We start from the raw sequence: 57,671 nt of genomic DNA, 5'->3' as shown, positions 1-57,671 counted from the left end.
GTTTGCGAAATCTGCAATTTTGCTAGCGGTTAGTACCGCTATGTTTGGTTTGTCTATCAATGCAAACGCTGGTTTTTTGGATAGTATTTATGAGGCACAAAGTACCATTAGCTCAATCGGTAGAACGGCCGATAGCATTAGGGGTAGTAAACAGTCTGTGTCTAATTTAAGTGAAGATATGGGTTTTACAGACTTAGTCAATCAAAATAACCAAAGCAACCAATCCAGCAAAGAAAAGCCAGTTTCTGGTTCTATATTATCTGGCAAATTACAAAGCACTAAGCTCTACTCGCAGGCCAATAAGTCTTCTAGCCCTATCGCTATCCTAGCTCAGCAGGACATCATGATATATATGGGTACTGAGCAAAATGGCTACTACCATGTGGAGAGTGACAAAGGTGAAGGTTGGGTATCGAAGCCATTGGTCAGTATTCAATAGTTTATTATCTTTATTTTATTAGAGTCATGTTTTAATGAAGTCTATGTATCTATAAATTAGTGTGTCGTGCAAAAAATAGACCTTCCAAAATGGCTGTTTTTCAAATTATTGATAACTGTCTATGATTTAATTCTATATAAAATCGCACGTTATTTATTTATGTGATATAGCCATTTAATTTGCTCATCTTAAGGTGGGCTTTTTTGCGCTCGCTGCCCAAATTTTCATGTTACACTTACGCTTTCGCGATGATATCGATGCAAACGTATATCGATTTTATTAACGAATCGGTCAAGTTAATGGCAGGTGTATTGCCTGCGTTTACGCTTATTTTAATCTTTGCTAATAGCCTCCATTTACAATAATGGTCATACCATAAAACAGCGTAGATAAAAACAGAGTGCAGAGGTATCAATGATACGTCGAGCGACGTTGACGCAGTATTCGTTTTATTGTGGGCATGCTATCAGCTTTTTTTTCAATGATATTTCCAACGACAGTCACTACTTAGGACATTACTATGTTTAAAGATATTTCTATCAAAGATTTTGATCCAGTACTTGCTGAAGCGATGGCCGCAGAAAGCGTTCGTCAAGAAAATCACATCGAATTGATTGCCTCTGAAAACTACTGCTCACAAGCAGTAATGGAAGCGCAAGGCACTGACCTAACTAACAAATACGCTGAAGGCTATCCTGGTAAGCGTTACTATGGTGGTTGTGAGCATGTAGATGTCGTTGAACAATTGGCCATTGACCGTGCAAAAGAGCTGTTCGGTGCTGAGTATGTCAACGTTCAGCCACATTCAGGCAGCCAAGCAAACTCTGCCGTATTTTTAGCATTACTAGAGGCCAATGACACCGTACTTGGCATGAGCCTAGACGCTGGGGGTCACTTGACGCATGGCGCACACATCAACTTCTCAGGTCTGAACTACAATGCTGTACAGTATGGCTTGGTAGATGGTACTGGTCTTATCGATTATGACCAAGTAGATAGCTTGGCACGTGAGCACAAGCCAAAAATGATTATCGCTGGTTTTTCAGCGTATTCGCAAGTAGTCGATTGGCAGCGTTTCCGTGACATCGCAGATGAAGTAGGTGCATATCTATTGGTCGATATGGCACACGTCGCTGGCCTAGTGGCTGGCGGTGTATATCCAACGCCAGTACCTTTCGCTGACGTTGTCACAACTACTACGCACAAAACCCTACGTGGCCCACGCTCAGGTATGATCCTATCGCGTGATGAGAAGCTTGCCAAAAAACTAAACTCTGCCGTATTCCCGGGCAACCAAGGTGGCCCGTTGATGCATGTCATCGCGGCAAAAGCGGTTTGCTTTAAAGAAGCGTTAGAAGATAATTTTAAAACGTATCAACAGCAAGTGGTTAAAAACGCGCAAGCCATGGCGAAAGTCATCCAAGAGCGCGGTTATGAAATCATCTCTGGTGGTACTGAAAATCATCTAATGCTTATTAGCTTGGTTAAGCAAGAAATGACCGGTAAAGAAGCCGATAAATGGCTTGGCGAAGCACACATTACTGTGAACAAAAACGCTGTGCCAAACGATCCAAAATCCCCATTCGTGACGTCTGGTATCCGTATCGGTACACCAGCCATTACTACTCGCGGCTTCAACGAAGCGCAAGCAGGTGATTTGGCTGGTTGGATTTGTGACGTACTAGACAGCCGTGGTGATGAAGCGGTAGCGACTGAAGTACGCGGTAAAGTTGAAGCAATCTGCAAAGAGCTGCCAGTTTACGAAAAAAACCAGTAAGTGTTAGTTAGCCCTTATTAAGGGTTGTATAAAATAAAAAACCGCTTGGCTTTGGCTAGGCGGTTTTTTTTTGATGATAAAATGATATAGATTATGGCTTACAATCTAACTCTTAAATAGTAGTCATTACAGGATAAGTAACATGACAGAATATAATATTGATAAATTACTCGAGCAGTTAGAACAGTATCCTGATGACGATAAGTTACTAGCGATGATTGCGCTTTATTATATTGAAAATCCAGAGAGTGATAAAGATTTAGAGTATCTAGAAAAAGCTTATCATACTAAATCCTCGATAGAAAATACTCATAATTTGGCTTTTTACCTAATGTACGAATATGGAGAGGATGAAAGAAGTCTTGAGTTGCAACAGCAAGTCTTACTTTTGCAGCCGAGGTCGTATTATCCTTATGCTTGCTACGCACAAATGCTGCAATCAAACATGCTATTTTTAAAGGGTAGCACGTCTTTTAAATCTATTGAGCAAGCCCGAGAGTATATACAATGTCTAACAATCACTATCGAAAAATTCACTTTAGCACCAGTAGCATACCAGCAGCGCCATCTTATACATTTAGTGCAGATGTATAATAACCTTGCTTATGCTTATCGAATACTCAAAGATAATAAAAAAGCGTCAAACTATTTGATGCAGTCTCTAAAAATCCAACAAGATATGACTGTCGATGATTGGAGGAATCTTGACTCTCAAGCGTTGTTTAAAGAAGAGATAGAAAAAATACAGATTAATATAGCGAGGATATTAATCGAAGATAAACATATTGAAAGTGCTAAAACTGTATTAGCTAAAATAGTTGCAACACAAAATTATGATAAGTTAGATATTGCTACTGAATATGCCAGAGCGGGAGAGTATCACTTAGTAGATAAAATGATTGGAGATGATGTCCCCAACGAGTCATGGGACTGGATTTGGTATGCTATATATCACGCAAATTACGACAAGTGGCTTAAAACTAGAAAAACTTTATTGAATGATGAAGAGGAATGGGTAGAAGAGTGTTTAGTTAGCGCAAGAGAAAGTTTTATAAAAGGTGATTTAGAGTCATACGAGTCTGAATATGAAAGTCTTGAGGTTAGCAGGCAGATCATCAATAAAGTAAGAGCTTTTTTAGAAACGGATAGTCAACCAAAACCAATAGTCTTCCAGCCTGATTTTAGTAATTCATTTTTTGGTTGTTTATTATTCGGCTGTGAAGCGCATGATAATTTAATGAATGATAATTTTGCAGAAAGCATAAAAATAACTAATAAAAAGGCTGAGTTACGATAGCGTAGCTCAGCCTTTTTATTAGTTTTTCTTTATTATTTAACTATAGTCAGTTCAAAACAAAAGTGTTATAGCTAGGACAAATATCATAAAACAATTTGGATAAGTCATTTTCCATCCAGCCTTGACGTAGAAACTTCACCTGTGCCCATTTCTTCTCGATAGGGTTTAGGTCAGGGCTATAAGGTGGTAACCAAAGAATGCGATGCCCGTGCCTGTTCAGTAGCTTTTGAATGCGTTTGCTCTTATGAAATCTGGCGTTATCCATTACAATAACGCATTTGGTTTTAAGACTTGGTATTAGCGTGTGTTTGCACCAGTGATAGAATATGCCGCTATTAATGTTGTGTTCAAAGTAATCAAGCGCAAACAGCATCTTTTCATAGAGAGCACCGATAACATTGGTTCGCTTTTTACCTTGCCAGTTGTAACGATCAATACAAGGCTTACCAATCGGTGCATAACCATGAGGACGAATGGTCTGGCTTTCAAAACCGCTTTCGTCCATATACACAATGGGATAGCCTCGCTGTATGAAGCGATCAAGCTTACTCTGATACGTCGCTCTTTTTATTGGACACGCTTTTGGATGCGCTAATGTCTTTTTTTTGACTGATGCCAAGACGCTTTAGGGCGTGGTAAATACCAGTTTTGCTACAGTTCAAACGACGTGCTCGCTCATACTGGTAATCATCAGGATGGTTTTTAACGTCATCAAGTAGTGTCTGATCTGGTATTTTATAAGGCTTGGTTTGTCTGGTTGTTTTGCTGTGAACACGTCTCTTCCAGTTCTGTATAGTGGTTGGGCTCAGATTGTAGAACTCAGCCGCCTCGGCAAAGGTCATACCCTCATCTAAACTTTTTAGTACTTGTTTACGAAAATCGAGTGAGTAAGTCATGGTCTTTATGATAACAATTGGGTTTAATAATTAGTTTATAACACTTTTAGGTGGGATTGACTATAATCACATAAACGGCAATTTGGTAAATATCTGCAATACCGTAGCATTGACGATATCAACGAAAAAAGCACCAACCATCGGTACAATCAAAAACGCTTTAGGTGAGGGCAGATAACGATCAGTGACCGCCTGCATATTGGCAATCGCCGTTGGCGTTGCACCCATACCAAAACCACAATGACCTGCTGACAGCACCGCTGCATCGTAGTCTTTCCCCATGACTTTAAAGGTTATAAAGTAGACATAAATTATCATAATGAGGGTCTGCACCAGCAAGATAATCAAGACAGGGCCTGCCAAATCAGTCAGCTGCCATAGCTTCAAGGATAGCAATGCCATTGCCAAGAATAGACTCAAAGAGGCGTTACCAAACACATCAATCGAGCGGTCAAACATATCAAAATTGAACACAGTGGTTAAGACGTTACGAATGATGACACCACCTGCCAATGCCCAAACGAAGGTAGGCAGCTCAAACCATGTATCTTGGGCCACAAGCGTCATCACATCGGCAAAAGCCAACGCTGCTGCAAATAGTGCTAACGTCTCAATCGTAGAAGAAGCCGTGATAAAACGCATACTATCAGGTCTTTCAAAAATTTCTTTATTGCTGTGCGCTGAATCTTCATCATGCTTGGTGCTATATAGCGACTGAGCGCCAGCGACTTTTTCGATATCACTAGGGTTGGGATTGGCAAGCGTCGGTTTTAGACCAAGTCTTTGAATCAAACGACGTGCCACCGGACCACCCACGATACCACCAGCGACCAAACCATAAGTGGCCACTGCGATACCCAATGTCGTCGCACCCACCACACCATATTCTTGCTCTAAGGTAATACCCCAAGCACCTGCCGTACCATGACCACCAGTTAGTGCGATCGAGCCTGTGACTAGTCCAAGTAAGGGGTCAAGTCCCAGTACGCTTGCCATTGCTACACCAACGATATCTTGTAGTACAATAAATACTGACACCACGATGGTAAAAATCAATAACGGCGTTCCACCTGCTTTTAAGCGGCTAAAATCAGCACTGAGACCGATAGAAGCAAAGAACATCAGCATGGTCGCGGTCTGCAACCCTTGATGAAAGTTAAAGCTATACCCCCAAACGATATTGAGAACATACACCACAATCGCTGCAACCAAGCCCCCAGCCACAGGTTCTGGAATATTAAAGTCTTCTAAGAATTTAATCTTTTTTACCAAAACACGCCCAAGTAAGAGTACTAAAGTGGCCAATATCAGCGTGTAATAGCCATTTAAAGTAATTTCCATAGGTTAATCCTTTTTATACAAATAAATTAACCTGAATTCGGGATAAATATGGCTTTATCTCGAATTTAGGTTTCTGTGGTTACGAATAATTGTCACTGACTAGTGGTGAATGATCCTCTAATAAATAGGCTTGCAAGAGCTAGGCTTTACCTTCAGATGCCACAATGATCCACAATTGTGGTTTGCCAAAATCTCTATAGGCGTCTTCAATAATGCTTTTAAAGATATTGAAGTCTTCGGTGTTTATCTTCTTTACCATCGTCAAATCGAGCATTAGGTGTACCACCTCACTATCGGTTAGACAGTCCCATGCGCTGTCCCAGTTGTACGAAAAATAACTGGGAAAATCACAGGCAAGGGCAAGATTCGTCAATAGCGCGGTTTTGTCGAGTGTGTCGCCCGCGGGTATGGTAACAGCCTGAGGAGGAATGGCCACAGCTAGTGGTGTACCGTTTTGGTTAATGTGATTTTGATTAACGTGGTCTTGATTAACATAGTGGATGGCTTGGTTCATATTATTTTACCTGTAGTCTGCTAAAGCTATCGTAATGGTCAACGGTCAGATAGTAAACGGTTGGTGGATGGCCACCTGTGACAATACGCCGTGCGCCGCGATGTGACACTCCAACAGTAGGAACCGTATATTCGCGGTAGTAGCCTTGCGACTGTGCTGGCAGTCTGCCTTCGCGATTATAAAAGGTCGTGCCATCTTTTTGCGGATAAGGGAAAGGCCCGCCTTGCTGAATAAGCGCAATAGTGTGATCTATTTGCGCATCACTCGTTATACCGGTAGTTGCGGCTTGATTTGAGTTTTCAGATGCAGAATGAGTTAGTGAGGTTTGCGCATTATCTTCAGCAAAAAAAGCAGAGTTTATATCACCAAAAAAGTAAACCGCGACAGCGATGAGTGCTATTAGACTGAATAAGGTTGATAAGGCGCTTCTTTTATAATGGCCGCCGCGCTGATGGTTCTGGTCACGACGACTCTGGTATGGTCTATTATTAGCGTGATTTTGACGGCTAGTATTTGAATCGTGAGGTGTGAGATCCGATACTGAGGTGTCTAAAATACTCAATGTGTTAGAAGTAACTTCGGTTGCCCGTAATTGATTTTTATCATTACGTTCACTATTGAAGTAGACTTTTTGGCCAACGCTAATGGGCTGCGACAAGCGAACTTTACTCACATGAAAAAACACATCTTCACTCTGATTATCCACATCGATAAAGCCATAACCTTTATCTTGGTTCCAACGTTTAATCTTGCCACTTTGCATAGGCTCAGTTTCCTATAAAAGGTCTCAGTGAGGAGACCACATGTTTTATGGTAGTTATATTTTATGGTGCTTGCGTCACATATTCGACGCTAATAAAAAAACGCCAGCTATTGGGCTGACGTTTTTTATAGATTATACGTGACGTGAGAGGATAGCGGCTAATCGTATTTTTTGGGTTTGGTATCAGTTAAGCGCGTGTCTCACCATGACCATAAACGATCCATTTTTGTGAGGTAAGACCTTCTAGTCCAACAGGGCCACGGGCATGAATTTTGTCAGTCGAAATACCAATCTCAGCACCCAGCCCATACTCAAAACCATCGGCAAAACGGCTAGAGGCATTAATCATTACGCTCGCTGAATCTACTTCGCGGATGAAACGTTGAGACTTAGTATAGTTGTCAGTAATGATGACATCAGTATGATGGCTGCCGTGGGTATTGATATGGTTAATCGCTTCATCGATGCCTGAGACGACTTTTACCGCTAAGATAGGCGCTAGATATTCAGTATCCCAGTCCTCAGCAGTTGCGGCAGACAGATGGCCTTTAAGAATCGCATTGTCATTTAAAATGGTTTGTGACTGCTCATCAAGGCGCAATTGCATCGCATCATCAGCTGCTATGATCGCTTCAGCAATCTTTGGCAGTAGCTCGTTGGCGACTGTCTCATCGACCAATAGCGTTTCCATGGTATTACAAGTGCCGTAGCGATGGGTTTTGGCATTGACACTAACATTAATGGCGATGTCAGCATCTGCATCGCTATCGATAAAGGTGTGGCAGTTGCCATCTAAATGCTTAATCACAGGTACGCGGGCATCACGGCTGATACGCTCAATGAGACCTTTGCCGCCACGTGGCACGATGACGTCGACATAGTTGGTCATGGTAATCAGCTCGCCAACAGCAGCGCGATCGGTCGTTTGTAGTACTTGTACGCTGTGCTCCGATAGACCGACTTTCTGTAGACCTTCTAAGATACATTTGGCAATCGCTTGATTGGATTCAAATGCTTCAGAGCCGCCACGCAAGATAATCGCGTTGCCTGATTTTAATGCCAATGAAGCGGCCTCTAACGTTACGTTAGGACGCGACTCATAAATCATACCAACCACGCCAAGTGGCACACGCATTTTACCCAAATGAATTCCAGAGGGCTGATAAGTCATATCCGTGACTTCACCAATAGGATCGGGCAGGGCAGCGACGTCTTTTAGACCTTGTAGCATACCGTCAAATCGCGCGTCGTTTAACTCTAAACGGTCAAGTAAGGCGGCATCCAAATCATTGTTTTTACCATTGTCCATATCGATTTTATTGGCGGCCAAAATAGCTTTTTTGGCGTTTTTTAATACTTCATGAATCGCCATAAGCGCTGAATTTTTGTCGCCCGTATTGGCAGCGGCAAGCGCGCGCGAGGCTGCTCGTGCTTGTTTGCCGACAGATTGCATATAGGCGACGATGTCTGTGGTATTCGATTGACTCATAAATTATTTTCCTTATAGTGATAAATGTTTTAAAAATACAAGCGCCAATAAGGCGAAGTTTTAGCAAAATTAGTGCAAAGAAACTTCAGCACCCATAGGGTACTACGCTACTTAACATAGAGGAGATTGCCCCGATAGTAAAGACGATTTTGTGAACAACCCCTGCTTTATAAGGCATTTATGAGCGACTTTTTTATGCCTACCATACTGTGTGACTTTTCATTAAAAGTGACTGGACTAGGATATCAGTATCACTAAAGACCAGTCAAAAAGCGGGTGTGCCGTTACGTACCTCTAACAGAACTGCGCTGTAACTACTAAGGTAGCCACGACCAATCATTAGTATAGTGAGTATCAACACGATGAGCCAAAGCTATCGACAATAAATAGATAGTTGCTCATAACATCAGCATAATGAAAATGAATGGAGAATAGAAATGGCTAAGACAAATCGCAGTATCAATAAAAGCTGGTTGACGGTTGGATTGGTCGCAGCGGCATTAACGCTAAGTGCTTGCGGCAACAAGGAGGAATCACCAACGGAAACTGAATCGCCAGTTGATGCACAAACAGCGGTGGAAGAAGAGGCCACTGGTACTGCAACGGCAAACAGTGACGTTGCTGTGGCTGGTGCAAATGACGATGTGGCTGTTGCTAGCGCTGACGGTATAGCAGTAAGTGATAATGATGATGTAGCGGTGGCGACTGCTGATGACTCAGAGATGCTAGATGGCACTGAAAGCTCAGAACATGTTTCAACCTATTAGGTCGTACTTATTTACACTGTGACTATTTAAACAGTGACTATTTAAACTGTAATTCTGAAATCGTTGGTACTGTTTAAAAAAACACTTTTGGACAAAGTCATTTTAGATAAAACCACGCCCAGTCAGTTTAAGTGATAAAATAAAGCTCAGCGCTGTCAAGACAGTCTGGGCTTTTTTATGTCAGTGACATACAGACGCTTAACCGACTTGGTAACCCGCCTAGTCTATACAAGATTTGCCTTTTTACTGCGTAATAAGAGACAATATGGTTATTTTTCACTCACGTTTTCACTCATATTTATTGGAAGTCTGCTAAACCATGCTTGATATCGAAAAAAATCCGACTCGGCCTATCGCCTTAGATTTACAAGACATCCATAAAAGCTACGGCTCATTGGCAGTGCTAAAAGGGGTGTCTCTCACTGCTTACGATGGCGATGTGATCTCTATTTTGGGTTCATCTGGCTCAGGCAAATCCACCTTGCTACGCTGCATTAATTTGCTCGAAAATCCGAACCAAGGTCGTATCCTGATCGGCAATGAAGAGCTAATGCTAAAACCTGCAAAGTCAGGCGAGTTGCAAGCCTCGGATGTTAAGCAGCTAGAAAGTTTGCGCGCCCGCGTGGGATTCGTATTCCAGAACTTTAACTTGTGGCCGCATAAGACGATTTTGCAAAATATCATTGAAGGGCCAACGCAAGTCCTCAAGATCAAAAAAGCCCAAGCCATTAGCGATGCTGAAAAACTGCTAGACAAAGTAGGTCTACTGGACAAGAAAGACGCTTATCCAGCGAACTTGTCTGGCGGTCAACGTCAACGTGTGGCCATCGCCCGTGCGCTTGCCATGCAGCCGCAGGTGTTATTGTTTGATGAGCCAACATCAGCTTTAGATCCTGAACTGGTTAATGAAGTGTTGGCAGTCATGCGTGAGTTGGCAGAAGAAGGGCGTACCATGCTGATCGTTACCCATGAGATGCGCTTTGCCCGAGAAGTATCGAGTAAAGTGGTGTTTTTACACCAAGGTGTGGTTGAGGAAATCGGTACACCTGAGCAGGTCTTTGACAATCCTACCTCTGAGCGTGTCAAAGACTTTATGGCGTCGCATCGTCAAACCTAGAGCGTGCCCTCAATTCAATCCTTATTTAAAAATAGCCATTATGCAAAAATCTAGGATGGTGACATTTCTGCCATCCTAAGCTTGCCATTCTAAAATCCTCTAAAAAATGAAACCACTGCACGATAATGACAGCTGACGGTTTATTACACTTTAATGACAGTCGGTATGTAAAATGTTTGTTTTTGATATTTTACTCAGGTATTATCAGAATGCTTACAGGTGGCCGATAATGATGGCTGCTGGTATCTCCTACTACCTATCGTGCTTGTCTGGCAGGAACGTCAGAGAACAACATATCAGAACCCTACATTAAAACCCATCAGAATTTAAGGAATGTACGATGTCGAATTCTCGCCTATTGTGGTCATCAATGACCATTACCGCCGCGTTGATGCTAAGTGCTTGCAGTCAACCTGCTAATGACGCCACCGATACCAATGCGGATGCATCGGCAGCAGAGACGTCTGGCAAGACCATTCGTATCGCGACCGAAGGCGCTTACCCTCCTTTTAATTATACCAATGCTGATGGCAGTTTGGCAGGCTACGATATCGACGTTGCCAATGCCTTATGTAAACAGATGCAAGCCAAATGTGAAATCGTCGCCCAAGATTGGGACGGCATTATCCCTGGTCTATTGGCACAAAAATATGACGCGGTTGTGGCGGGTATGTCGATCACCCCTGAACGTCAAGAAAAGGTCGATTTTACCGAGCCTTACTTCTCCAACACGATGGTGTGGCTGACGGATACAAATGGCAAATTTGATCCTATGGCGATTCAAGGCTTGACACTAGGTGGACAACGTTCAACCACGCCTGGCGCTTATCTACAAGACAATTACGAAGGCAAAGACGGCAATACCGTGCAGTTGTATGACAATTACGACAATGCGTATTTGGATCTAAAGTCTGGTCGTAGCGATGCGGTATTGGCTGAAAAAGTATCTGCCAAATCATGGTTGGCAGACAACCCTGAAGGCTTTGGTATCGTTGGTGATGAAATTGACAATGACGATAATATTGCCATTGCGGTTCGTAAGGGTGATGCACTGAGAGACGATTTTAATAAAGCATTGAGCGAAATCCGTAGTAATGGTGAGCTGGCACGTCTTGAGCAAGCGAACTTTGGTCAGTAACTTTCTATTGGTTCATCATCTTCTGATTGCAACATGAGGGAATAGCAAACATGACAATATCCATGACATCATCACACAAAACCAAAATGCTAAAAACCAAGACACTTTGGCTTGCGCCATTAAGTGCCGCCATGCTTATGCTGGCTGGTTGTAACAATAGCTCAACACCAGCGGATAGCGCTGCGGCTGATACCGCGACCGATGCGCCGACGAGCATAAAAATCGCCACCGAATCAAGCTACAAACCCTTCAGTTATACGGATGCTGATGGCAAATTGATTGGCTACGAGATTGAGCTGGTCGATGCGTTATGTGCGCAAATGCAGGCAGAATGTGAAGTCATTTCCCAAGACTGGGATGGTCTGATTCCAGGGCTGAACGCGCAAAAATTCGATGCCATTATCGCTGGAATGTCCATCACGCCTGAGCGTAAAGAAGTGGTTGAATTTACTGATCCGTATTTTCATACCGGCATTATTTTGATCGGCAAAAAAGGCGATGATATTAGTGTAGGAGACTTGGAAGGGCAGCCTGTTGCTTCACAGCGCTCAACCGTCGCCTCACAATATTTGCAAGATGAACATGCCAACGCAGATATCAAGCTGTATGACACCCAAGACAATGCCTATTTGGATCTAAAGTCAGGCCGTGTGCGAGCGATGATGTCTGACAAAGTCACCGGTATTGATTGGTTAAAAACCGAAGCGGGTAAAGACTACGAAGTGAAAGGACAAGAAATCAGCACTGACGAAGATGCGATGGGTATTGCGTTTCGTAAAGGGGATCCACTGGTCGCCAAGTTCAACAAAGCTTTGGCTGAGCTAAAAGACAATGGTACTTATGACCAAATCACTGGCAGCTATTTTGGTACCAGCTCAACGGCTGCCGCTCAGAAAGCCGTGGCAACCACTGACTTAAAAGAAGTCATGGTGGTTGAAGATGATGCTGTCATCGCCACAGAAGCCGCCACAAACTGATATGGCAGCTTAGCGCTATAAATGCTGCGATTAACGGCTATGGATATTTGCCTATAGCTGTTAATTAAAGTAACAAGGTCAATCCAAGCAACACGCCCTAACCAAAGCGATGGGCTTTATTTTCACGGGTAAATACCAAGGACGATCATGAACAAACCTTTTGACCAATACCGTACAATCGCCAAAAACTCAGTCAGCAATGAGGCAAAGGCACGCCGTTTGTCAGTACCTGTCATGGCGGTGTCGATGCTTTTGGCGTTGACAGGTTGTAGTAATGGTCAGGATGATGCGAATGATACAGCCACTCAAGATACAGCGGCGACAGGCGAGGTATTGCGTATTGGTACTGAAGGGGCGTATGCACCTTTCAACTATACCAATGCTGATGGCACGCTTGGGGGTTTCGATGTGGATATCGCCAACGCTCTCTGTGCCGACATGAAAATGACTTGTGAAATCACTGCGCAAGATTGGGACGGTATCATTCCGGGTTTAAAAGCGGGCAAATATGATGCGATTGTGGCAGCCATGTCCGTCACACCCGAACGCGAGCAACAAGTCAGCTTTACAGAGCCTTACTTTAGCAATACCTTGGTGTTTTTGGCCAAAAAAGACAGTAGTTTTGATCCTAGCAATAGCAGTGATATTGATTCACACTCTATTGCTGCCCAGCGCTCGACCATCTCTTCGCAGTGGCTTGAGAAGGCGTATCCAAAAGCTGATATGAAGCTTTATGATACGTTGAGCAATGCGTTCTTGGATTTGGGTTCAGAGCGCGTTGATGCGATGGTCTCTGACAAACTGCCTGCTTTAGAGTGGCTTGGTACGACATCGGGCAGTAATTATGCGCTCAAAGGCGAAGAGATTGATATCAATGATAATTTTGCCATTGCCGTGCGCCCAGGTGATGCGTTACAAGCGAAAATTAATCAGTCGTTAGCCAATATCAAAGCCAATGGCACTTATGATGAAATCAATCAAAAGTATTTTGCGGTTGCAGCGAGCAGCGCAGCGGCAGAGACCAGTACTAATGCTAAGACACCAGAAAATCCTGCCGAGTAAGCGTTAAATTTTCAAATCTCAACGAGTGGCTTTTTAAGTTTCACCAACTATAGTTTAACAACAGGGATATTGCCTCAATAGCGATATCCTTTTTTGTTCTGCTGTAAAAGTGTTTGGAAGATAAAAGTCGCCAAAACTATCAATATTGACTGCTTGGTTTGTATCAATCTGGCTGATTTCACTCATTTTTAAGAAAATAAGTGTCTATTTAGGCACAGCTTTTACCTGTGAGTATTAACATAGCGCCCAGCGATTATGATAAAATCAGCGCTCATTTCTACTGTGTCAATTTTCGCAGTGGTAATCGTATCGATTTTGCCTCCATCTATGAGACAAACAACCTATCTATGAGACAAAGAATCTGTGTCTATTTGGGATAAAATACGATTATCAGCAGCGCTCAGCCATTGATGCTGATTCTTTTAACTCATATTTTGCAAATTGCTAATATAAAGAGACTGAGTGGATAATTGTGTTTGACTTACAAGGATTTGGCGCGCTACTACTGAGCGGCGCTACCGTCACCATAAAACTTGCCATGACCAGTTTAGTCATCGGCATGGCTTTAGGGCTACTCGGTGCCACAGCTAAGCTGTCTAATATCTGGCTGCTGCGTAAGATTGCGACTGTGTATACAGCGACAATGCGCGGTATTCCAGAGCTGTTATTGGTACTGTTTATCTATTATGGCGGCTCTATACTGCTCATGACGATTCTCAAAAAATTCGGTTATAACGAATATGTTGAGATTAGTGCCTTTTGGGGTGGCGTGATGGCATTATCTATTGCGTTTGGGGCTTATGCGACCGAAATTTTTCGCATGTCTATCCAAGAGATTCCGATAGGTCAGCGCGAGGCAGCGCAAGCGATTGGGATGCGTCCTTTTCAGACATTTTATCGTGTCACCTTGCCGCAAGTTTGGCAAATTGCGTTGCCCGGATTGGGCAACTTGTTTTTGGTGTTGCTCAAAGACACCGCTCTAGTATCGGTGGTTGGTCTCAAAGATATTATGTATCAGTCGTCACGTGCCGCACAATCCACGCAGCAGCCATTTACCTTTTATATGGCAGCGGCGATTATTTATTTGGGCCTGACCATGTTGATTACAGGCTTTATGATGTGGCTTGAATGGCGCGCCAATCCAGCGGCACGTTATGCCAAAAAGCTGAGCCGTCAAACAACCCACCGTCAATCGACCATAGGATAGAGGAGAGCTACTATGGATTGGAATTGGCAGGTCATTTTTGATAGTATTCCTGACTTACTCAATGGGGCAGTATTGACCGTACAACTGGTCGTTGTTTCAGGCATTATCGGGCTGTTCTTTGGTTTGATTTTAGCGCAATTGCGTTTGTCAAAAAACTGGTTGGTACAGATATTACCCTTCTCTTATATCTTCTTTTTTCGTGGTACACCGTTACTGGTTCAGATATTTTTGATTTATTATGGTCTTGGACAGTTTGAGGCCGTACGCAATTCATTCTTATGGGAGCCGGTGCTCAGCCAAGCGTATTGGTGTGCTATCATTGCCTTTACCATGAATACCAGTGCTTATTTGGCAGAGATTATTCGCGGTGCGATTCAAACGATTCCAGTGGGCGAGCTGGAAGCGGCGGACGCGATTGGTATGTCAAAGTGGCAGAAGCTGACACGCATCACTTTGCCTCGCGCCTTTGGTATTGTGATTCCAGCGTATAGTAATGAAGTCATCTTTATGCTAAAAGGCAGTGCGCTGGCGTCAACCATTGCGTTGATGGACATCACGGGTGTCGCTCGTACGATTAGTGCGCGCACTTATACCTTGATGGAGCTGTTTTTTGCTGCTGGTATCATTTATCTGTTATTGTCATGGGTGATTTTATTTAGCTTTAGATTGTTTGAAAACAGAATGAATCGTCATGCCAGCTATGTACCACCTGATGTAGTGACCAATACCATTCCGTAGTGATGTATCAAGAAAATTAGTGTGAGGTAGCGCGATACATCTACCTTAATAAAATATCAATAATTTACTGTGAGCGCCTAGTATGAGCCAATCACCACATGTGTCTTTAGTCAATGCGATTGCTGCCAGCGTCAATGATGATGCGAGTATCGCCAATTTTGATGATAGTGTCAGAGCTTCCATCGGCAAGGTAGTTTGCGTTGGCCGTAATTATGCTGAGCACGCTCGCGAGCTTGGCAATGAAATCCCCAAATCACCCATCTTATTCATGAAGCCTGCCTCGTCAGTGGTCAGTGTGCGTAATGATATTGTTCGTCCCAACCCAGCGGTGTATGGTGATACCCATTATGAAGCGGAGCTATGTATTCAGCTGGCAGCGGATTTATCTGCGGCCACTGCTGAGCAAGCAAAGCTGGCTATTGGTGGCGTGACGGTGGGGCTTGATTTGACCTTACGTGACTTGCAAAGCGAGCTGAAAGAAAAAGGCTATCCGTGGGAGCGTGCTAAGTGTTTTGATGGTGCGTGCGTATTGGCTGATTGGCTTGAGCCACAAGCGTTTGGTGATTTTAGCCAAGTAAATTATCAACTAACCATCAATGATGAGCTGCGACAAGATGGTGATAGCGCTTTAATGCTATTTCCGGTTTACGAGCTACTTGCCGAAATTAGCCATGCTTTTAGCTTGCAAGCAGGTGATGTCATTATGACAGGTACACCAAGTGGTGTTGGTGTCTTGCAGGCAGATGATAAACTGACATTAAAGCTGGGTGACCATGAGTGGCAGGTACAGGTTCGATAAGTTTCTAGCTCGGCAATACCGTATCGTTTCAAATAAATCTGATCAAAAATCCCAAGTGCCTCCAATGAGCGCTTGGGATTTTTTTATGTCCGTGCATTTCTCATCATAATGCTTTTCGTTAGCATAACTTCAAAATGTCAACGTACTGTCACAAACTAGCATTAGACTAAGTCGTAATTCGTACTTTAGCGGTTAAAATTTTAAGCCGCAATCCTTTTTTCACGCCAATCCAGCCAACTGCAAGGTGACTGATAATGACATCATTAAATGATAAGCTAGAGCACGCCCACGAAATCGTTGAAGATTCGAACCATACCAATAATACCGACTTTCAGACCATTATTAGTCGTCGTTTAAACCGCCGTAGCATCTTGAAAGGTGGCACAGGATTGACGGCTGCCGCGTTCTTTGGGGCGCTACCTTTGGTTGGCTGTAGTGACGATGATGATAACAGTAGTAGCCCTATCGTAGAGAATGGCAATGATGCCGCGATCCCTGCACAAGGTGATTTAACACGCCCTGAAACCTTGAATTTTACGGCAGTAGCGCACTCAACTGCTGACATGATAACTGTGGCAGAAGGCTATAAAGCGGAAATGATATTACCGCTAGGCATGCCACTCATCTCTGGTATTGAGGACTGGAAAGACAACCGCGAGCAATCAGCAGAGTCATTTGAATGGCGCATGGGCGACAATCATGATGGTATGTGGTTCTTTGGCAAAAAAGGCAACGCATATGATGTCAAAGCCTCAGAAAACGGTCTGCTGGTCCTGAATCACGAATACGTAAATAGTGCTGAATTAAGCCCGTTTGGTTACCATGTCATTGAAGACGCTGATGCCGCTCCGATCTATCAAAATCGTCGCCTTGCCAGTGATGTGCGCCGTGAAGTCAACTGTCATGGCGTTTCGGTGGTTGAAATGACGCGCCGAGCGGATGGCAAAGGCTATGAAATGGTACCAAATTCTAAGTACAATCGCCGTGTCACCAGCAGTACGACCGCGCAATTGACTGGTCCTGTAGCAGGCTCTGATTTGGTGAAGACCAAATTTGATCCAACAGGCCACCAGACTCGCGGCATCAACAATAACTGCGGCGCAGGATTGTCACCTTGGGGCACGTACCTGACCTGCGAAGAAAACTTCTTAGGGGTATTTGCCCGTGGGCAAGATGCCAGTCAATTAAGCGCTGGGCAAAACTACGGTCGGGTGCGTTACGGAGCAACAGAAAACTTCCCTGGCTGGGAATATCTATGGCACACTCCTGATGCCAAAGATGCCACAATACCAGATGAGTTTTCACGCTGGGATATGACCGCTGTGGGGGCAAATGCCACTGAAGATTACCGTAATGGCTTTAATACTTTTGGTTATGTCACAGAGATTGACCCGTTTGATCAAAACTCTATCTCACAAAAGCGCACCGCGTTGGGACGTTTTGCCCATGAAAACTGTGCCTATGCGCCAGTTGAGCAAGGCAAACCTGTGGTCTTTTATATGGGCGATGATGCTCGCGGCGAATATATCTATAAGTTTGTCTCCAAGGCTGTATGGTCAAATAGTGATATCGGCGGTGGTCTAAAAGCAGGCGATAAGTATCTGGATGAAGGCACGTTATATGCCGCCATCTTCAATGAAGATGGTAGTGGTGAATGGAAAGCACTGGTCCATGGCCAAAATGGCTTGGATGCTTCTAATAGCGTACTGCCTTTCAATGGACAAGATGAAGTATTGGTCTTTGCCCGTGCAGCGGCTGATAAAGTTGGTGCTACCAAGATGGATCGACCAGAATGGGTATCAGTCAGCCCCATTACAGGCGAGGTATATATCACTTTGACCAACAATACCAATCGCGGTGTCAGAGATGATCAACCGCTTTCAGCCTCTAACCCACGTAGTTATCAAGCAAATGGTAAGCGAAGCGGTAATAAAAATGGTCATATCATTCGCTGGGCAGAAGCAGGCGGTGATCATGCAGCGACAAGCTTTGAGTGGGACATTTATCTGTTTGCTGCGCCAAGTGACTTGAGTGCCGAAAACTTATCAGGACTTAGCGACAGCAACGATTTGTCTTCCCCAGATGGATTGTACTTCGATCCGCGTGGCGTACTGTGGATACAGACGGATGACGGCGCTTATACCGATACCACTAGCTGCATGTTACTGGCTGCACTACCCGGTAAAGTGAGTGATGGTACAACCGTGACTACCTCAGCAGGACAACAAACGCGAGTGGGTATGCCTGCCAGTAACGACAATATCAAGCGTTTCTTTGTCGGTCCTAAAGGCTGCGAAGTGACGGGTATTGTCTTGACACCTGACTTTAAAACCCTCTTTATTAATATTCAACATCCAGACAATTGGGGTGCGGTTGCTGGAGGCAGTATACCTCGCTCAGCGACGGTGATGATTACCAAAGAAGATGGTGGTGTCATATTGGCAGAGTCATTTGATACTGAAAGTAGTGCCACGTAGAGAATTGCTAAGCACTTAATTGACAGCCACTTAGTTAATAGGTACTTAGTTAACAGACACTTAGTTAAACGGTTAACCAATAAAAATCCCAAGTGACTGCTTGGGATTTTTTTGATGGTTTTTATGACAGTAAAAAACCACTTTATATTAAAAAATAGACTGCCAAACGCTTTGGTAATCAACCTACATTTAAGTCAAATCATTCTCTTTTATTTACCGAGCTTAAAGGATAGTATATAAAATTATCCTTTTCGATGAATGTGCCAGTGTAATGTGCCTATCTAATGTACCAATGTGATGAATACTATGAGCCGTTCAAACTTATTTTATAACGATAGTGTCAGTGATGACATTGCTAACCATAACACCAATAATCAGCATGAGCTGGCGGCGCATTTTGCCTCAGATAATACCGTGCCATTACACAGTGATTTGTACGAGCAGATAGATCAGCTCGAAGCCATCGATGTGGATGATCTGGTCAAACTACTGGCAGATGATGGCAATGAAACAGCGATAACACCTGTTTCTATGACTGACTTTTTTGAAGGGTTGGCACAACTGGCGACCATGGGAGTGGTTGAGGTCACTGACATTGTAGAAGCCATTCACCGCGAAGTGATTTTACGGCCTTTGGGTCGTTTTAATGAGCGCCATCTGCTTAACTGGCCGCGCGGTATCACTGCGCGTATCTATGGCACGATACGTCATGTGATGCTGACGGTAGGCAAAAACTTAGCATCCGTGCTGCGATTGTATAAAAACACACTCAATCAAAAAACCGCTCAGCCACTGCCCGACACATTAAAAAAGCTGGTGAATGTATTAAATGGCGTCATGGGTGACCATCTTGTTAACCATCAAAATGCGCTGGCTATTCCGATGGTGCTATACGATATAGAGGGCAATCTGCAATGCCAAGCACTGTCAGGGCGTATTGTCATACTATGTCACGGGCTGTGCATGAGTCATTTAAGTTGGCAGTCGCAAGAACACAAAGGACTGGGCGATGCCATCAGCCAGAGTCAGCCAGATACGACGGTTTTATACCTTGATTATAATACGGGTCGGCGTATCTCGCGTAGTGGTCGTAACTTCTCTCAATTGCTGCAAGACTTGGTCGATAGTCACCCTGACATCAGCCAAATAGACTTGGTTGGTCACAGTATGGGTGGTTTGGTCTCTCGTAGTGCGCTGTTTTATGCAGAGCAAGAACACCTAGACTGGATCATGCGCGTGGGTAATTTGATCACATTGGGTGCGCCGCATCATGGTGCTGTGCTAGAACGTATTGGCAATCATGTACAGGATGTTATTGCCAAATTGCCGTTTGCAGGTTCGCTGGCCAAGCTTGGTGACATGCGTAGTGCGGGTATTATTGATTTGCGCCATGGCAGTATTCGTGATGCTGACTGGAGTGCGTTAGAGGGTCGTAGCGTGCTACCACAAGACTTTCGGCATCCTGCGGGTCTGCCAAGTGGTATCAAAACCTATTTTGTCGCCAGTGCTTTAATTGAGACACATTATGAGTCTAAAGTAACCAGCTTCTTGGGTGATGGTCTGGTATCAGTCGCATCGGCGCTGGGCGAGGACGATGAGGAACATGCGTTGTTTGTGCCAGATGGTCACAAAGCGGTGTTTTATGGCGTGAGTCATGTGAATCTAATCCATAGTAGAAGGGTGCGTGAACAAGTTGTTGAATGGTTGCTCGACAATGGACACAGCGATTATGCGGACAAACCGCGGATATATTCTTATCCTAGAAGTTTGGCGTTGGCATTATGAGACAGGTTTTTTTATTAACATTTTTAATTACGAATGTTTAAGATTCCAAAAACAAAAACCCCTAAGCATCACACTGAGGGGTTTTAAAATATATGTTTAAACCTAAATCTTTCGTAAAAAACTACTCAGCAAATATGGCGGCTACGTCGTCTTTATTAAATTTATAAACTTCACCGCAAAATCCGCAATCCATCTCAAACGTGCCGCCTTGCTCTTCGACGATATCTAAGGCTTCGGCTTCGCCAATTTGCTCGATTGCCATCTCACATTTCTCACGTGAGCAGGTGCAACCAAATGATAACGACACAGGGTCGGGCGCAACCACGTTTTCTTCATGGTACAAACGATACAGAATTTCGTTGGCATCAAGCTTGGTCAACTCTTCTGCTTTGACGGTTCGTGTCAAGACACTCAAGCGCGTCCATAAGTCATCATCGATACCCGCATCTTGGTTTTGCTCGACTTCATAGGTTTCCTCAGCCGTACGCGGCAACATTTGCACCAATATACCACCTGCCTGCAAGCCATCAGACGCCAAGTTAATCAGCGTTGGAATCTGTGCCGATTGTTTTTGATAATGTGCCAAGCAGTCCGCCAGATTGTCATGACTACGCTCAACGATACCTTGATACGGCTCGCCGCCTTCAGGCTGAATATTGATAAACAAAACGCCTTGTCCCGTTGCACCCAGCTCCGCAAATGCCTCTTTGGCATGGGTCATATTGTCCCACGCCTGCACTTGCTCGTCGGTTTCGCCTTTCCAGCTGGCAAGCGCACGAATGATGCCGTCTTGGTCACACTCTGCCATCGCCCAATTGAGCAAGCTGTCGCTGTCCGATGACTGCAGTTGAATGGACAGATGACCATTGATTTTGACCGTACTGATCAGCAAGCTTGCTGCGGTCAGCATTTCACCCAGTAAACGTTTAAGCGCTTCAGGATAAGGCTTTTGGGCAATCGTGCTCGCATAGCTGCGTGATAGACGCACCACATCACCGCGCACGGGAGAGTCTTCAATAAAAAAACGTTGGCGTACGTCATTGTCATTATGATTGACAGCGCTTTGGCTGTCCGTATTGGGGACTTGGATATCTTGTGTCATAGGTCATTAGCAGTATTAAGAAGTTGTTAACTTTATGGGGATTACTCGTGATTTATCAATCGTCTTTGGTATAGTCCATCCGCTATAAAATAAATATAGTACATTATGATGGTTGTAACTCTTTCAGCTAGGATTGGCTATAGATTGCTTAGCCGTTTAAACGTATTTATACCGGATAAATCTACTAAATAGCGACATGTGTCATTGGCGATGTATCCAAATCTATTGCGGCGTCATTGAAGTGAATAAGTCAGAATGGTGAAAATAGTAGTCTCATTAAAAAAAGTTTACCCACACCCGCTAATTTGTTGTACAGTAACATTAAGTTGCATTGTGATAAACAACAGCAACAACCACATGGATGCGTGGCAATAAGGTCGATTGATAAGACCTGTGTGTCAAAGCACTCATTCAATCTTGTGATAATGTGATAAAAGGATGTGTTTCATGAGCTATCTACTCTCCAAACCGTTGACTTTGGCTGCTTTTATGGCACTCGGCTTAGTCGGTTGTAACAACAGCAACCAAACGCCAACTGATGCCGCAGCAACAGGCGATGCCACGAACACCGAAGCCGCCTCAAATGCCAATGGCACTCTCCAAAAAATCAAAGACTCTGGCACCATCGTCGTCGGTCACCGTGACTCTTCTATTCCCTTTTCTTATATCGCTGACGATCCCAACCAGCCAATTGGTTATGCGCATGATTTGGAAATGAAAGTGGTTGAAGCTGTGAAGCAAAAGCTAAACATGCCAGATCTCAAGATTCGTTATAACTTGGTGACCTCGCAAACGCGTATTCCATTGGTACAAAACGGTACGGTCGATTTTGAGTGTGGCTCAACCACCAACAACGAAGAGCGTCAAAAACAAGTGGCGTTCTCTAACGGCTTCTTTGAAATTGGTACACGTCTACTCACCAAGTCAGACTCGGGTATTCAAGACTTTGCTGATCTAAAAGGCAAAACCTTAGTCACCACAGCGGGAACGACTTCAGAGCGTTATATTCGTCAATTCAATGACGAAAATAAAATGGATATCAATATCATTTCAGCAAAAGACCATGGCGAAAGCTTCTTGATGTTAGAAAATGGCCGCGCTGATGCCTTTATGATGGATGACGTGCTGCTGGCGGGCGAAAAAGCCAAAGCAAAAAATCCTGATGAATGGGTCATTGTTGGTGAGCCACAATCGTTTGAGATTTATGGTTGCATGATGCGCAAAGACGACCCAGAGTTCAAAGCAGTGGTCGATGAAGCTCTGACCAATGTCTTTAGCTCAGGCGAGATCAATAGCATTTATGACAAATGGTTCTTGAACCCAATTCCACCAAAAAATGTCAATCTAAACTTTGAGATGTCTGACAACTTAAAAACTTTGATTGCCAGTCCTCACGATAGTGCGGAGCCAAAAGCCGCACCTGCACAGTAATAATTGTCTTTCAACATCGTTTGCTTACGTATTCAGACTGACATAAATAGTGTGTCTGATGCGTAGGCTTCGCAATCGCTGCTCGGAGAGACAAGCATGAATTATAGCTGGAACTGGGGTGTGCTCTTTGAGCAGACTGGTATTGGTAACGAGCTTTATATCCATTGGATGATTACCGGTCTTGGCTGGCTGTTATTGATTGGCAGTATCGCATGGGTTATCGCCATGGTCGTGGGTACGATCTTTGGCATCATGCGCACCTTGCCCAATAAAACCGCACGTGCAATTGGTACGGCTTATGTGACGTTTTTTCGTAATATTCCACTGCTTGTTCAGTTGTTTTTTTGGTTTTACATTGCGCCAGGTTGGCTCACGCCCACCATACAAGAGTGGTGGTATAAGGGCTTGTCACCAAATACCTCAGCCATGTTGTCAGCGAGTATCGGTCTGGGTTTATTTACAGCTGCGCGTATCGTCGAGCAGGTACGGACGGGTATTGAGTCGTTGCCCGACGGTCAGATTAACGCGGCTTATGCTTTGGGTTTTAGTATTCCACAAGTCTACAAGGAAGTGTTGCTACCGCAAGCCTTTCGTATTATCTTGCCGCCGCTTAGCTCTGAGCTGACCAACTGCTTCAAAAACGCTTCTGTCGCCTCATTAGTGGGGGTGATGGAGCTGATTAGCCAAACCAAAACCATTAGCGAATATACCCAAAACAGCATCGAGATTTATACCTATGCGACGATTGTCTATTTGGTTTTTAATCTGTCCTTGATTGCGATTATGGGTTTGATCGAGCGTAAGTTGCGAGTACCTGGGCTGATTGCAGGAGGTCAGAAATGAACATGATGACCGAATTAGCAACGGCCTATCCCGGCTTGATGGGCGGGATGATTACCACCTTAAAAGTGCTGTTTTTGGCGATTATTGGGGGTATCAGTTTAGGAACGGTATTGGCCTTGATGCGTTTGTCTGGTATCAAAGCACTGGAGATACCGGCGAAGTTATACGTCAATTACTTTCGTTCTGTGCCGCTGCTACTGGTACTACTATGGTTTTATTTTGCTGTACCGATGATCTATTTTTGGATAGCAGGTAAATACCTGCAACTTGATGCCGCTTTTGCCTCTTGTGTGGTTGCCTTTATGATGTTTGAAGCCGCGTACTTTTCAGAAGTGGTACGGGCGGGTATTCAGTCGATTGGTAGTGGGCAGGTCAATGCCGCAAAAGCCTTGGGCATGACTTATGGACAAACCATGCGTTTGGTGATTTTGCCACAAGCGTTTCGCAAAATGCTGCCATTGATTTTGCAGCAATGTATTATTTTATTCCAAGACACGACATTGGTATTTGCCATTGGCCTGACGGATTTTTTCCGCGCCGCTTATGTTCGTGGCGAGTTGATGGGATTGCTGACTCCTTATATATTAGGTGCTGGTGCGGTTTATTTTATCATCAGTTTGAGCGCCTCCATTGGTGTGCAGCGGCTACAAAAACGTTTGAGGTTTTAGGGCGTGTTGATCTTATTTCACACCGATTATTAATGACAATTATCAAAAACAATGTGGTTAGGAGCCAGTAATGAGCAATGCTGATACGTATATAAATGCTTTTGGTGGACTGGTCACCAATAATGGTCATGCGAGCGACGAGATAGTCATTCAAATGAGTGATGTCAGCAAATGGTATGGCGACTTTCAGGTGCTAAAGGACTGTACCGCCCATGTGCATAAAGGCGATGTGGTCGTTGTTTGTGGCCCATCGGGTAGTGGTAAGTCGACTTTAATCAAGACTGCCAACGGACTTGAGCCCTTTCAAAAAGGTCAGATTATGGTCAATGGTATCTCTGTTGGTGACTCAAAGACCAATTTACCCAAATTACGTAGCCGTGTCGGCATGGTATTTCAGCATTTTGAGTTGTTTCCGCATTTGACTATTATTGATAATTTGACCGTGGCGCAGATCAAAGTGTTGGGCCGCAAAGAATCTGAGGCTAAGCAAAAGGCAATGGCGTATTTAGATCGCGTTGGCCTAACGGTACAAGCGGCCAAATATCCAGCAGAGCTATCTGGTGGTCAGCAGCAGCGCGTAGCCATTGCTCGTGCGCTGGCGATGGATCCAGTGGCGATGCTGTTTGATGAACCAACCTCAGCGCTTGATCCTGAGATGATTCAAGAGGTACTCGATGTCATGGTGGAGCTGACTCGTGATGGCATGACGATGATGTGTGTCACTCATGAAATGGGCTTTGCCAGTCAGGTGGCCAATCGGATCATCTTTATGGATGAAGGTAGTATCGTCGAAAACTGCAGTAAGGATGAGTTTTTTGAAGGGGCAAAAAGTGATCGTGCGCAATTGTTCTTATCGAAAATTTTGAATCATTAAATATAAGTTATATTTTTTGTTTTATTTAAAGTATTTATAAAAAGCGTCTAATCACTAGGCGCTTTTTTGTGGGAAATGATATAGACACGCAATTTGGATACGTATGTGAGTGTTCATCTGTTTACTGGTACAATGGCTGCCATTATTATTGATAATTAAAATAATTCATAAACCTTATTGGAGTTCCTATGAGTGTAGAAAACCCATCTTTAGCATCAACTACAGCATCAAAAAAAGGTGTCGTCATCATTGGTGCTGGACTAGCGGGTTGGCACGTCATTGATGCCATTCGTGCGAAAGATGCAGAGATTCCAATTACCTTGGTCACATCTGACAACGGTGATCGTTATCATAAGCCAATGCTGACCATGGCGATCAGTCAAAACAAACGCGCATCAGACTTGGTACGGGCGACAGGTAGTGATGCGGCAAAGACTGCGCAAGTGACTTTGCTTGCCAATACACAGGTCACAGATATTGATACGACCACTCAACAGTTACAACTCATCTCTGCTAACAGGCCAGATCCAGCCAACACGGATTATGCCACTATCAGTTATGGCAAGTTAGTACTAGCGATGGGCGCGCATCCTATTTTCCCCAAAAGTTTGCCGCAAGATTTGGTCTGGCATGTCAATCATATTGAGCGCTTTGGACAGCTTCAAGAAAAGCTAGCCACGGGCAGTCAGCATGTCGCTATTGTTGGGGCTGGCATGGTTGGAACTGAGATTGCAGAAGATTTACTCAAAGCGGGGCATCAAGTGACATTGATTGACCTAAATGACGCGCCACTCTCGCAAATGCTACCGCCAAAAGCGACCGCCCGTATCGCCCAAGCCGTGAAATCACAAGGCATTAACTTTTTGGGTGGTTATCAAGTATCTGAAGTCACTCGTATTAGTGGTGGTGACAATGGCAATGAGAGCGAAGGTAAGCTACAAGTCAGCTATGAGCCGCTAGCATCAAATGTAGACAGTAGCATCGCTGCGCAATCTGAGACAGTAATCGTTGATCATGTGATTGCTAGTACTGGTCTGACCGTTGATGATAAATTGCCAACCGCTGCTGGTGTTGAGTTTGATCGTCGTACGGGCATCGTGGTTGATGCAACGACATTGCGTACTGATACCTCAAACATCTACGCCATTGGTGACTGTATGTCTATCAATGGTGTTGCGTGCCGCTATGTCGCCCCGTTACGGGCACAAGCTGCGACCATCGCTGATGATATTTTGGGTCACGAGCATAGCGGCTATGACCATAAGCCACCGATGATTCGCCTAAAAAACAAAGCCATCTCTGTGATGGTGACGGGTGTGCCAAACGCGGCTGGCAATTGGCAAGTGAAGACTGAAAATGAAGATGAGCTCATCATGGACTTGCTCGATGATAATGATGCAGTTAGTGCAACCGTCACTATCAAAGCACCTGCCACACCAAAAGCATAGTAATAGAGATACGGTCTTTTGAGAAATATGCATCGGTGCATAGTTTATAAGAAATGCTTTTAAGAAGTCCTTTATAAAATACTATCCTTAAATTGCGATTTAAAAAGACAGTTTTGAGCGCCAAGCCAGTCACATACTAAATAATGTGATTGGCTTTTTTGTGTCAAATAATTGTCATGCCTTCATGCTATGCTTTTCCAAGTTAAGATTTTGCGTGACCAATTAAATGATACGCATTGTATTGATATTGTTGACAGGCTTTCATTTATGGCGGTATAGTAGCTAGATGCTATGCGAGACCTGATCAAGGAAGACGGTTTTCTCGCAAGCCATCAACAAGCACCATAAAAAGTAAAACGAAAGGACTCGTTATGACTCAAACCCCTGATTTTGACAATATTCTAAATACTATTCCTAGTATCAATATGGGCGCCCGCTCGGCAAATGCACCCCTTACCCAAAGTTATGACAAAGGTCCTGATGTGCCGCTGATTGAAGCGACCATTGGTGATTTCTTTGATGCCATTGTTTTTAAATATCCTGAACGTGAAGCATTGGTTTCTCGCCATCAAAATATCCGCTGGACATATCGTGAGCTACAGCAACAAGTCAACCAGCTAGCCAGTAGTATGATTGAGATGGGACTTGAGATTGGCGATCGCATCGGTATTTGGTCACATAACAATGCTGAATGGCTATTGATGCAATTGGCGACTGCCAAAGTCGGCGTTATCCTCGTCAATATTAATCCTGCCTATCGTACTTTTGAGCTGCAATATGCCTTGAATAAATTGGGTTGTTCGGCTCTCGTCCTGATGCGTCATTTCAAAAGCAGCGATTACGCCAGTCTGATCCGCGAGTTGTGTCCTGAGATTTATCATAAAGACTATACACAGCTCGATTTGGTCGAGATTCCGACGATTGAGCGTATTATTTGGATTGATGAGCCAGAGTCGGATGAGACGTTCGATTTTATGCAGAAGTTCTCGGCATGGATGAGTGAGGGTGATGCCAATGATCCACGGGTTGCTGAGCGTCAAGCACAGCTTAAAAATACTGATGCCATTAATGTGCAGTTCACCAGTGGTACGACGGGCACGCCAAAAGGCGCGACCTTAAGCCATCGTAATATCTTAAATAACGGTTATTTTATCGGTGAGGCCATGAATCTCACTGAGGAAGACAGACTGTGCATTCCTGTACCGTTATATCACTGTTTTGGTATGGTACTTGGTAACTTAGCCATTTTAACGCATGGTGGCTGTATCGTTTATCCGAATGACGGTTTTGAGCCATTATCAGTCCTGCAAGCGGTCGAAGAAGAAAAATGTACCGGTCTGCATGGCGTACCAACGATGTTTATCGCAGAACTTGATCACCCTGAGTTTGATAACTTTGATTTATCGACCTTACGTACTGGCATCATGGCAGGCTCTAGCTGCCCAATTGAAGTCATGCGCCGCGTCATTGATAAAATGCACATGCAGGAAGTGACCATCGCTTATGGCATGACTGAGACCAGTCCGGTGTCTTGTCAAACCAATGAACATACGCCACTTGAAAAGCAAGTATCTACTGTTGGGCTCGTTCAGCCAGCGCTTGAGGTAAAAGTCGTAGATACTGAGACTGGCGAGATTGTGCCATTGGGCGAGACGGGCGAGCTACTCACGCGTGGTTATTCGGTGATGAAAGGCTACTGGGGCAGTCGTTTTAAAACACGCGCGTCCATTCAAGATGGCTGGATGCTGACAGGTGATTTGGCAACGATGGATGAGGACGGCTATGTCAAAATCGTTGGTCGTAGTAAAGATATGGTCATTCGCGGCGGGGAAAACATTTATCCGGTAGAAATCGAAAACTACCTCTATCGTCATCCTAAAATTCGTGACGTACAAATCGTCGGCATACCAGATGAGCGTTATGGCGAGGTATTGGCGGCGTGGATCATTGCGAAAGAAGCGGACAGTTTGACTGAGGAAGAAGTGCGTCAGTTCTGTCATGAGCACATTGCCCATTATAAAGTACCGACCTATTATCGCTTCGTGACTGAGTACCCGATGACCATCACTGGCAAAATTCAGAAATATAAAATCATTGAGCAGATGAAAGAAGAGTTAGGTCTATAACAGGCACTCTATTGCATCTGTTACCTCATCTATTATTTATGTGAGTAAAAACGAAAATAGATAGGTGAGTGAAAACGACAATAAAAAAGTTACTCGCATTTATGTATTAAAGAAAAGGGATATCATGAGCGCTATCATAACCAGTAAACTGAGTCCAAACGCTGCTGAATTTCAGCAAAACAGCGCTGCTATGCAAGCTGTGGTGGATGACTTATATGTGCACCTGCGTAAAGTCGCTCAGGGCGGATCGGAGCGGGCACGAGCCAAGCATTTAGCGCGTGGCAAACTGTTACCGCGTGAGCGTGTCGAGCGCTTGCTGGATGTCGGCACGTCATTTTTAGAAGTAGCACCAATGGCGGCGCACAACATGTATGGCGAAGATATTCCGGCAGCTGGCGTGATTGCGGGTATCGGTCGCATCAACGGTATCGAGTGCATGATTGTCTGTAATGACGCCACGGTAAAAGGCGGCACTTATTATCCAATGACAGTCAAAAAGCATTTACGCGCACAAGAAGTTGCACAAGAAAATCATTTACCCTGCGTCTATTTGGTCGATTCTGGCGGCGCAAACTTGCCCAACCAAGATGAGGTATTCCCTGATAAAGAGCACTTTGGTCGTATCTTTTTTAATCAAGCCAACCTCAGTGCGGCAGGCATTCCCCAAATTGCAGTGGTCATGGGCAGCTGTACGGCTGGCGGGGCATACGTGCCTGCGATGAGCGATGAGTCTATTATTGTCAAAGACCAAGGCACGATATTTTTGGGTGGTCCGCCACTCGTCAAGGCGGCAACAGGCGAAGAGGTCACCGCAGAGGACTTGGGCGGCGGCGATGTACATACTCGTCTGTCAGGTGTGGTCGATCATTTGGCCCAGAACGACACGCATGCGTTATCGATAGCCCGTAATATCGTCAGCCATCTAAACCGTCCTGCTAAAAATATTCCCAATCAAATCACACCGCGTCCACCGCGCTATGATGCCAAAGAACTATACGGTGTCATTCCAACCGATAAGCGTAAGCCTTTTGATATTAAAGAAATCATTGCCCGTATCGTCGATGACAGCGCCTTTGACGAGTTTAAAGCGCGTTTTGGCACGACGTTGGTTTGTGGATTCGCGCATATTGAAGGGATGCCTGTTGGTATTATTGCCAATAACGGGATTCTTTTTAGTGAGTCAGCGCAAAAAGGTACGCATTTCATTGAGCTGTGCTGTAAGCGCAAAATTCCACTCATATTCCTACAAAATATCACCGGATTTATGGTCGGGCGTAAATACGAAAACGAAGGTATTGCTCGTCATGGTGCCAAAATGGTGATGGCGGTGGCCAATGCCAAAGTGCCAAAATTTACCGTCATTGTTGGTGGTTCATTTGGTGCAGGTAACTATGGCATGTGTGGTCGTGCGTACAGCCCGCGTTTCTTATGGATGTGGCCAAATGCGCGCATCTCTGTCATGGGCGGTGAGCAAGCAGCATCGGTACTGGCAACGGTCAAACGTGATAACTTTGATCGCAAAGGCGAGGCATGGAGTGACGAAGATGAAGCGGCCTTTAAAGCTCCAATTCGTGAAATGTATGAAGAGCAAGGACATCCGTACTATGCCACTGCTCGGCTTTGGGATGATGGTGTGATTGATCCTGCTGATACTCGTAATGTATTGGCATTGGCGCTTAGTGCGTCTCATAACGCGCCGATTGAAGAGACGACCTTTGGTGTCTTTAGGATGTAGCTGTTTAGATAAATGCTTATCTGAAAGTCGCTATCGACTAGGTTAGTTATTAAGCTATGTCAGTCATTAAAAAGTCAAAATTTATGTTTATAGTGGCGTGTGGCAGACAAATAGGGCTAAGACAATAGCCACACTCAGCCATCGGGCATTTATCAAAATACAATATAGTTGGATCAATATAAAAGGAATACCACGAGTCATGCAAAAAGAGACGAGTAATTATAATAGCTTGTTAGTAAATATCCAACAACACGTGGCAACGGTGACGTTAAATCGTCCTGAGATACGCAACGCTTTTAATGATGAAATGATTAGCGAGTTGACCGAGGTATTTGCTGATTTGGGTAGCGATGGCAATGTGCGCGTCATTGTCTTAGCAGCCGCTGGCAAGGTGTTTTGTGCCGGTGCGGATCTTAATTGGATGCGCGCCATGGCAGATTATAGCTATGACGAAAACCTAGCCGACGCTGATAAATTGGCGCAAATGCTCAAGACCATTTATGAATGTCCTAAGCCAACGATTGCGGCTATTCAAGGCGATGTTTATGCCGGAGGTATGGGTTTGGTCGCTGTTTGTGATGTGGCTATCGCCGTTAAGATTGCCAATTTTTGCTTAAGTGAAGTACGTTTGGGACTCGCACCTGCCACTATTAGTCCTTATGTCATCAGAGCGATGGGTGCTAGAACCGCACAGCGATACTTCTTAAGTGCAGAAGTGTTCGATGCCAAAAAAGCACGTCAGCTTGGCTTCATCCATGAGCGCGTCAGCGAAGAGTGGCTGGCTGATGAGGTCGCTGCGTTTTGTGCCAAAGTCGTTAAGAACAGTCCTGATGCGGTCAAAACCTGCAAGCAACTATTACATGATGTCGCTGGTGCACCCATTACTGATGAGTTGATTGCTCATACCGTCAAAGGGATTGCTGATATCCGCTCGTCAACACAAGGTAAGGAAGGCGTACAAGCCTTTTTGCAAAAGCGCAAGCCGGATTGGCTGATAGCAGATTAACTGACAGCAGAATAATGATAGATACATAGACAAGACGTTACATAAAAATGATAAGACACAGGGATAGTTATGTTTTCTAAAATTCTAATCGCCAACCGTGGTGAAATTGCTTGCCGAGTGGCCGCGACAGCCAAGCGTTTGGGCATCAGTACCATCGCTGTGTATTCCGATGCAGACCGCGGGGCCAAGCATGTGGCTGTCTGTGATGAGGCCATCTATCTGGGTGGCTCTGCCCCAAAAGACAGCTACCTAAAAGGCGATGCTATTATTGCCATCGCTAAAGAAACGGGCGCACAAGCGATCCACCCAGGCTATGGGTTCTTAAGTGAAAATGCAGATTTTGCGCAAGCCTGTCAAGATGCGGGTTTGGTCTTTATTGGTCCATCAGCGGATGCTATTCGCGCGATGGGCGGCAAGTCCGAGTCTAAGCGCTTGATGGAGTCCGCTGGCGTGCCGCTGATACCGGGCTATCATGGTGACAATCAAGACGCGCAATTTTTGCAGCAGCAAGCAGATGATATTGGCTATCCTGTACTGATCAAAGCGAGTGCGGGCGGCGGCGGTAAAGGCATGCGTATTGTGGAGCAAAGCAGTGACTTTGTTGACCTACTAGACTCGTGTCGCCGTGAAGCAATTACCAGTTTTGGCAACGATCAAGTATTGGTCGAAAAGTACGCGCTAAAACCACGCCATATCGAAATCCAAGTATTCGGTGATACGCATGGCAATTACGTGCATCTGTTTGAACGTGATTGCTCCGTGCAGCGCCGCCATCAAAAAGTATTAGAAGAAGCTCCAGCTCCAGGTGTTGATACTGCCATGCGTGAAGCAATGGGAACAGCGGCAATCGAAGCGGCTCGAGCGGTTGCTTATGTAGGCGCTGGCACGGTCGAGTTTATCGTGGAGCAACGCGAGGATTCCATGAATTTTTATTTTATGGAGATGAATACGCGCTTGCAAGTTGAACATCCGGTTAGCGAAGCCATTACTGGTGTTGATTTGGTCGAGTGGCAGCTGTTGGTTGCCGCAGGTCAGCCATTGCCAATGGCGCAAGATAAGCTGGTTATCAATGGTCATGCAATTGAGGCGCGTATTTGTGCCGAAAACCCTGACAATAATTTTTTACCAGCGACGGGGACGTTGTTTACTTATCAAAAACCCGAGCACAGCACCTTTAGCATCAATGATGTGCGTATCGACGATGGCGTACGCGAGGGCGATGTGATCAGTCCTTTTTACGACTCTATGATTGCTAAACTTATCGTGCATGCACCCACACGCGAGCAAGCGCTAGCGAGACTTGATCGCGCCTTGGCACAGACACGTATTGTGGGTTTGCCAAACAACGTGGCGTTTTTGCGTTATATTTTGAATACAGATTCATTTAGCGGGGCCAATCTGGATACCGCGTTGATTGAACGCGAGCGGGACGTGCTTTTTGATCAGCATCCTCTTGGGTTATCGACGCTTGCTGTGACAGCGATTACGCAGCAGCTTGCCAGTGAAGCCACCGCGCAAAGCTCTAATACAGACCCGTTTAGTAAGCCTACTGGTTTCCGTGCCTATAATGATTATACAAGGTCGTTTAGTTTGGTTTATGACGAGCAGTCCTACAGCGCTCGCATCAGCAATTGGCACAATGCGAGCTACTCTGATAGTAAAAAAGGTAGTGATAACCTCAGCAGTTTTTCACTTGTTATTGAAAAAGAAACCGCGAATATGCAGGATAACAGCAATATTAATGTGGCTGCCCGAACCGAAACGGTTTATGAAGGGCAAGTCAGCTATGACAGCCGTGATGCGCACCATCATACCTTGTGGTTAGAGGGCGCACGTATCAACGCCCAAAGCTGGGTACACAATGAGACGGTCTATGCCTTTACAGATGGTGGACGCCATGAGATCAAACTCATTGATATCATGGCGCATGTGGGCGAGGACACGGCAGCTGTCGGTAGCTTAAAGTCACCGATGCCAGGGCAAGTTGTTTCCTTTAAAGTAGCGATAGGCGACACGGTCAAAAAAGGTGAGCCACTTGCCGTCATCGAAGCCATGAAAATCGAACACACCATTACCGCACCCACTGATGGCGTGGTAGCAGAGTTGTTGTTTGCAGCAGGCGACTTGGTTGCTGATGGTGATGAGCTGTTGCGCATCGATAGTGAAGATATATGCAGTTCGAAATAAAATCGATACGTTAATAGTTCTGTGCGACTGGTATAAATGTTCCTTGCGTGCTGCTAATACAGAGGCTGCGAAACATTCATCACAGTCGCCCTGTATCGCTTTAAAGTGAATCGATTACAGTCAGTAAAGAGGATAACAAAAATGAGTCACTCATATCCAGACCACGTCTCAATCGTTGATGTCAGTCCCCGTGATGGACTACAAAACGAATCGATGACGGTACCGACGGCGATCAAACAAGCATTAGTCAATGATCTGATCGCAGCAGGTATCAAAAAGTTAGAAGTCACCAGTTTTGTGTCACCAAAGTGGGTACCACAAATGGGGGACAACAGCGCGTTACTCGGGGCGCTGGAGCCTACAAGGAATGCAGAGGTTTGTTACTCAGTTCTAGTGCCAAACATGCGCGGTTTTGAGAATGCTATAGCGTACCGTCCGGATGAAATCGTTATTTTTGGCTCGGCAAGTGAAACCTTTAGTCAAAAAAACATCAATTGTAGTATCGACGAGAGCATTGAGCGTTTCGCACCCGTTGCTGCTGCTGCAAAAGCGCAAGGTATCAAAGTACGTGGCGTTATTTCTTGTACCGTCGGTTGCCCTTATGAAGGTGAGATTGCTCCCAGTCAAGTGGCCTATGTCACCAAACGTCTGCTTGAGATTGGTTCAGAGCAAATCGGCATTGCTGATACGATTGGGGTTGGTACGGCGCTTAAAGTCCAACGGGCGTTGCATGCTGCATTAGAGTATGCGGATATCGCCATGTTATCAGGGCACTTTCATGATACCTACGGTCAAGCATTAAGCAATACCTTGGCTGCCCTACAAATGGGCGTCAGTGAATTTGATACCTCAGTGGCAGGACTGGGCGGTTGTCCGTATGCCAAAGGGGCCACGGGTAATGTCGCAACCGAAGACGTCGTTTACATGCTGCATGGTATGGGTATCAGCACGGGTATTGATTTAGATAAACTGGTCGTGGCAGGCGAGCGTATTAGTGAGTTTTTGGGACGTGCTAACGGCTCAAACGTTGCCCGCGCCTTAATCAATAAGCGTCAGTCTTAACCAATATATAATTTATTTACTTTAAAACCAATATAAGTGCTACTGGAGTAAATTTTTCGCAGCCTCTGTCACGCTTGCGAACAGCAAGCAAGAAAAATTAGCACCAGTAGCACGGGATTATTAACGTATCGGCTTTACTTAGAATTGACTATGACATCAAAAATGAAGTGGTTTGAAAAGTAGATTAAAATTTAAGCGTTAAAATATTTATACACAAGGAATGGTTATGAGTTTACCTGGATTGAATTTTCAGCTTGGTGAAGATATCGATGCGTTACGCGATGTCGTTCAGCAGTTTGCAGCAAACGAAATCGCCCCACGTGCCAGCGAAATCGATAGTAGTGATCAATTCCCCATGGATTTGTGGCAAAAAATGGGCGATCTCGGTCTACATGGCATCACCGTCCCTGAAGAGTATGGCGGTGCAGATATGGGCTACGTCGCGCATATGGTTGCGATGGAAGAGATTAGCCGCGCTTCTGCCTCTGTAGCACTGAGCTATGGCGCACATTCGAATTTGTGTATCAATCAAATCAAACGCAATGGCTCTGAGGCACAAAAACAAAAATACCTGCCCAAGCTGGTCAGTGGTGAGTTCATTGGGGCGCTGGCAATGAGTGAAACCGGTGCTGGCTCAGACGTCGTCAGTATGAAGCTCAAAGCAGAAGAAAAAAATGGCAGCTATGTGTTAAACGGCAGCAAAATGTGGATTACCAATGGCCCCGATGCCGATGTGATGGTGGTCTATGCCAAGACCAATCCTGAGCTTAGTGCCAAAGGCATGACGGCCTTTATCGTTGAAAAAGGCATGGAAGGTTTTGGCACTGCGCAAAAGCTCGACAAACTCGGTATGCGCGGTAGCCATACGGGTGAGATGACCTTTAATAATGTCGAAGTGCCAAGCGACAATATCTTGGGCGGCCTCAATGAAGGCGTGAAAGTGCTGATGAGCGGACTAGATTACGAGCGCGCCGTATTGGCAGCAGGCCCTATCGGTATCATGCAGGCAGTGATGGACAATGTCGTGCCTTATATTCATGACCGTAAGCAATTCGGTCAAGCCATTGGTGAGTTCCAGCTCATTCAAGGTAAAGTGGCGGATATGTATACGATACTGCAAGCAGGACGCAGCTTCTTATACACGGTGGGCAAAAACCTCGATATGCTAGACGCGCGCGGTGCTGGTCACAGCCGAGAAGTGCGCAAAGATTGTGCCAGCGTGATCTTATGGTGTGCCGAAAAAGCCACTTGGATGGCGGGTGAGGGTATTCAAATATTTGGTGGCAATGGTTATACCAACGAGTATCCGCTTGGTCGCTACTGGCGTGATGCCAAGCTCTATGAGATTGGCGCGGGCACCAGCGAGATCCGCCGTATGCTGATCGGTCGAGAGCTGTTTAATGAGACTAAGTAGTATTGAAGTATAACGGTCTTATTAGTGATTTCTTAAATTCGGCGTAACCATATTAGCTTAAGACAACGGCTGGTCAATAATGAACAATTGTGCTAAGGTGCGGTTTTATTTTTTGATTAACAATAATCGATTAATAAAGCTGACCCTTAGCCTTTTTTATCCACCATATTTATCAGATACTGTTTATGATGCCGACTACTACTACCGCGCTTAAAAGACACTTAAAAATACGCCTTCGATTAACTATCATTTCTGCGCTGACAAAGGCGATGCTAGTACTGAGTATATTTTCGGCACACATTGCAAATGCTGAAATAGCAGACTTATCACCAGCGCAACCTGTCATCCAGTTTGCGACTTCTGATGCGAAGTGGTTACGTCAGCCAAGTTTTAACAATCGCCACATTCGCGCTTTAAGGGGTTATTGCGATCCGGAAGAACCTTGCAAAAAGAAGCGTGTTCGAATGGAGTTCTTATTAAGGGTAAACAAAGAAGGCAAAGTCGAAAATATTACCGTATTGAAGAGTAGTGGTTCCGATAAAATTGATGGAGAGTTTAAAAGAGAACTACGCCGCAGTCTTTTTAAACCCTTTAGAAAAGATAGTAAGACAGTAGTAGGCAAAGTAACCGTTCCAATAGTTTTTGAGTATTACTAAAGCTTAAACAATAATAAAAAGCAGTACGCCGCACACGTACTGCTTTTTTATGCTCGACCTAGAAGTCTATTGAGTATTAAGATTGTTTGGTATGGTCAAAATAACGCGCCAAACCATTTAATAATAAATCATCACGCAGGTGGACGGGGCGATTGACATGCTGGGCAATGATAGCTGCATCACCACCCGTCATAATCACTTCAAAGTTGGGATGCCGGCGGCTGATTTCATTGATCGCCCCAACAATCGACAGTAAGATACCGCGATGTACCGCGTCTTGCGTAGTCATCCCTTGGCTCACGTTATCAAAGGTGCCGTTAGAGATGGTGATTTGCTTAGTACCAGAAAACAGCGCCTCACGTTGCAGATAGATATTGGGGAAAATATAACCCCCCAAATGCTCAGCATGATCGATCAAATCAATCGTTACTGCCGTACCGCAGCCGATGACGCACTGGCGTTTTTTCTTATCGACAGCGCCCAGCATCTGTAGCCAACGATCGCAGCCCAGTTGTTGGTCATTATAGGCACTCTTCATGAGCGGGTGCGCCGCATCAACATGGACAAACCCAAAAGGAATATTAAGACGGCTGAGCGTGTCTGAGACTTTAATATTCAGATCATCACCCAACACGGAGGAGATACCAATAAAGTCGGGTGCATAACGCTCAAAACGATCGGTTAAACCCATGAGGAGTTCGGCAGGCGCTTGCAGATGCTGCTTGGCATCATGCGCGACTATCTGGCCAATATCGTCGGTGAGCCAGTATTTAAGACGAGTGTTTCCAAGATCGAGCCAGAGCATAAAATTCCCTTTATACACAGTGAGTCCGTTATCAATATATAGTTGATACTCGTCTCACGGTTGGTGCTCATTGAATAAGCGGTTTAAACCTGATGAATCACGTCAATGCGTCCAGTAAAAAGCGCAGAAATCTTACCGTTATCTTGACGCAATTGCAAACATCCCTGTGTATCGATACCGCAAGCCTGACCAGTAACGACCTGCTCTTTATTATTATAATCTTGGGTCACCTGCAAGCGCAGACCAGCCAGTGCATCCATCGCGTCAAATTGCTGCAAAAAACGCGCTAAGTAATAGCCATGACCTGTGGGTGCTTCTAATGCCAAATGCTCAAATCGTGTCATCGCAGCTATCAATGCTTTGCTCATTTGCTCATAGAGTACGCGCAAGTTTGGTAGCGTGATCGGCTGTACTTTGGGTGCCAGCCTCTCGCAGATATCCTGCAAACTAATCGCTTGATAACTCATGCCTTCGCAGGTCTGTGTGGTCAATTTGGGGGCGGCTTGTACATTGAGGCCGATGCCCATCACCACTCCGATCAATTGACCAGACTTGATGACTGGCTCTATCAAAATACCGGCAAGTTTATGAAAAGGCAGAGTTTGCTGATTTGGTTCAGAGGCAGTCGCCGTGGATTGCTTTTGCACGTCATGCGTAGACTCATAAAATCCCAAGTCATTGGCCCACTTTACCCCAATAGGCGTCAGACCATGCGCCTGTAGCTGCTCATTTAACGTTTGGATGACGGGCATTTTTGCCAGCTCAACGCCGATGATTAATGACAGCAGTCCGCTAATGGGTCTATGCACTGGATGATACAACGACAGATACACATTGCCATGCGGGGACTGCCATGAGCGCCCGTGTTGGCCGCGACCTGCGCTTTGGGTTTCTGCGGTCAATAGATGCATTTCGGCAGGATTTAAAGCGCCATGTTGCAGCGCTGCGATCAGCTCGCTATTGGTAGAGCCGCTACTGTCCATATGACGATGGTTGAGCTCAGGCAGGTGGTCAAGCTGGCATGACGCGGCAGTGGATAGGTCGACGTCGGATACATAATCAGAGGGGTTGGCAGATGATGGCATAAGTTTGGTCGATGTGGTTAAAGGAGCATAGAGAATCTTTGATATACTGAGCGATTGGCATAGTCAGGTCAATATACAAGGGATATGGCAGGACTGGTACAAATTTTTCTTGCTTGCTGTGCCTGCGCCGACAGAGGCTGCAAAAAATTCGCACCAGTCCCGCCGCGTCATAACGTCGTGTATCCATTTTATTTAGTATCGACTATATTAACAAACGCTCATCCATCAATGGCTGCTCGTAAAAAATATAAAGTAGACAATATAAAGGTCGGGTTAGGATTTGGCAAATGCCATTTTTAAAATGAGGGCACGCTCTAGTGTGCGGGTCATGATGATATAAAAGTGAGCTTGATAAAAGATGAGTATCACAAAGGGTTAAAGCAATGATGTTATATGTGTGGTTTGTGATTGCTGGCGCGTTTGCGGGTGTCAGCGCTGGCTTGTTTGGGGTTGGCGGCGGCATGATTATCGTACCAGCCTTGGTATGGATTTTTACCGCTTATGATTTTTCGCCAGAAGTGGTGACCCATTTGGCTATCGGCACGTCACTGGCGACCATCGTTGTGACTTCGATCAGCTCACTCACTGCTCATAATAAGCGCGGCGGCGTGCGCTGGGAAGTTTGGCGCAAAATGGCGCTTGGCTTGGTTATCGGCAGTCTGGTGGGTGCTGGCATCGCGGACATGATCGATGGTAAAGCATTACAGGCGATTATCGGGGTTGGTGCATTATTGGTCGCTTTTAAGATGCTGTTTTTTTCTAATAAAGAACAACTTGGCAGGCTATTACCATCTGCTGGTGTGCAGTTTGGTGCGGGGACGGGCATTGGTATGGCGTCGTCTATTTTCGGGATTGGCGGTGGTAGTTTGACCGTGCCGTTTTTGAACTGGGCCGGACTTCCGATGAAACAATCGGTCGGTACGTCAGCGGCGTGCGGTCTACCGATTGCACTGGCTGGCGCGGCTGGGTTTGCATGGTTTGGTCAAGACGTGGTCAATCTGCCTGAGGGCACGATAGGCTTTGTGCACATCACTGGGTTTTTGTGTATTTCAGTGGTGAGTTTTGCGATGGCAAAAGTCGGTGCCAAACTTGCCCATGTGTTGCCCGCACTCACGCTTAAGCGTGCGTTTGGCGTATTGTTATTATTTGCAGGTGGGCAGTTGTTGTTAAGTGGGATTGGGGTGTTATAAAACTTTAGTAAAAAATATAACGCCAACATAGGAATATTAGTAGATGAAAGCAGCAGAAAAATACCGCCGTGTTTTTGGTTCGATTAGCCATCTAAAAGACCAGATATCATGGACGACTGGTTTATCTAACATGGTAGAGTTTTTGGTATGGGAACCGCAGCGTATCTTAGGTATCAGTAAAAAGCAGTACGTACGCCAAATTATTGAATGGGCTATTCATCCAGAGCTAGAAGGCAAAAATCTGGAAGAGGTTGAACAATCTGTCATCAAAAAGCTCACTCTAAAAATGACTGAATTTGAGCAGCTAGAGACTTATTCCACGCAAATGGTAGGCATCTGTAATGCTAGAGAGGCCATTCGCCGAGTAAAGTTCTTTTCTGAAGACTATCTAAATAAAGAGTTCGATATTTTCCTGAGTTTATGTAGCGACATCTATTTAGACTTATTTTATCAGCAATTTATCACCTTTGAGCCAAGTGGGTTATGGTCGACACATGGCAACAGCGGTATATTTGAATCCAGTACAGAGCTAAAAGCGATGTATATGGACAATTTGGCCTACAACCATCAATCGAATGTACTGGTAGCAAACGAATTAAAATTCAGTGGTAAGAAAAACCCAGATCAACTCCTAAAGTATTGTTTGATGTACGAGCACTTGCTAGAAAAAGGCTTTATCGATAAAGGCGCAAAGTTTTTACTGTTGTTCATTGGCGGCAATGCACTAGAGCATAACAAGCAACGCTTGGTCGACCGAGAGCTGGCGCTGTGTCACAAAAGAGCTAAAAAATATCAGCACTTATTAAGAAAAGAGCTGTTAGAAATAGTGGATCATTTAGAAGTGGCAAGTATCACGTGGTCGTCACTGATTGAGTTCAATAATCGCTACTTAGCAGAAAATGACACCTGCCAAGTAGAACAAAAACTGCTGCAAGGATTTAATCAAAGCCTTCAATCAAAATCGTTTATGAACTTATCACTTTAACCCTAAAAACCCACCCCAATTTCAGGTAGAATAGCCGCCTGTTTTTGCTACGTTTACTGATCCTTCATGCGTTTAAAATCTCTAAAGCTGGCAGGCTTCAAATCCTTTGCCAATCCAACGACTTTTACCTTTCGTCATGGTATCACCGCCATTGTCGGGCCAAACGGCTGCGGCAAATCCAATGTCATTGACGCCATTCGTTGGGTGCTGGGCGAGACCTCCGCCAAGCAATTACGCGGCGGGGCGATGAGCGATGTTATCTTTGCTGGGACGCAAGATAAGGCTGCCAAAAGTGTCGCCAGTGTCGAGCTGACCTTTGAGCATACGCAAGATGAGCAAAATGGCATTCGTCATGAGTTTAATCTCTATCAAGAGTTGTCCGTCCGTCGTCAGGTAAACTTAGAAGGGCGCTCAGATTACTTTATCAATGGCACGCGCTGTCGCCGCCGTGATGTGGTGGATGTATTCTTGGGGACAGGACTTGGCGCGCGCAGTTATGCCGTCATTGAGCAAGGCATGATTGGGCGTATCGTCGAGTCTAGCCCCATGCAGCTGCGTGAATTTATTGAAGAAGCAGCTGGCGTCTCACGCTATCAGGCACGCCGCGAAGAAACCCAAAAGAAGTTAGAGAAAACCCAAGAAAATCTAGCCCGTCTGCATGATATGCAAAGCGAATTGGTTCGCCAACAAAAGACGCTGTCTAAACAAGCCGCCAGTGCGCAGCGTTACGAAGCGCTTGCACTTGAGCTGGCTGATATCAAGCAACAGCTTGCCATTCAGCAGTTATATCAAGCCAAACAAACGCAGCAGCAACAAAAAATCGCCCATGAGCGCAGCACAGCTGAAGTCGTCACGCTGCAATCCAACTATGAGGCTCTAAAAGCCAAGCAAGATAAGCTGGCCGCTCATATTAACCAAGAACAATGGCTCAAAGACGAGGCACAAAGTGCGCATTATCAGCAGCAGCTGAGCCATCAACAAGCAGTGCACAAACTGAGTGATGCAACCGCGCAGCTGGCCGCTACCGCGCAGCAATTAGCCAGTCTCGATGAGCAGCGCCAGCAAGTCATTGGTGAGATCGACAAGTTAAAGGCCGCACAAGCTGAGCAACAGACGGACTTAGAAAAATTGCGTCCACAGCTGGCTGATCTGACGAGTAAACGTGACACGTATAAACGCAATGAGCAGCCATTGCAGCGCGCATGGCATGAAGCGCAACATCAATTATCGCGCTTACAAGACAAGGCGCGCACGCTTGAGCAGCAGCAAGCCATTAATGAACAAGCCAAACGGCGACACCAGCAAAGCCATGACAAATGGCAGCGTCGCCAGCAGAATTGGCAACATTTATGGCAGCAATTAGAGCAGTCACTATCGGCATCTCATAGCGCTGGTGCACAAGACAATTCGATGGCACAAGTTTTACCCCAAACCGCAGAGGCGCAAATTACGGCGCTAAAAAAACAGTTACAGCAGATTGAAAGGCAGCAAGATAGCGTCGATGAGCGTTTGTCAGAATTACAGCCGCAGGCGCACGATTTACAGCAACGTCTGAAAGTACAGCAGCGCGAGCTGAGCGAGCATGAAAAGCGCCATGCACTACTGGCAGGCGAGTACGATACGTTGCATCAGATACTACATCCCAAACCCACACCAAGCTCGCAGCAGAAATCCATCCAAAAGACTGACTTAAACAATCATGTTGCCAGCGCTTATAGTCAATTATCTATCACGACACTGCGTGAGCAAATCGAGTTAAGCGCAAACGGGCAAGCCCACGCACAGCTACTCGACAATGTGCTGGCGTTATGGCTAGACAGTCACGTCCTGATTTCTCCTAAGCGCAGCGGTTCAAGCGTTGACCATAATAATTTCGATGGCAATATTGACAACAATGTTAATGGCAGTGCCCAAAAAACAACCAATCTATGGCAAGTGCTTGAGTATGATCTAACCAGTTTGCTGACGTATCAAGCGGGTCAAAAGCAATACGCTGGCATGAATGCAAAAGATAAGCCAGCTGTTGAGACGGCTCATAGCTTGTGGTTACCAGCCGCACAAAATGCGAGTAAAGAAAACTCGTTCATCAGTGCTTTACCAGATGCTTTGTCAGATTCTTTATCTGAGGAACTTGCTGATAAAGTATGGCCTTTATCCGAACTGATTACTCAGCCTACATTGGCGCTTTGGCAGCAATGCTATCTATATACTGGGCAATTTGACGCCAATAATCAGCAAACGCTAGCGGTACTTGCAGACGTCTTAAAAGCCTTACCCTCATCAGCCATTTTGCTGACTGCGGATGGTTGGGTTATCAGCCGTCATGGGACTATGAATTTACATAAATTTGCTGGTGCACAAAAGGATCAAGACGGCATTCAAAGCCAGTTTTTAACGCAGCGTTTGCAGCAGCGCACACGTTTGCAAGCATTAGAAGACCTGCTGGATAAGCTTGAGACAGCGATACAAGAACAGACAAGAGCCATCGCTAATCATCAGCGTGACTATGATGCTGTGATGGTCAATATCGAAGAAACGCGCGCGCAAGCGGCACAATTAACCCGTGACAAACATCAGTGTCAACAGCATCTCACTACCCAGCAGGCCAATGCCCAGCGCGCTGAGCGCCTGTTCGCTGATAGCCAACGTTTACAGGCGGATAAAGCCGCGCTCGAACAAGAGCAGCAAGAATTGGCGCAAGAGCTGCAAACGCTGAAACATGATGAGCAGCGTATTCAAAGTGAAATGGCAGCGCTGACACCAAAAATAGCCGAAGCACGGGCGACAATCCAGCAGTTGCAAGCCGAGCGCAGTGAGCTTGCCCGCACGCGCCAAGCAGACGATGATGCCTGGCAAGCATTGCAGCTGCGCATTCAACAAAGTGATATGCGCCTAGAGCACAACATCAGCAGTATGGCACGAGCGACCGAACAATATGACAAGTCGCTACAAAGCGAGCAGCGTCTCACAGCGAACCATGAGCAAGAGCAGAATAAACTGCCAGCGTTGCAAGCCGCATTGCAAACTGCTCAGACTGCCCGCGATGCACAGCAAGGATTATTAACGGCGCGTGAGACTGCGCTGACGGCACTGAAGCAGGATTATGCGCAGCAGCAGATGACGCTAGAGACGCTGCAACAGACCCTACAAGATCAGCAAAACATACTTGCCCAGCACGCCACTGAGCTGGCACTAAGCGCCGCCCGCTTGGATGATGTGAGTAATCAGACACATGACGCGCTCGCTGCTTATCATCGTTTGAGTGATAAGAATAAGACACCATCAGAGGTACCGCAGCAAAGAGTCAGTGTTTCAAATGTAAGTGTCTCAAATATATTGGCGGATTTTATTGCCCATGATCGCCATGTGCGTCCTGATAAAATCGCTGAGCTTGCACGCGAGCATGCAACGCTTGAGCAGCAATTGAGCAAAATTGGTGCGGTCAATCTGGCGGCTGTGGCAGAATTGGCAGAGGTCAATGGACGCTTAGAGCCATTGGAGCAGCAGACCACAGACATTGCGGCGAGTATGGATACCTTGACCCAAGCGATTGCGTCGATTGACGAAACCACCAAGACGCTGTTTATGCAGACGCTCGATGCGGTCAATAATGAGCTGGCTAATTTATTTGCCAAAGTCTTTGGCGGCGGGCAAGCGAGCTTGACCCTGAACACGGATGATATGCCCGCCCATATACCTGCTGATAAACACAAAGCCGAACAGTGGCGGGCAGGGCTTACCTTAATGGCACAGCCAAAAGGCAAACGCAACAGTCGTCTGGCTGTGCTGTCAGGTGGTGAAAAAACCCTCACGGCATTGAGCTTAATTTTTGCGATATTTAAACAGCATCCCGCGCCATTTTGTGTGCTGGATGAAGTTGATGCGCCACTTGATGATGCCAATGTTGCCCGTTTTACCAGCCTCATTCATGAGTTGGCTGACGATTTACAGTTTATTTTTATCAGTCATAATAAGCTGACGATGCAGATTGCCGACGAGCTAAAAGGCGTCACGATGCCAAGCGCAGGCATATCCACTTTGGTCAGCGTCTCACTCGATGAGGCCGAACGCTATATTGCCAGTTAATTAATGCCAATTAAGGTGTGTCCTCATTTTAAAAATGGTGATAAAAATAAGATAAATTGCCGTCAAACAAGGAAAGTAGCGCAAATAATATCGAGATATTGATAAGATATTTGACGATGTTTGGCAAAATTTAGCCATTTTTAGCCCATTTAGAGAATAATCGATTGAATTGAGGACACTCCCTAGTACAAATTACAAATTGGAGCCAGTCATTGCGTATGATATCGTCAAGGCTGAGAGCATAACGTAACGCAAGTGTGTCGGGTGGACGATAAACGATGACTATATGGTGACGATAGTAATTAGCCATGCTAGACTATTGCCATTTATCCTCTCTTGTGTGTTCCCTTTTGTCATATATTAGGATGTATTTCTCATGACCGCTATTCAGTTTATATTGATTGCCATTGCTGCATTTATCGTGCTCGCAGGGCTATTTATGGTCATTCGTAGTTTTAAGCGCCGCAAAGGTGTTGAGGCTGCCGCGGTCAATTATGATAAAAACGGTATCCCCATCATACCGCGTCATGAGCGCAATATCATCGACGAGCCAGATTTGGATGATACGGTCGCTGGCGAGACAAGCATTGGCCCTGACCGCAGTTATTTGAATGCGGTCGTTGAAGAAGCGCCTTTGACCCAGCCGCCTACCAACGTCGATACGCAACTGACTGCGCACCGTGATGATGTGAGCGATGATGTCGAGGCAAGTGAAGATTATGCTCGCTGGCAGGATGAGCAGCAGCGAACTGACGATACTGAATTTGCAGAAACGGCTGAACAAATGCACATCGAGCAAGAGCCTGATGCCTTTTCGAGCCTGATGTCGGCGACCGATAGCCTGATGCCAGCGATTGATACAGCAGAAGAGCCAAGCTTTGACAATAATAGTCCGATACTCGATCAACATCTGTCAGAGCCTGTCGATGAAGGACAAAATGGCCCATTGATCAATGCCAAAGACAACATCAATATCACCATTTTGCCGCACCAATACCGTGACCGTCCAGCAGCGGTGATTCGTGGTCGTGACTTATTAGCACTAATTGATAAGTATGGTCTGCGCTATGGGGCGATGAATATGTTCCATCGCTATGAGCAAAAAGACGGCACTGGCATACTATGGTTTAGTATGATGGGCATCACCGACAGCGGTATCGCACCTTTTGATCCGCATAGCGTGGCGACCAATACTTACAATGGTGTTGTGGTGTTCTTATCCTTGCCGCATCCACAAGCGGTACGCAGTTTCGATAGTATGATGAGCATTGCCTATATGATGGCAAGTGATTTGGATGCTATTATTTTGGATGAAGAGAACGAACCGATCACGCCTGAATACAAACAACAGCTGCGCAACCAAGTCCGCGACTATGAAGGTTAAAAGCTTGAAGGTTAAACAAACCAACATTTAAAAGTGGTTCTGAGTTTTAAAAAGGCAAATAGCGATGAACGTTATTTGCCTTTTTTAATGGCTTTCAGTTTCTGTAAAATATTGTCCGAGCAACCTACAAACTTGTTATCATATCGACATCTTGAATCGCAAAAAAGACGCCGACTATGACTGACTCTACCTCACCAAATAATTCTAAAAACCTATCTGCTCAAGTAGAAACCCAAGCACTTGCGAGCTCTAATATATCTAGTTCGACCGATGATAGTACCAATATTCATGGCGATATTGTCGCGCAAATGCGCACGCTTATCGACACCATTAAGACGCACAATTATGCCTATTATGTACTCGACAATCCTATATTAGAAGACAGCGAATACGATCAATTGCGTCGCACGTTGCTTGAGCTAGAAGAAGCCTATCCAGATTTGGTGCAGCCCGACAGTCCGATCAATCAAGTCGGCGATATGCCGCTATCAGCCTTTACCCAAGTGACTCATGACATTCCGATGCTCTCGCTGGGCAACGTCTTCGAATACGACGATTTGCGCGATTTTATGCGCCGTGTCAATGATCGTCTCAGCGTCTCGCAGCAAAGTCCTGAGTATGAGATGGAGCTAAAGCTTGATGGACTGGCAGTCTCACTGAAATATGAACATGGTAAGTTTGTACAAGCAGTCACACGCGGGGATGGACAGACAGGCGAGGACATCACTCAAAATGCCAAAACCATTCGCAATCTGCCACTATGGATAGCCGATGCCGCTAATATTGAGTTGCTAGAGGTGCGCGGTGAAGTATTGATGCCAAAGGCAGGTTTTGAGCGTCTCAATCGCTTAGCAGAAGAAAACGAGGGCAAAACCTTTGCCAATCCACGCAATGCCGCCGCTGGGAGCTTGCGCCAATTAGACCCAGCCGTAGCAGCCAGTCGTCCACTCGCGTTCTATGGTTATTCGGTCAATCAAGGTTTGCCTGAGACCATTGAGACCCAATCCGCAGCGCTCGCATGGCTCACCGAGCTTGGCTTTACGGTCAGCGCAGTGGAAGTGGTCGCGAATCCACGAGAGGCACAAGCCTATTATGAATCGGTGATTGCAACGCGCAGCGATTTACCGTTTGAAATCGATGGTATGGTGATTAAGGTCAATAGCCTTGCATTGCAGCAGCAGCTTGGTTTCTTATCTCGTGAGCCACGCTGGGCGACTGCCTATAAATTCCCTGCCGAAACAGTCATGACACGCTTGCACTCAATTGAATGGCAAGTCGGACGCACTGGCGCGATTACGCCCGTTGGTAAATTAGAACCTGTGAAAGTCGGCGGCGTCACTGTCAGCAATGTCACCTTGCATAATTTTGGTGAGATTCAGCGTTTGGATGTACGCGCAGGCGATATGGTCAGCGTCCACCGTGCAGGCGATGTCATTCCCAAAGTCACGCGCGTTTGGACAGATCAACGTCCAGAAGATTCTGAACCTGTGACCTTGCCATCTACTTGTCCTGTCTGCGACTCGCCTGTCGTTCTACCAGAAGACGAAGCGCTGGCACGTTGTACGGGCGGTCTGTTTTGTCCCGCGCAACAGCAAGAAGCACTCATTCACTTTGTCTCACGCCGTGCCATGGACATCGATGGGCTTGGCGCGAGTTGGTTGATTAGCTTTTTTGGGCATGGTCTGGTCGAAACCGTCGCTGATATTTATCAATTACACAATCATGCGGATGAGATGGTGACCTTTGAAAAATTAGGCGAAAAATCTGTTCAAAACATCATCAATGCCATCGAAGCCAGCAAGCAAACTACGCTCGCACGCTTTATCTACGCGCTGGGTATTCGCGGTGTTGGTGAAGGGACGGCGCAGAACTTTGCTCAGCAGTTTGGTGACTTAGATAGTCTTATGGCAGCCAGTATTGAAACATTAATAAAAACGCCAGATGTTGGAGAAATCACTGCCGAGCTGACTTATAAGTTCTTCCGCGCGCCGCACAATATCGAGGTCATCACCGCGTTACGCGAGGCAGGCGTCCATTGGGATAAGGTCGAGCAGGTCGCATCAGAAGGGCTGCCACTTGATGGGCAAACGTGGGTCATCACGGGTGCGCTCGATAGCATGGCGCGTGATGAAGCCAAAGCCAAACTACAAGCGCTGGGGGCAAAAGTTTCAGGCAGCATTTCTGCTAAAACCACTGCACTACTGGCAGGTGAAAAGGCTGGCTCGAAAATGGCAAAAGCGGAGAAGCTGGGTGTGAAGATAGTGGGTGAGGAAGAGTTTTTGGCGATGGTTGGGGAGTAGGGTATGAATATTGATGATTTAGATGGTCTAGATGAAGTGACTCGAAAAGAAGTTGAAGAATTGCTGAAAGTCACGCGTGAGAAAAACAGAGGAGAGGTTTTTGCACAAACTCAATTTAAGATATATGACTGTTTACTAAGCGTTCAGAAGTATGACTTAGCATTAGATGTATTAGAAAACATGAAAGAGAGTGATGATAAAGGATATTATGAACTAGCTCAAATGAATATAGCAGTAGTAAAATATTACTTTAAAGATAAGGTAGATGAAGCTTATGAAATAATAATAGAGTTATTCAACAGAAAGTCTTGGGTGACTACAATTATAAGTGAATATGCTTTTAAATTTGCGAAGGATTATTTAAAAAAGAAAGAGTATGAGAAGTCTATAAAATTATTTAGATTGGTTAGCGACACATATCTTTATGAAACATATTGTTATGAAAAAATAAATAGCTTTCTCTTAGATCCTGAAAATGAAACCTTGGGTAAAAATTTTATAGAGCTTTTAGATCAAACATTATTAATAGTCGATATTTTGAAATTGGATTTTAGCCAGCTATCAGATACTGAAAAGGCGCCTGAAAGGAAACTTGCTCACTACACTGGCACATATACAACAGAAAAGCTATTAGCTGTAGACAAAGACCAAGGACGGCCAAGTGCATTTCGTCTCAATACTATTAATAATGTCAATGACCCAAGTGAAGGTCAGTTACTTTCAAACCATTTGAAAGGTGTAAAAGAAAATTCATTTTATGCGCCAGATTTCGATGAGAAGCTACATGCTTTTATTAGTTGTTTTACTTTTAATCATGATAGCCTTAACCAATTCAGATTATACGGTAAACAAGATAACAAGGAAGCTTCTGGGATTAGTTTAGTATTTAATCAAAATTTCTTTCAAGAACATAGTTCTACTGCAGGATTATCTTACGTAGCATTTAAAGATAATTTACAGAAAAATGATACGATTCCTATTCATAAAAGTACTATTGAATCACCAAAAGAAAAAATTTTTGAAAAACCTGTGGAAAGAATTAAAGAGCAGCCTGTTATGAGATGTGTCTATCTTGACCCTACATCTAACTATGTACATTTAGCACAACGTAATCGATTAACATTTTTTCGAGAGTTTAGTGATGAGACTATAGATATAGAAAATGAAAAAACAAGCAAAGCCGAAGCTGAATGGAAAGCATATAAAAATTATATTGATAAAAAAACTAAAGATTTTAAAGATGCCTTTTATAGCCTTAAAAATATTTATAAATCAATTGTTAAAGAAAATACAAGAATCAGCGATTGTGATTCAAGGCTGTCAAATGATATAGAGAAGCTGTTAGATGAGATTCTTCTACCATTAAAATATCTGATTAAACATTCTGCTTTTCAGGAAGAGCAAGAATGTCGCATGATATATATAACTTCGCTTGAGGATCCTAAAGTCAAAATTGACTTTGGAAAATTCTTGTATATTGAGTATGAAGCAGATGTAAGAGATAATCTTGATAAAATATATATCGCACCAGCTGCTACTCAGTATCAACCTTATTTAGCGAAATTACTTTGTAAAAGTCAAAATAAGCATAAAGTCAGAATAGACCTTTCAAACAATCCATATCGTCAGACTTAGTATGTTTTAATAGCGTGTGTCAAACAAATCAAGACACGCGCTATTAGCTTCTACTCCGCCACCTCACCATGCGCCTTCACATCACTTTTCTTACCATCAGGTTTGATTTCAATGGGCAATACAGCCCTTTAGCAAAACTATTATTCAGCATATAATTATAGCGGTCGTCAGTAATGTAAGTAATACTGTTTAATTGAGAGTAAAGTTCTACTTATCATTAAACATAAGAAAGTTAACACGATTGGTCAAGATTATCGCGACTCATACTTATAAAGTAATAATAGTGAGTATAAGTGAGGAGTGAGTAATGACAGATAATACAGAAAATCAGCCCGCCATCCAAACGGTTGATGACAGCCACACGTCCGAAGTCCAGCAGCTGATAAAGACACTGCCGGGCGAGCATATCCACAAAGAAGGCGGTCAGTCTGCCATCATCTTTCGTATGGTAATGCCCGATCATTTGTGCCCGTTTGGACTGAAGTCATTAGCGGCGCTCAAACATGCAGGCTACGACATTACCGATCGGCATATCACGAACCAAGACCAAAACAGTTTGGTTAAGGACACGCTTGGGGTAAAGACCACGCCGCAGACATTCATTGATGGCAACCGCATTGGCGGTAATGATGATTTGCAGGTATTCTTGGGTAACAGCGAACCCGAAAAAAAAGACGATAAGACTTACGCACCCATTATTGCGATATTTTCTGTTACGGCACTGATGAGTTTGGCGTTATGCTGGGCATTCTCAGTCAACATATTGTCCATGCAAGCGTTGATGTGGTTTGTCGCGCTGTCTATGTGTGTGCTGGCGATCAAAAAGCTTGAAGACTTAGAAGGGTTTACCACTGGGTTTTTGGGTTATGATTTGCTGGCAAGACGAGTGGTACGCTACGCTTATGTGTATCCGTTTTTAGAAGCCTTTGCTGGTATTGCTATGCTTGCGGATCAACCTTGGCTCAATCCCATTGCCGGTATAGTCGCCTTTGTCATCGGCTTAATTGGTGGCATATCCGTCATCAAAGCGGTATATATCGATAAGCGCGAGCTAAAATGTGCCTGCGTAGGCGGTGATAGTAATGTGCCGTTGGGCGCTATTTCCTTAACTGAAAATGTCATGATGGTTGGTATGGGTGGCTACATGCTCGTTCGTGCTTTTATTTAAACAATGACTTTTAGCAGCTTACATAAGAGTCAGCTGCATCCAGCAAGTTTTATGAGGCCTATCAACCTAGCAGGTATAGTCGTTTACGCAAACCAGTGAACACGCTACTCCGCCATCTCTCCATGCGCCGTCACATCACCTTTCTTACCATCAGGTTTGATTTCAATGGGTAATACCAGTCCTTTAGCAAAGTCATCAGACAGCACATAATCGTAGCTACTGGCAGCGACATCGGGCGTGGTATGAATGACAAGCTTCATGTCCTTGCTATCGATTACCTCATGTGAGACATAGGTTTCACTCAGCTGATCCAAGGCTTTTGATAGCGCCTCGTTGCTGGCCATACTGATAGTGAGATTGTGCTGAGCCGTGGCATTATCCACTTTGAAATAATCGGCATAATCACGAACGTTTTGACTGTCGAGTGCAAACGGATACTGATAACTGGCGCGGTCAGCAGGCGTCTCACCACTGGCGACCAATGACCAATCGATGGTGTTTGTGGCTGCAGTCGATGCAGAGGGGGCTGCCGTTGCGGCTGCGGGCTCAGTGGTTTGGTTGCTAGTCTCCGCACCGTTGTCGCATCCTGTCAGCGCCCACAGACTTGTAGTAGCAATTACTATCATGTTTATTAGACGCTTAGCCATCGATGTATCCTCTGAGTGATTGGTCATATACTATATCTATATCATCACTCCCCTATAAAATAAGTAGAGGACTGCGATGTATAAACGCTATTTTGACAGGTTTCGTGACGCTTCTCTAGGTAAAAGTACCAAAGCGTCTATGAACACGCACAAAAAAACAGCCATCTGATGATGACTGTTTTTTATTTATTCTTACTACTGCCACTCTTTGTTTTTGGCTAATTAGATTTGGCAGTTTACTTGGTATTCTTTACCATTTGCCCATTTGATGGCAAAGATGCCTTTGTCGCCTTTCATGTGCCATGCATAGGTCGCTTCTGGGTTTGAGTCGTTGACATAGCTTGCGACATCACCTTGCACGCCGCCATTTAAGACAATCTTTTGTTCTGCCCATTTTACTTTTGGCAAAGTCGCATTCACCATGGCTTGGTTTTTATTAATAGATTGTTTTGCCATGATGGTGCTGTCATCAGTACAAGTATAAGGCGCTGCTGCCATACGATCATAAGCTGCATCAGGCATGCTGTCTTTGACAGGCGTTTCGGAAGTATTTGGTGTGGTAGGCGCGGTGGTCGCACAGGCGCTTAGTAGGGCAAGGGCAGGTAAGGCAGTCACAATTTTGGTTAGTGTATTCATGGGTCTCTCCAAAGTAAATTCGTTTTTATGTATGTATTCTTAATAATGCATTAAGCATATGACGCATATGGTAGCCAAAACCATAGCGGGAGAATGTTAGAAATTGTTTGTTACGTGTTTGCTTGGTTACTCAAGCGCTGCCTAATGTAATTTACAATCGCCAACATATTGAAAGATAAACGATAATCATTTGAATTTTTACTCACTAATGAGTCAGACAAAAAAGCGTCTATCAACTGAGAGCTGATAGACGCTTTTTTGACTAACTTAACACGGTCTACGTTTAGACTCTGTCTTTACATTATCTTATATTATCAAAGCGACTTCTTACAAAGCGGCTTCTCAACAAGCTATTTGGTTTTGCGTGGTGGCAGACCTGTGTGCTGAGTTTGGAAGTTGCCTTTGCTCACGCGCTTTTTGGTGTTCTTGCCGCCAGTATTTTTGCCAGCAGTAGCATTGGTTGACGAGCTATTGGTTGCCGAGTTATTGCTACGCTTCACCGAGTCATTACCAAGGCGGCTGTTCTTTTTGCGCGCGGATTGATAGCTGTCTTGTGCGGCATCGCGGCCTTCCAAACTGGCGTTAAATGGCGGAATCAAGCAGCCACGGTTTTTGCCAATCAAATCACTGCGTCCCATGTCTTGTAGCGCTTTACGCAGCATGACCCAGTTTTTGGGATCGTGATAACGCAAGAATGCTTTGTGCAATTTTCGCTGCTTGCCAGACTTGACGATATCCATATCACCTTCACTACGGCTAATCTTATGTAGTGGGTCTTTGTGCGTGTGATACATGGTGGTCGCCGTCGCCATCGGGCTTGGATAAAACGCTTGGACTTGGTCAGCGCGGTAGCCATGATTTTTTAGCCAAAGCGCAAGATTCATCATGTCTTCATCTTTGGTGCCCGGATGGGCGGCGATAAAGTAAGGAATCAAATACTGCTCTTTGCCCGCTTCTTGGCTGAATTGCTCAAACATGGCCTTGAACTGGTCATAGCTGCCCATGCCCGGCTTCATCATTTTCGATAGCACGCCTTCTTCAGAATGCTCAGGCGCAATCTTTAGATAACCGCCGACATGATGGCTGACCAACTCTTTGACGTATTCAGGATCTTTGACTGCCAAATCATAACGCAAGCCTGAGGCAATCAGGATTTTTTTCACGCCTTTGATATCACGCGCTTTGCGATACAGCTTGGTCAAATTACTGTGATCGGTCAGCAGGTTTTCACAGACATCAGGATAGACACAAGATGGCTTACGGCAATTCTTCTCAATCGTCTCATCTTTACAGCTGAGGCGGTACATATTTGCCGTTGGGCCACCAAGGTCAGAGATGACGCCAGTGAAGTTGGGCGCGGTATCGCGAATCGCTTCCACTTCGCGCAAGATCGATTCTTCTGAACGGCTTTGAATAATACGTCCTTCGTGCTCAGTGATCGAGCAAAAGGTGCAACCACCAAAACAGCCACGCATGATATTGACCGAAAACTTGATCATGTCATAAGCAGGGATGCGCGCATCACCATAACTTGGATGCGGCAAGCGTGCGTAAGGTAAGTCAAACACGTAATCCATCTCTTCAGTTGAGAGTGGCACTGGTGGCGGATTGAGCCAGACATCGATGGAGGTGTGTGAATTACCAGCCCCGCTGCTGTGACGCTGCACGAGCGCACGCGCGTTACCCGGATTGGTCTCCAAATGCAAGATACGGCTGGCATGGGCATAAAGCACAGGGTCAGATTTGACGTGCTCATAATCAGGCAGACGAATCACCGTTTGCTCACGTGGTGGCATTTTTAGCTTATGCTTACGTGCCGTCATTGGCTTGTCAAAGCCGCGCATCTGTACCACTTGCGTTTCTTCGTCGATTTGATGCGCATTGAGAATTTTATTAGTTACTGGCTCAGAAACGAAGCCCTGATATTTCGATGACATTGATGACTGTGAAGGCATGGCTTGCCCAACAGGCGAGTCCGATGGTTTATCTTGTTCGACTTTACAGCTATCCACATCTTCAGTCATCACGTACGGGTTGATGATAGGATCAACACGGCCCACGGTATCGACATCATTGCTCGCGACCTCAGTCATATCTTCTTGCCAATGACGACGCGTTGGGGTCAATAGATAAGACGTACCGCGCAACTTGCTCATTTGCTCAAAGCTATAGCCTTTTGATAGGCCATGTACCACATCGACGATGGCACGTTCAGCGTTACCGTACAATAAGACATCGGCACGGGCATCAAGCAAAATACTGCGACGGACTTTATCCGACCAGTAATCATAATGAGCGATACGGCGTAAACTGCCTTCGATACCGCCCAAGATGATCGGCACATCAGGATACGCTTCACGGCAGCGCTGGCTATAAACGATAGCCGCGCGGTCAGGGCGTTTGTTGGCGACATTACCAGGCGAGTACGCATCATCGCTACGGATTTTACGATCAGCGGTATAGCGGTTGATCATGCTATCCATGTTGCCCGCGGTCACGCCATACGCATAGACAGGTTTACCCAGTTCCATAAAAGCGTCTTTGCTCTTCCAGTCTGGCTGGGCAATGATGCCCACGCGAAAGCCTTGCGACTCTAACAGACGACCGATAATCGCCATACCAAAACTTGGATGATCGACATACGCATCGCCTGAAATGATGATGACATCACAGGCATCCCAGCCCAAATCGTCCATTTCTTTGCGGCTCATGGGCAGATAAGGCGCAGGCTCGTAGCAGCTCGCCCAATGTTTGTCATAATCGTAAAGTGGTTTGGTGCCTTGTTTAAAGGCGGTGCGAGCAATGGTATCGGCAGACATGGGCAGACCTGTTGAGTAGAAAATGGTACTAAAAAATCACCGTTATTCATCAAAAATAATGACGGCTCATTTAAAAGCGCTCATTTTAACATGAATTACACTCATGATGCGACCTATTCTACGAGAGCCGATTGCTGATAAGTTATTGATAGCGTGAGGGAATGTGCAAATAAGAATGGTTTTTGATCTTTCAAAACCATTCTTATTTTGGACTAAGTATCAAGAAAGTGAATGAAGTGATAACTGAATCAGACTGTTTTTTTAATTGTCTAATAATTGTAGTGGGAAAGTGACGACATCAAAAGCTAGGGCAAAGGGTAGTAGCACTAACTTCTGAGCTGTATTTGCGCCACTACGATGGACTTGGTTTTGCTGGCTTTGGGTATAAAAAGTCACCATATAAGGCTTGGTCAAAGCACGATAATTCGACTGAATGATGCTCAAGTTACTGACTTGTGGATAGATAGCACCTTTCACTGGCACACTGAAGCAAAAACGCTGAGCATTGATCCGCTGGTCGCTGGCTGAGGTACATTCTCGGCCATTATTCTGCAAAAAGAACTGATAATCCGAGCGCTTAAATTCATCTTTCAATTTGGCGTAAGACAGTTTCATTTCACCCTGAAAGTAACCATCATTGTTGGGTACATAAAAACTCATGTCATTATCAACTTGGATGTTTTTGGGCGTCAGGTTACTTAACAGGTTGACCATTTCTGTCCCGCCTTGGGTCAGCACATAGCTGTTTTTTTCACCGACGATAACCATCGTCGCGTTGGGCATTTTTGGTAAAGCCTGAGCGGGACGACCAAAGGCGACGATTTGATCTTCAGACAACGTGGTTTTAGTGGTTTGCGTGCTGACTCGATTGTCACTTTCTAATAGTGAGCTGGTGGCACAGCCTGAGCTGGCGAGCACAGCTGTGAGCGCTGCACCCATAACCATGGTCTTCACATTGGTCTTCATATTTAATGGTTTCTGTAGAGCACTTTTGACTGTGCTGTTCCCCATCATTTTTAGCTCGTCTTTATGCTGATTCATGATAGCGTTTCCTTGTCTATGATGATTGAATATTCATATCGTATTTATTATCAAACTTTCGTTCATATCGTACCTCGTTTGCTCCCAACTTATCTACTCATAATTGCCATTTGAGAAGGATTAAAATTTACATCCATATTTAATCTATTTATCCCAGTCTCGCGTCATCATATCGTGTATTCATTTTATTTGGTATCGACTATAAGGCGTGTTCTATATGCCCTAGTCGAGCAAAATTTTTGTGCCACTCTTGGTAAAGTTCATCACAAACTGACTTTTAAAATGGCGGACATTGTTTTCATACGTCAGTAAGCTGCGGGTGAATTGATGGTAATCATTCATATTTTTGGCATTCACCATCAGCATAAAATCCGCATCGCCCGATACTTCATAGCAGCTCATGACTTGCGGTTGTGCATTCATCAAACGCTCAAACCGATGCTGCATGGAGTTATTAGAGCGCGCCATTTCTATCATCACCACGGCGGTGAGTCCGTAGCCCACCTTGTCGGGATCAACGATGGCGACTTGCCTGGTAATCACACCGCCATCTATCAGCAATTGAATACGACGTTGCGCCGTGGCGATAGAGACGTGAACGTGTTCCGCAACTGCTTTTAGCGGCAGGGTCGCATCATCTTGTAGCAAATTCAAAATGGCTTTATCAGTGTTATCTAAAGTATGGCTCATGACAAGGTCATCCTCAGTAATTATAATTTTTAGTTTTTCGATTATAAGTATTATCAATAATAATT

The 57,671-nt window shown here is 45.0% G+C and carries 46 protein-coding genes (1 of these 46 running past the window's edge); 32 read left to right on the top strand and 14 right to left on the bottom strand.

Annotated features, from left to right (window positions below; all coding sequences use genetic code 11):
- From JMY02_RS07555 to JMY02_RS07545, 3 genes are all read left to right on the top strand, one after another.
- A protein-coding gene (locus tag JMY02_RS07555) for an SH3 domain-containing protein (protein ID WP_201596821.1) crosses the window boundary here: on the top strand, positions 1–439 show its 3' portion. 29 nt of this gene lie to the left of the window's left edge; the window shows 439 of its 468 coding nt (coding positions 30–468); its start codon lies beyond the left edge, outside the window; it ends in the stop codon at positions 437–439.
- Positions 440–959: 520 nt separating this feature from the next.
- Positions 960–2,216 (top strand): serine hydroxymethyltransferase, encoded by a 1,257-nt coding sequence (glyA, locus tag JMY02_RS07550; RefSeq protein WP_201596819.1) that lies wholly within the window; start codon positions 960–962, stop codon positions 2,214–2,216.
- 142 nt (positions 2,217–2,358) lie between these two features.
- Entirely contained in the window at positions 2,359–3,513 is a 1,155-nt protein-coding gene (locus JMY02_RS07545; protein WP_201596817.1) for a hypothetical protein, read from the top strand.
- A gap of 46 nt (positions 3,514–3,559) precedes the next feature.
- On the opposite strand, the gene JMY02_RS07540 is transcribed toward JMY02_RS07545, so the two are convergent.
- From JMY02_RS07540 to JMY02_RS07515, 6 genes are all read right to left on the bottom strand, one after another.
- Positions 3,560–4,132, bottom strand: coding sequence for an IS630 family transposase (locus tag JMY02_RS07540; RefSeq protein WP_201596815.1), 573 nt, complete (start codon positions 4,130–4,132; stop codon positions 3,560–3,562).
- On the bottom strand, positions 4,059–4,409 hold the full coding sequence (locus JMY02_RS07535) for an IS630 transposase-related protein (protein WP_201596813.1): 351 nt from the start codon (positions 4,407–4,409) through the stop codon (positions 4,059–4,061). The genes JMY02_RS07540 and JMY02_RS07535 overlap by 74 nt, the downstream gene beginning before the upstream one ends.
- Positions 4,410–4,475: 66 nt before the next feature.
- Positions 4,476–5,750, bottom strand: coding sequence for a sodium/glutamate symporter (gene gltS, locus JMY02_RS07530; RefSeq protein WP_201596811.1), 1,275 nt, complete (start codon positions 5,748–5,750; stop codon positions 4,476–4,478).
- A gap of 139 nt (positions 5,751–5,889) precedes the next feature.
- A complete protein-coding gene (locus JMY02_RS07525) occupies positions 5,890–6,264 on the bottom strand; it encodes a barstar family protein (protein WP_201596809.1) in 375 nt (124 codons plus the stop codon).
- Position 6,265: 1 nt separating this feature from the next.
- Positions 6,266–7,027: a ribonuclease domain-containing protein gene (locus JMY02_RS13710; protein ID WP_201596807.1), complete on the bottom strand. Its 762-nt coding sequence runs from the start codon at positions 7,025–7,027 to the stop codon at positions 6,266–6,268.
- A 187-nt stretch (positions 7,028–7,214) separates the two neighbouring features.
- Positions 7,215–8,516 (bottom strand): glutamate-5-semialdehyde dehydrogenase, encoded by a 1,302-nt coding sequence (locus JMY02_RS07515; protein ID WP_201596799.1) that lies wholly within the window; start codon positions 8,514–8,516, stop codon positions 7,215–7,217.
- Positions 8,517–8,953: 437 nt separating this feature from the next.
- Here JMY02_RS07515 and JMY02_RS07510 point away from each other — a divergent pair, with 437 nt between their 5' ends.
- The 10 genes from JMY02_RS07510 to JMY02_RS07465 all read left to right on the top strand — a co-directional run bounded on the left by JMY02_RS07510 (position 8,954) and on the right by JMY02_RS07465 (position 20,583).
- On the top strand, positions 8,954–9,283 hold the full coding sequence (locus JMY02_RS07510) for a hypothetical protein (RefSeq protein ID WP_201596797.1): 330 nt from the start codon (positions 8,954–8,956) through the stop codon (positions 9,281–9,283).
- A 319-nt stretch (positions 9,284–9,602) separates the two neighbouring features.
- Complete coding sequence (locus JMY02_RS07505; RefSeq protein WP_201596795.1) at positions 9,603–10,400, top strand: ABC transporter ATP-binding protein; 798 nt, start codon at positions 9,603–9,605, stop codon at positions 10,398–10,400.
- Positions 10,401–10,740: 340 nt separating this feature from the next.
- Entirely contained in the window at positions 10,741–11,538 is a 798-nt protein-coding gene (locus JMY02_RS07500) for a transporter substrate-binding domain-containing protein (RefSeq protein WP_201596787.1), read from the top strand.
- Positions 11,539–11,588: 50 nt separating this feature from the next.
- Positions 11,589–12,515 carry a transporter substrate-binding domain-containing protein gene (locus tag JMY02_RS07495; RefSeq protein ID WP_201596785.1) on the top strand — a complete coding sequence of 309 codons (927 nt, stop codon included), beginning with the start codon at positions 11,589–11,591 and terminating at the stop codon, positions 12,513–12,515.
- A gap of 234 nt (positions 12,516–12,749) precedes the next feature.
- The gene (locus JMY02_RS07490; protein ID WP_227678445.1) at positions 12,750–13,577 is read left to right on the top strand and encodes an ABC transporter substrate-binding protein; all 828 of its coding nucleotides are present in this window, start codon (positions 12,750–12,752) and stop codon (positions 13,575–13,577) included.
- Between the two features lie 472 nt (positions 13,578–14,049).
- On the top strand, positions 14,050–14,784 hold the full coding sequence (locus tag JMY02_RS07485) for an ABC transporter permease (protein ID WP_201596781.1): 735 nt from the start codon (positions 14,050–14,052) through the stop codon (positions 14,782–14,784).
- A gap of 12 nt (positions 14,785–14,796) precedes the next feature.
- On the top strand, positions 14,797–15,522 hold the full coding sequence (locus JMY02_RS07480; protein WP_201596779.1) for an ABC transporter permease: 726 nt from the start codon (positions 14,797–14,799) through the stop codon (positions 15,520–15,522).
- A gap of 82 nt (positions 15,523–15,604) precedes the next feature.
- Positions 15,605–16,321, top strand: a complete 717-nt coding sequence (locus JMY02_RS07475; RefSeq protein ID WP_201596777.1) for a fumarylacetoacetate hydrolase family protein — start codon at positions 15,605–15,607, stop codon at positions 16,319–16,321.
- A 254-nt stretch (positions 16,322–16,575) separates the two neighbouring features.
- Positions 16,576–18,798, top strand: coding sequence for a PhoX family protein (locus JMY02_RS07470; RefSeq protein WP_201596775.1), 2,223 nt, complete (start codon positions 16,576–16,578; stop codon positions 18,796–18,798).
- A gap of 306 nt (positions 18,799–19,104) precedes the next feature.
- Positions 19,105–20,583 (top strand): alpha/beta fold hydrolase, encoded by a 1,479-nt coding sequence (locus JMY02_RS07465; RefSeq protein ID WP_201596773.1) that lies wholly within the window; start codon positions 19,105–19,107, stop codon positions 20,581–20,583.
- 121 nt (positions 20,584–20,704) lie between these two features.
- Here the strand turns inward: JMY02_RS07465 and hslO are convergent, their stop codons facing one another.
- Entirely contained in the window at positions 20,705–21,685 is a 981-nt protein-coding gene (gene hslO / locus JMY02_RS07460; RefSeq protein WP_201596771.1) for an Hsp33 family molecular chaperone HslO, read from the bottom strand.
- Positions 21,686–22,132: 447 nt separating this feature from the next.
- Between hslO and JMY02_RS07455 the strand changes: the two genes are divergently transcribed.
- The 12 genes from JMY02_RS07455 to JMY02_RS07400 all read left to right on the top strand — a co-directional run bounded on the left by JMY02_RS07455 (position 22,133) and on the right by JMY02_RS07400 (position 37,135).
- A complete protein-coding gene (locus JMY02_RS07455; protein ID WP_201596769.1) occupies positions 22,133–23,116 on the top strand; it encodes a glutamate/aspartate ABC transporter substrate-binding protein in 984 nt (327 codons plus the stop codon).
- 96 nt (positions 23,117–23,212) lie between these two features.
- Positions 23,213–23,959 carry an amino acid ABC transporter permease gene (locus tag JMY02_RS07450; protein ID WP_021814336.1) on the top strand — a complete coding sequence of 249 codons (747 nt, stop codon included), beginning with the start codon at positions 23,213–23,215 and terminating at the stop codon, positions 23,957–23,959.
- Positions 23,956–24,627: an ABC transporter permease subunit gene (locus JMY02_RS07445; protein WP_021814335.1), complete on the top strand. Its 672-nt coding sequence runs from the start codon at positions 23,956–23,958 to the stop codon at positions 24,625–24,627. The genes JMY02_RS07450 and JMY02_RS07445 overlap by 4 nt, the downstream gene beginning before the upstream one ends.
- A 154-nt stretch (positions 24,628–24,781) precedes the next feature.
- The gene (locus tag JMY02_RS07440; protein ID WP_201596926.1) at positions 24,782–25,501 is read left to right on the top strand and encodes an amino acid ABC transporter ATP-binding protein; all 720 of its coding nucleotides are present in this window, start codon (positions 24,782–24,784) and stop codon (positions 25,499–25,501) included.
- A gap of 188 nt (positions 25,502–25,689) precedes the next feature.
- Positions 25,690–26,949 (top strand): FAD-dependent oxidoreductase, encoded by a 1,260-nt coding sequence (locus JMY02_RS07435; RefSeq protein WP_201596767.1) that lies wholly within the window; start codon positions 25,690–25,692, stop codon positions 26,947–26,949.
- A gap of 371 nt (positions 26,950–27,320) precedes the next feature.
- Positions 27,321–29,075, top strand: a complete 1,755-nt coding sequence (locus JMY02_RS07430) for an AMP-binding protein (protein WP_201596765.1) — start codon at positions 27,321–27,323, stop codon at positions 29,073–29,075.
- Between the two features lie 124 nt (positions 29,076–29,199).
- Entirely contained in the window at positions 29,200–30,810 is a 1,611-nt protein-coding gene (locus tag JMY02_RS07425; protein WP_201596763.1) for a carboxyl transferase domain-containing protein, read from the top strand.
- A 199-nt stretch (positions 30,811–31,009) separates the two neighbouring features.
- Positions 31,010–31,816: an enoyl-CoA hydratase/isomerase family protein gene (locus JMY02_RS07420; protein ID WP_201596761.1), complete on the top strand. Its 807-nt coding sequence runs from the start codon at positions 31,010–31,012 to the stop codon at positions 31,814–31,816.
- Positions 31,817–31,885: 69 nt separating this feature from the next.
- Positions 31,886–34,003, top strand: coding sequence for an acetyl/propionyl/methylcrotonyl-CoA carboxylase subunit alpha (locus JMY02_RS07415; RefSeq protein ID WP_201596759.1), 2,118 nt, complete (start codon positions 31,886–31,888; stop codon positions 34,001–34,003).
- 141 nt (positions 34,004–34,144) lie between these two features.
- Positions 34,145–35,065 (top strand): hydroxymethylglutaryl-CoA lyase, encoded by a 921-nt coding sequence (locus JMY02_RS07410; protein WP_201596757.1) that lies wholly within the window; start codon positions 34,145–34,147, stop codon positions 35,063–35,065.
- A 226-nt stretch (positions 35,066–35,291) separates the two neighbouring features.
- Positions 35,292–36,479, top strand: a complete 1,188-nt coding sequence (locus JMY02_RS07405) for an isovaleryl-CoA dehydrogenase (protein ID WP_201596755.1) — start codon at positions 35,292–35,294, stop codon at positions 36,477–36,479.
- Positions 36,480–36,664: 185 nt separating this feature from the next.
- Entirely contained in the window at positions 36,665–37,135 is a 471-nt protein-coding gene (locus tag JMY02_RS07400) for an energy transducer TonB (protein WP_201596753.1), read from the top strand.
- Positions 37,136–37,211: 76 nt separating this feature from the next.
- Here JMY02_RS07400 and JMY02_RS07395 read toward each other — a convergent pair whose 3' ends face one another.
- On the bottom strand, positions 37,212–37,940 hold the full coding sequence (locus JMY02_RS07395) for a pantothenate kinase (protein WP_201596751.1): 729 nt from the start codon (positions 37,938–37,940) through the stop codon (positions 37,212–37,214).
- 83 nt (positions 37,941–38,023) lie between these two features.
- Positions 38,024–39,025, bottom strand: coding sequence for a biotin--[acetyl-CoA-carboxylase] ligase (locus JMY02_RS07390; RefSeq protein ID WP_201596749.1), 1,002 nt, complete (start codon positions 39,023–39,025; stop codon positions 38,024–38,026).
- 386 nt (positions 39,026–39,411) lie between these two features.
- Between JMY02_RS07390 and JMY02_RS07385 the strand changes: the two genes are divergently transcribed.
- The 7 genes from JMY02_RS07385 to JMY02_RS07355 all read left to right on the top strand — a co-directional run bounded on the left by JMY02_RS07385 (position 39,412) and on the right by JMY02_RS07355 (position 51,773).
- Complete coding sequence (locus tag JMY02_RS07385; protein ID WP_201596924.1) at positions 39,412–40,215, top strand: sulfite exporter TauE/SafE family protein; 804 nt, start codon at positions 39,412–39,414, stop codon at positions 40,213–40,215.
- Between the two features lie 43 nt (positions 40,216–40,258).
- Positions 40,259–41,200 carry a hypothetical protein gene (locus JMY02_RS07380; protein ID WP_201596747.1) on the top strand — a complete coding sequence of 314 codons (942 nt, stop codon included), beginning with the start codon at positions 40,259–40,261 and terminating at the stop codon, positions 41,198–41,200.
- 66 nt (positions 41,201–41,266) lie between these two features.
- Entirely contained in the window at positions 41,267–45,286 is a 4,020-nt protein-coding gene (locus tag JMY02_RS07375; protein ID WP_201596745.1) for an AAA family ATPase, read from the top strand.
- Positions 45,287–45,662: 376 nt separating this feature from the next.
- Positions 45,663–46,670, top strand: a complete 1,008-nt coding sequence (locus tag JMY02_RS07370) for a cell division protein ZipA (RefSeq protein WP_201596743.1) — start codon at positions 45,663–45,665, stop codon at positions 46,668–46,670.
- Between the two features lie 176 nt (positions 46,671–46,846).
- Positions 46,847–48,970 carry an NAD-dependent DNA ligase LigA gene (gene ligA, locus JMY02_RS07365; protein ID WP_406947731.1) on the top strand — a complete coding sequence of 708 codons (2,124 nt, stop codon included), beginning with the start codon at positions 46,847–46,849 and terminating at the stop codon, positions 48,968–48,970.
- Between the two features lie 3 nt (positions 48,971–48,973).
- Positions 48,974–50,605, top strand: a complete 1,632-nt coding sequence (locus JMY02_RS07360) for a hypothetical protein (protein WP_201596741.1) — start codon at positions 48,974–48,976, stop codon at positions 50,603–50,605.
- 307 nt (positions 50,606–50,912) lie between these two features.
- A complete protein-coding gene (locus JMY02_RS07355) occupies positions 50,913–51,773 on the top strand; it encodes a MauE/DoxX family redox-associated membrane protein (protein ID WP_265087961.1) in 861 nt (286 codons plus the stop codon).
- 104 nt (positions 51,774–51,877) lie between these two features.
- Here the strand turns inward: JMY02_RS07355 and JMY02_RS07350 are convergent, their stop codons facing one another.
- The 5 genes from JMY02_RS07350 to JMY02_RS07330 form a co-directional block, all read right to left on the bottom strand.
- Complete coding sequence (locus JMY02_RS07350) at positions 51,878–52,447, bottom strand: hypothetical protein (RefSeq protein WP_227678443.1); 570 nt, start codon at positions 52,445–52,447, stop codon at positions 51,878–51,880.
- A 195-nt stretch (positions 52,448–52,642) separates the two neighbouring features.
- Positions 52,643–53,056, bottom strand: a complete 414-nt coding sequence (locus tag JMY02_RS07345; protein ID WP_201596739.1) for a hypothetical protein — start codon at positions 53,054–53,056, stop codon at positions 52,643–52,645.
- A gap of 350 nt (positions 53,057–53,406) precedes the next feature.
- Complete coding sequence (locus JMY02_RS07340; protein WP_201596737.1) at positions 53,407–55,875, bottom strand: YgiQ family radical SAM protein; 2,469 nt, start codon at positions 55,873–55,875, stop codon at positions 53,407–53,409.
- A gap of 261 nt (positions 55,876–56,136) precedes the next feature.
- Positions 56,137–56,841: a YidX family protein gene (locus JMY02_RS07335; RefSeq protein WP_201596916.1), complete on the bottom strand. Its 705-nt coding sequence runs from the start codon at positions 56,839–56,841 to the stop codon at positions 56,137–56,139.
- A gap of 297 nt (positions 56,842–57,138) precedes the next feature.
- Positions 57,139–57,606, bottom strand: a complete 468-nt coding sequence (locus JMY02_RS07330; protein ID WP_201596735.1) for an Lrp/AsnC family transcriptional regulator — start codon at positions 57,604–57,606, stop codon at positions 57,139–57,141.
- Positions 57,607–57,671: the final 65 nt, after the last annotated feature.

This window comes from Psychrobacter vallis (assembly GCF_904846715.1).
Classification (GTDB): Bacteria; Pseudomonadota; Gammaproteobacteria; order Pseudomonadales; family Moraxellaceae; genus Psychrobacter; species Psychrobacter vallis.
The sequence above is the reverse complement of the archived record's forward strand: the minus strand, read 5'-3'. Positions and strand labels throughout refer to the sequence as shown.

What these genes read in the sequence shown, in the direction of transcription:
- JMY02_RS07425 (WP_201596763.1), top strand. Translation starts at nt 29,200, where the DNA reads ATGAGCGCTATCATAACCAGTAAACTGAGTCCAAACGCTGCTGAATTT.
- JMY02_RS07395 (WP_201596751.1), bottom strand. Translation starts at nt 37,940, where the DNA reads ATGCTCTGGCTCGATCTTGGAAACACTCGTCTTAAATACTGGCTCACC.
- JMY02_RS07355 (WP_265087961.1), top strand. Translation starts at nt 50,913, where the DNA reads ATGACAGATAATACAGAAAATCAGCCCGCCATCCAAACGGTTGATGAC.
- JMY02_RS07330 (WP_201596735.1), bottom strand. Translation starts at nt 57,606, where the DNA reads ATGAGCCATACTTTAGATAACACTGATAAAGCCATTTTGAATTTGCTA.
- JMY02_RS07445 (WP_021814335.1), top strand. Translation starts at nt 23,956, where the DNA reads ATGAACATGATGACCGAATTAGCAACGGCCTATCCCGGCTTGATGGGC.
- JMY02_RS07480 (WP_201596779.1), top strand. Translation starts at nt 14,797, where the DNA reads ATGGATTGGAATTGGCAGGTCATTTTTGATAGTATTCCTGACTTACTC.
- JMY02_RS07340 (WP_201596737.1), bottom strand. Translation starts at nt 55,875, where the DNA reads ATGTCTGCCGATACCATTGCTCGCACCGCCTTTAAACAAGGCACCAAA.
- JMY02_RS07400 (WP_201596753.1), top strand. Translation starts at nt 36,665, where the DNA reads ATGATGCCGACTACTACTACCGCGCTTAAAAGACACTTAAAAATACGC.
- JMY02_RS07500 (WP_201596787.1), top strand. Translation starts at nt 10,741, where the DNA reads ATGTCGAATTCTCGCCTATTGTGGTCATCAATGACCATTACCGCCGCG.
- JMY02_RS07440 (WP_201596926.1), top strand. Translation starts at nt 24,782, where the DNA reads ATGAGTGATGTCAGCAAATGGTATGGCGACTTTCAGGTGCTAAAGGAC.
- JMY02_RS07525 (WP_201596809.1), bottom strand. Translation starts at nt 6,264, where the DNA reads ATGAACCAAGCCATCCACTATGTTAATCAAGACCACGTTAATCAAAAT.
- JMY02_RS07455 (WP_201596769.1), top strand. Translation starts at nt 22,133, where the DNA reads ATGAGCTATCTACTCTCCAAACCGTTGACTTTGGCTGCTTTTATGGCA.
- JMY02_RS07390 (WP_201596749.1), bottom strand. Translation starts at nt 39,025, where the DNA reads ATGCCATCATCTGCCAACCCCTCTGATTATGTATCCGACGTCGACCTA.
- JMY02_RS07410 (WP_201596757.1), top strand. Translation starts at nt 34,145, where the DNA reads ATGAGTCACTCATATCCAGACCACGTCTCAATCGTTGATGTCAGTCCC.
- JMY02_RS07430 (WP_201596765.1), top strand. Translation starts at nt 27,321, where the DNA reads ATGACTCAAACCCCTGATTTTGACAATATTCTAAATACTATTCCTAGT.
- JMY02_RS07350 (WP_227678443.1), bottom strand. Translation starts at nt 52,447, where the DNA reads ATGACCAATCACTCAGAGGATACATCGATGGCTAAGCGTCTAATAAAC.
- JMY02_RS07385 (WP_201596924.1), top strand. Translation starts at nt 39,412, where the DNA reads ATGTTATATGTGTGGTTTGTGATTGCTGGCGCGTTTGCGGGTGTCAGC.
- JMY02_RS07495 (WP_201596785.1), top strand. Translation starts at nt 11,589, where the DNA reads ATGACAATATCCATGACATCATCACACAAAACCAAAATGCTAAAAACC.
- JMY02_RS07420 (WP_201596761.1), top strand. Translation starts at nt 31,010, where the DNA reads ATGCAAAAAGAGACGAGTAATTATAATAGCTTGTTAGTAAATATCCAA.
- ligA (WP_406947731.1), top strand. Translation starts at nt 46,847, where the DNA reads ATGACTGACTCTACCTCACCAAATAATTCTAAAAACCTATCTGCTCAA.
- JMY02_RS07475 (WP_201596777.1), top strand. Translation starts at nt 15,605, where the DNA reads ATGAGCCAATCACCACATGTGTCTTTAGTCAATGCGATTGCTGCCAGC.
- JMY02_RS07375 (WP_201596745.1), top strand. Translation starts at nt 41,267, where the DNA reads ATGCGTTTAAAATCTCTAAAGCTGGCAGGCTTCAAATCCTTTGCCAAT.
- JMY02_RS07450 (WP_021814336.1), top strand. Translation starts at nt 23,213, where the DNA reads ATGAATTATAGCTGGAACTGGGGTGTGCTCTTTGAGCAGACTGGTATT.
- gltS (WP_201596811.1), bottom strand. Translation starts at nt 5,750, where the DNA reads ATGGAAATTACTTTAAATGGCTATTACACGCTGATATTGGCCACTTTA.
- hslO (WP_201596771.1), bottom strand. Translation starts at nt 21,685, where the DNA reads ATGACACAAGATATCCAAGTCCCCAATACGGACAGCCAAAGCGCTGTC.
- JMY02_RS13710 (WP_201596807.1), bottom strand. Translation starts at nt 7,027, where the DNA reads ATGCAAAGTGGCAAGATTAAACGTTGGAACCAAGATAAAGGTTATGGC.
- glyA (WP_201596819.1), top strand. Translation starts at nt 960, where the DNA reads ATGTTTAAAGATATTTCTATCAAAGATTTTGATCCAGTACTTGCTGAA.
- JMY02_RS07465 (WP_201596773.1), top strand. Translation starts at nt 19,105, where the DNA reads ATGAGCCGTTCAAACTTATTTTATAACGATAGTGTCAGTGATGACATT.
- JMY02_RS07515 (WP_201596799.1), bottom strand. Translation starts at nt 8,516, where the DNA reads ATGAGTCAATCGAATACCACAGACATCGTCGCCTATATGCAATCTGTC.
- JMY02_RS07505 (WP_201596795.1), top strand. Translation starts at nt 9,603, where the DNA reads ATGCTTGATATCGAAAAAAATCCGACTCGGCCTATCGCCTTAGATTTA.
- JMY02_RS07345 (WP_201596739.1), bottom strand. Translation starts at nt 53,056, where the DNA reads ATGAATACACTAACCAAAATTGTGACTGCCTTACCTGCCCTTGCCCTA.
- JMY02_RS07510 (WP_201596797.1), top strand. Translation starts at nt 8,954, where the DNA reads ATGGCTAAGACAAATCGCAGTATCAATAAAAGCTGGTTGACGGTTGGA.
- JMY02_RS07415 (WP_201596759.1), top strand. Translation starts at nt 31,886, where the DNA reads ATGTTTTCTAAAATTCTAATCGCCAACCGTGGTGAAATTGCTTGCCGA.
- JMY02_RS07380 (WP_201596747.1), top strand. Translation starts at nt 40,259, where the DNA reads ATGAAAGCAGCAGAAAAATACCGCCGTGTTTTTGGTTCGATTAGCCAT.
- JMY02_RS07360 (WP_201596741.1), top strand. Translation starts at nt 48,974, where the DNA reads ATGAATATTGATGATTTAGATGGTCTAGATGAAGTGACTCGAAAAGAA.
- JMY02_RS07535 (WP_201596813.1), bottom strand. Translation starts at nt 4,409, where the DNA reads ATGACTTACTCACTCGATTTTCGTAAACAAGTACTAAAAAGTTTAGAT.
- JMY02_RS07435 (WP_201596767.1), top strand. Translation starts at nt 25,690, where the DNA reads ATGAGTGTAGAAAACCCATCTTTAGCATCAACTACAGCATCAAAAAAA.
- JMY02_RS07470 (WP_201596775.1), top strand. Translation starts at nt 16,576, where the DNA reads ATGACATCATTAAATGATAAGCTAGAGCACGCCCACGAAATCGTTGAA.
- JMY02_RS07490 (WP_227678445.1), top strand. Translation starts at nt 12,750, where the DNA reads ATGGCGGTGTCGATGCTTTTGGCGTTGACAGGTTGTAGTAATGGTCAG.
- JMY02_RS07335 (WP_201596916.1), bottom strand. Translation starts at nt 56,841, where the DNA reads ATGAAGACCAATGTGAAGACCATGGTTATGGGTGCAGCGCTCACAGCT.
- JMY02_RS07545 (WP_201596817.1), top strand. Translation starts at nt 2,359, where the DNA reads ATGACAGAATATAATATTGATAAATTACTCGAGCAGTTAGAACAGTAT.
- JMY02_RS07405 (WP_201596755.1), top strand. Translation starts at nt 35,292, where the DNA reads ATGAGTTTACCTGGATTGAATTTTCAGCTTGGTGAAGATATCGATGCG.
- JMY02_RS07370 (WP_201596743.1), top strand. Translation starts at nt 45,663, where the DNA reads ATGACCGCTATTCAGTTTATATTGATTGCCATTGCTGCATTTATCGTG.